The following is a 56,621-nucleotide window of genomic DNA, read 5'->3' as shown; positions in this document are numbered from 1 at the left end:
CGTTCAGGTGTACCTTCCGATGTGGTGGGGCGCGTTCCTCCTTCCTGCGCTGGGAGCTTCGTCGTGTCGCACGTCGATCCGCGTTTCGGGGCCCAGCTACGGGCGCTGCGCGCCAGGCGAGGGCTGTCCCTGCGGGCGCTCGGGCAGCTCGCGCACCGGGGCAAGAGTCATCTGCACGATCTGGAGGCCGCCGCCAAGGCTCCGACGCCGGAAACGGCCCGGCACCTTGATGAGGTTCTTCAGGCTGGTGGGGCACTCGTGCGGCTCGTCGGGCAGCCCGTCGACCACGACGCGGAGGCCGACGAACTGCTGGCACGGGTACGCGCCAGTGATGTGAGTGCCGAGACGCTGGCCCGGATCGAGGCAGGCGTCGACGACCTGGCGAGTGCCTACGCGACCACGCGGCCGGTGGACCTGCTGCCGATGGTGCGGCGGCATCTGGCGTACGTGGGTCGGCTGCTCGACGGCCGGGGCACCCTCGCGCAGCGGCGGCGTCTGATCGTTGCCGGCGGTTGGCTGACCGTGCTGCGGGCGACGGTGCACATCGACCTAGAGCAGCGTTCCACGGCCGGCGTGCATCTGGCCGCCGCAGCCACGCTCGCCGAACACGGCGAGCATGCGGAGATCCAGGCGTGGTGCCTGGAGACCCGGGCGTGGGACCGGCTCACCTCGGGCGACCACCGGCAGGCGATCGAACTGGCACAGCAGGCCCAGCGGGTGGCGCCCCGGGCAAGCTCGGCGCACATCCAGGCGACGGCGCAGGAGGCTCGGGTCTGGGCACGCGTCGGTGACGTCCGGCGAACCCGCGATGCGCTGGACCGCTTGGAGCGGGTCACCGCGAACCTGTCCGTGCCGGAGCGGGCCGAGCATCACTACCGGTACGACCCGACGAAGGCGTTGGCGTACACAGCGACGACGTTGTCCTGGGCGGGCGACCCGGCTGCGGAGCAGGTCGCCCGAGTCGTGTTGGCGGAGTTGGATCCGCGCGGAGATGGTGGCGACCGCCCCAGACGCTCCGCTTCCGCGCGTCTCGACCTGGCCTTGGCGCTGGTCGCGGCTGATCAACCCGACGAAGCCAGCGCGGTCGCCGCCGAGGCGATCCGCTCCGGACGGGTGGTGCCTTCGAACTGGTGGCGGGCGCGAGAGGTGCTCCGGCGGGTCGAGCAGACCGGCGCGAAAGACGCGTCGGCGCTGCGCGAGGTCTACGAGTCGTACCGGTCCGCGTCCTGACAGCGGACAGCCCGCTCGTCCAGCGGACACGCGCCACCTTAAAGTAATCGACTCGTCACTCGATGCTGTTATCAGGGCGGATCACGTTCGGTCCGGTACCGCTGAGAAGTGGCCCGCCTGGAGCCGGGCGCGGTGGTGTCGATCCTTCCGAACACGCCGTCGCGCCCCTACCAGCGGAGGTAGGGATGAATCAGAAGGTTCCGTCCGGAAACCGGGGCGAGCAGATCCAGGAGGCGGAGCGAGAGGCCGCCCGGCAACGGCTTCTCCAGCAGGCCGAGGCGGACCGAATACCGGCCGAGGAGACGACCCGGGCGGTGCCGGACCGGCGGTGGCGCCGTGAACAGCACTGATCTGCTACCGGTCGGACGGCGGGTGGCGTACTGGCGGGGTCGACGCAAGCTGTCCCAGCAGATGCTGGCCGACCGGCTGGGTAAGTCGAAGAGTTGGGTGGACAAGGTCGAGCGGGGTGTCCGGTCGCTGGACAAGGTGTCGACACTTCAGGACATCGCCGCCGCCCTGCGGATCGACACGGCGGTGCTACTCGGTCGACACGCTCAACCGCTCGGGGTGACCGAGCGCGTCGAGGGGGTGGAGCGGATCCGCGCGGCGCTGTCGAGCTACGAGATCGCCTTGGGACGCCCGGCCGCTCGCCGTCCCGTGCTGTCCGTCGAGGCGCTGTCGCGGGAGGTCGCGCACGCGTGGAGCACCTTCCAGTACGCCCGCTATCCCCAGGTGAACGACCTGGTGCCGCAGTTGCTGACCGACGCGCAGCGCGCCCACGCCCACGATCCCGAGGCAAGCCGGACGCCGTTGGTGGAGGCGTACCGGGTGACGGCGTCGCTGCTGACGAAGCTCGGTGCCACCGATGTGGCGTGGTTGGCCGTCGACCGGGCGATGATCGCCGCCACCGGAGACCGGCTCTCGGTGGCCGCCGCCGCCGTGCAGCTCGGCCCGGTCCTCCGCGAGTCGGGGCGGACGAGGCTGGCAACGTCGGCGATGCTGGCCGCCGCCTACCGGATCGCCCCGCCGGTGATCGAGTACGGCTCCCCGCACGAGCTGTCCCTGTGCGGAACGCTCCTCGTCCAGGCCGCCCTGGCCGCATGCCGCGACGGGGACGCCCGCACCGCCGTCGGGCTGATCGACGAGGCCGCCGAGATGGCCGCACGGGTGGGCGACGGTCACGACCACCACCGGACCGGGTTCGGACCCACGGCGGTCGAGCTTGCCCGGATCACCACGATGGCGGAGCTGGGCGACGCACGACAGGCCATCGCCCGGCACGAGAAAGTGACCACTCGCGACGGCTGGCGGTGGCTGCCCCCCGAACACCGCGCCGCGTACCTGATCGACGCCGCCCGCGTCTACCTCCACGTCAACGATCCGGTCAACGCCGGCCGCGCCCTGACCGCGGCCGACCGCATCGCGCCGGCCGAGATCCGCCAGCGACCAGCCGGTCAGGACGTACTCGCCCAGGTCGCCCGCGAGCCCCTCGCCCCGACAGCGATCACCGGCCTCGCCGCCGGCCTCGGAACCGGCTGAGGACGACCGACGGGCGAGACGCAGCGCAGACGATCTCCCGGCCGCGGGCGGCCGACCGGTTCACCTGGCAAGGTAGACGCATGCCAGCGATGATCCGATCCCGCCTGACCGATTGGACCACCGTCGTACCCGTGCTCGCCGTGATCCTCCTCGTCTTCACGTGGGGACGGGAGCTGCCCGGTCCACTGATCTTCCTGGTGGCCGCCCTGCTCGCCGTCGCCGTGCTGGCCGCCGTCCACCACGCCGAGGTGGTGGCGCACAAGGTGGGCGAGCCGTACGGCTCGCTGGTGCTGGCGGTCGCGGTCACCGTGATCGAGGTCGGCCTGATCGTCACGCTGATGATCAGCGGTGGGGACAAGACGCAGGCGCTGGCCCGGGACACCGTCTTCGCCGCCGTGATGATCACCTGTAACGGCATCCTCGGCCTGTCGCTGCTGCTCGGCGCGCTACGCCGGCAGGTGGCGGTCTTCAACCCGGAGGGCACCGGCGGGGCGCTGGCCACCGTGGCGACGCTCGCCACGCTCAGCATGGTGGTGCCCACGTTCACCACCAGCCGGCCCGGCCCGGAGTTCTCCCCCGGTCAGCTCGCCTTCGCGGCGGTCGCCTCGCTCGCGCTCTACCTGCTGTTCGTGATGGTGCAGACCGGCCGGCACCGCGACTACTTCCTCCCGGTCACCCAGGAGGGCAGCATCCTGGCGGAGGACACCGACGGCGACGGGCACGCCGAACCGCCGTCCACGCGTACCGCGCTGGCCAGCCTGGCGCTGCTGGTGGTGGCGCTCGTCGCCGTGGTCGGCGACGCGAAGACCATCTCCCCGGCGATCGAGTCCGCCGTCCAGGCGGCCAACCTGCCGCAGGCGTTCGTCGGCGTGGTCATCGCGCTGCTGGTGCTGGCGCCGGAGACGCTGGCCGCCGCGCGGGCGGCCCGCCGGGACCGCGTGCAGATCAGTCTGAACCTGGCGCTCGGCTCGGCTATGGCCAGCATCGGCCTGACCATCCCGGCCATCGCGATCGCCTCGATCTGGCTGGACGGCCCGCTGCTGCTGGGGCTGGGCGGCACCCAGATGACGCTGCTGGCGCTGACCGCGGTGACCGCCGTGCTCACCGTGGTGCCGGGGCGGGCCACCGTGCTCCAGGGCGGGGTGCACCTGGTGCTGCTCGCCGCGTTCGTCTTCCTGGCCGCGAGCCCGTGACCGCGTCGGAAGTACGTCCCCCGCGCGTCCGGTGATCGACCGAAAGGCCGTTGCCCGCCCCGCACGGGAACGGTTTGATGCCCGTAACTGTCCGGGCGGGCGCCCGGACGGCAACGGGAGGACATCCACTGTGTTCAGTGTCAGGCCACGTCGTGGCCTCATCGGCCTGCTCGGGTTGACCCTGGGGGTCACCGGGCTGACGGTCGTCACCACCGACGGCGCCGCCGTGGCGGCGCCGCACTACACCACCCCACCCCAGGTGCAGGGCGGCTGGGTCGACTCGGCCACCCCCGCCAAGGCGTACAACTGGGCCGAGGGCGTCAACATGCCGCTCGGCACCCGGGTCGACGACGCCGGGAAGTCGCACACCTCGCGGATCTATGCCACCTTCGACCTGTCCCAGTTCGAGGGCGGTCGGAAGATCTACGGCGGAAAGGTCTTCATCCAGGAGCAGACCGCCGCGGACTGCACGAAGCGGGCGATCGAGATCTGGCGTACGAAGCAGGTGGGCTCCACCCCCACCTGGAACCGGCAGCCGGAGCCGATCGGCAAGCTCGACGAGATCGTGACGCCGGAGTACTGCCCCCGGGCCACCATCTCCTTCGACGTGGGCACCGCCGTCCAGGAAGCGGTGGCGCAGAAGCAGCGGCGGATCACCTTCCTGCTCCGGGTGCCGGAGCAGTACGAGTCGGACCCGACGTACGCGCGTGAGCTGAACTGGTACAAGCAGGTCCAGCTCAGCGTGCAGTACAACTCGTTGCCCACGGTCGACAACACGCGCCTCTACAACGGCGGCTTCGCCTGCACCCAGTTGCGGCCGTACCCGAAGATCGGCTCCTTCGCCCACGTGCTCCAGGCGGTTGGCTCCGACGCCGACGAGTGGGACCAGCGCAGCCTGCGTACCGATGTGGCGTTCTGGCCGGTCGGTCACCCGGAGCAGCGGCGGGAGCTGAGCGGCGAGCACGGCAGCTCGGGCCGGGCGAACACGGTCCAACTGCCCGCCGACGCGCTGGCCGACGGCACCTCGTACGTCTGGCAGGCACGCGTCGGCGACGGCGCGGACACGTCCGCCTGGTCGAAGAAGTGCTACTTCAGCTATGACGCCACCGCGCCCGCGGCGCCGACGGTGACGTCGTCGAACTACCCCTCCGCGGAGAGCGGCCAGTGGGTGCCGGCCGGCGAGCCGGGTGTCTTCACGTTCTCCGGCAACGGCAAGAAGGACGTGGCGGGCTTCCAGTACCGCTGGGGGGACCTCGGGGTCAACGTCTGCGAGTGGAGCGGTGACCTCGGCCAACTGGTCTGCCCCGACCCGCTGAGCTATCCCGGCACGGTGCGGGCCGACTCACCAGGCGGCACGGCGACGGTGACCCTCAGTCCGAACGGCGCCGGCCCGCAGCGGCTCACCGTGCGCTCGATCGACCTTGCCGGCAACGTCTCCACGCCGGTGGTCTACCAGGTGTACGTGCCGTCGTCGGCACCGCAGGTGGAGACGCCGGACGGACCACCGGAGTGGAACAAGGACGTGCTGCTGAGGCTCACCCCGGCGGCTGGCCTCACCGGGGTGGAAGAGTACGAGATCACTCTCAACAACGACCCGCCGGAGACTCGACGGGCCGACGAGGACGGCGTCGCCTACTTCAGCTTCCGGGCCACCGATCCGAACGGCTACCGGGTCACTGTGCGCAGCCGCAGCGCCAACGGGTTCGTCTCGGAGGAGCGTTCCTGGTGGGCCTACTTCGACCCGTGGCCAGGGGTGCGTTCCGACGTCTACGGACAGCCGGCCGACGGGAGCCCGGTGGGCGGGGTCGGGGTGCCCGGCACCTTCACCTTCTCGCCGCCGCCCGGGTGGACCGACGTGGCGACCTACCGGTACGCGTTCGGCGACGACGGCGAGTTCACCGACGTGACCGCCGACGGTGACGGTCGGGCCACCGTGACGTGGACGCCGCAGACCAGCGGCTGGATCACCCTGACGGTCTACGCGGTCAAGGCCGACGGCACGTTCAGCGAGTACGCCAACTGGTACTCGTTCGAGGTCGCCGGCACCGCCTGATTGGTGGGAGCGGGGCGGGGTGGACGGTAAGCGTCCGCCCCGCCCCGTCAGTCGTGCAGCTCGGTGCGGGCCACCTCGGCGAACGCCGCGCTCAGGTAGTCGGCGAACGGGCGTCCGGTGACCGCCAGCAGGTCGGCGACGAGCAGCGGGGCGTGCCGGGCGACCGCCGCCGGGTCGGGCGGGTTGTCGTCGTCGCCCGGGTCGTAGACGCCGAGCGCGCCGGCCAGCAGCACCAGCAGCACGTGCGGGTCGACCTCGGGCCACCACGTCGCGGCCGACCGGACGCAACGCTCCAGCACCTGGCGTACGTCGTCGCCGTCCAGCCCGTCCGGATGCCCCTCCTCCAGCAGCAGCCGCACCGCGCCGCCGAGCACCAGCCCGGCCCGGTCGGCGGCGGCGAGCCGCTCCACCGCCGGCCGGTACGCCTCGGCGTCCCGGTCCCGGGCGGCGTCGACCGCGTCCGTGGCGCTCGCGGCGATCTCACGGGCCGGGGCGGGCAGATGACGCCAGGTCGCACTCACCGCCCCAGCATGGCAGACCACCCACGACCCGCTCGTTGATCAAGGAGTTTGCGTCGCCGCGCGGCGCGTTCTCGACGCAAACTCCTTGATCAACGCGCCGAAGGTGGGTGTGGACGGTGGGGGAAGAGAGACGGCAGTGGGCCCCGGAGCAGTGCTCCGGGGCCCACTGGCGGTACGGGTCAGGCGGCGGGGACCTCCGCGGTGGTCTGGATCCGGTCCAGCGCCGGCGCGGACACCGGCGACTTCTCGGTCAGGTACGCGGTGAAGGCGTCCAGGTCGATCTGGCCGGTCACCGCGTTGGTGCCGCCGGTCAGGACGCTGAAGCCGTCGCCGCCACCGGCGAGGAAGTTGTTCACCGTGACCCGGTAGGTCGCGGTGTCGGTCACCGGGGTGCCGTTGATGGTGAGGCTGCCCCGGACCACCCGGCTGCCGGCACACGGCGTACCGGCCGGCGCGGTGGTGCCGTTGACGTCCACCACGTAGTGCACGGACGAGGACGCGTAGAGCACCCGCGCCACGGTGAACTGCTGCTCCAGCATGCAGTAGAGCTGCGCGCCGGTCAGGTCCAGCGTCACCAGGTTGTTGGCGAACGGCTGGACGGTGAACGCCTCGGCGTAGGTGACCGGGCCGGCGTCGAGGTCGGCGCGGACACCACCGGGGTTCATGAACGCGGCGACCGCGTTCTGCTCGGTGTCGGTGGCGGCGAGCTGGGCGTCGGCGATCACGTTGCCCAGCGGCGACTCACCGGTCTGGTACGTCGGCTTGCCGTTGGCGTCGACCCCGGTCTGGTACAGGTTCTCCTGGGTCTTGGTGATCGCGGTGGTGGTCTCACCGACCACCCGGTCGGCCACCGGGCCGAGCGCGGTCTTGTACCGGCTGATCAGCTCGGTCGAGGCCGGGTCCTTGGCGACGTCCCGGGTGACCACCACGTTGTTCGCCGACGCGCTGACCACGTCCCGGGTACGCGGGTCGATCTTCAGGTTGATGTCGGTGACGAGGCGGCCGAACGAGCTGGCGCTGGTCACCAGCTTGCCGTTGATGTTGCAGTTGTACGCGGCGTGGGTGTGACCGCTGACGATCACGTCGATCGCCGGGTCCATCCGGTTGGCGATGTCGACGATCGGGCCGCTGAACCCGGTGCAGTCGTTGATGCCGCCGCCGTTCTGCACGCCACCCTCGTGCAGCAGCACGACGATGCTCTTGACGCCGAGCAGCCGCAGGATCTTGGCGTACTTGTTGGCGGTGTCGGCCTCGTCGGTGAAGCGCAGCCCGGCCACGCCCTGCTGGCTGACGATGTTCGGGGTGCCCTCCAGGGTCATGCCGATGAAGCCGATCGGCACACCCTTGACGATCTTGATGCCGAACGGCTGCATCAGCGGCAGGCCGGTGGAGGTCTTGAACGCGTTGGCGGAGAGGTACTTGAACTTCGCGCCCTCGAACGGCGTGCCGTCGGCGCAGCCGTCCACCGGGTGGCAGCCGCCGCGCTGCATCCGCAGCAGCTCCTTGGCGCCCTCGTCGAACTCGTGGTTGCCGACGCTGGCGAACTCCAGCCCGGCGAGGTTCATCTCCTCGATGGTGGGCTCGTCGTGGAACGCGGCGGAGAGCAGCGGCGAGGCGCCGATCAGGTCGCCCGCGGCGACCGTGACGGTGCCCTTGCCCTGCGCCTGCGCCGCGGCGCGCATGGCCTTCAGGTGGCTGGCCAGGTATTCGGCGCCACCGGCGGCCTGCCCGTCGATGGTGCCGCTGGAGCCGGTCGGCGGCTCCAGGTTGCCGTGGAAGTCGTTGATGGCGAGCAGTTGGACGTCGACCGGCTTCGAGTGGGCCTCAGCCTGGTCGGGGGTGACGGCGACGGCGGTGAACGCGGTCGCGGCGAGTGCGGCCAGGCCGACGGCGGCCCGGCGGCGCATCCCGGGGACGGACATGGAACTCCTCGTGAGATACCGGCGCGTGGTTGCCCGGACGATGGTTCGCCCGGCGACCCTGATGCGTGCCGTGACAGGGGTCGATCGCGGAAGGCGGCACTCGGGGGAACGCCGCCCCGCCCGGGGTAGCTTCTCATCCACCGGGCCGCAGGTCGACCGGGGTGGCATTCGGAATGTTCACCGCACCAGGCGACCCGTGCCGGTCTGCCCGACGAGTCCGACATGACCGTCGGGTGAATTCCCGCACGGCGCACGCCGGCCCACGAAAGGGCGCCGGCCCCCAGGGACCAGGGAGCCGGCGCCGTCGCTCATGTCACGCCGAAAACGTTGCTGTGGCAACCTTCCTGACCGGAAAAACTCCCGGCGGGCCATCCGTCGCCGGCCGAACGGCCGTTCATGTCCACCGGTCCGGCGGCCGGAGCGGACTGTCCGAACTCGACCTGGAGACCGGAGGGCGGGTCGGCGACCGCGACGTGGGCGGCGCCGACCAGCGTCCGGAGCGCCGCCCGGCTCCACCGCCCGGCGACACCCGGCCGGCCGGACAGATAGTCGACGGTGCGCGCCACACCCCAGCCGTGCGCCTCCCGCAGCCCCCGGGCCAGCATGCCGAGATAGACCGGGGCGGGTCGGGTCCAGGGCACCGCCACCGCGCGGTGCGGGGCGGTGAACGTGAGCATCGGCTGGCCGTCGCGCTCCCCGACCCGCAGCAGCGTCTCGTACCGGCCCGGACCGAGCGTGGCCCGCCCGGTCGCGACCGCCGCGCGGATCCCGGCCAGATCCGCGCCGGGCGGCCGGTACATCTCCTGGGCCGCGATGTCGGCGAACTGCTCGGCCGTGACCAGGTAGCCGCGGACCGCCGCCCGGCCGGGCAGCTCCGGGTCGTAGAACGCCATGCCGCCGGTCCAGGCGCGGGACTCGCCGGCGAAGTAGACGCCGCCGGGGATCAGCGCCGGGACCGTCCGGCGCGGCGGCCGGCAGTCCCGGCAGCCCGGGTACGTGCGCAGCCCGCCCGCCGGGCGCCCGCCGCGCAGGTACCGGTCGAGCCGCGCGGCGTGCAGGTTCGACCCGTACGCGACATACCAGAGCAGGGACACCGGAGCGGTCAGAACCCGCACGTCCGGCCGGCGGCGTGACTGACCTGGACGGTGTGCGTGACGCAGCCACCGTCGGCAACCCGGTGCAGCAGGAACCCGGTCGGCTCGGCGACCCAGCCGATCTCGTCCCCGTCGGCCATGGTCAGGCTGGCCTGGATCCAGGTGCTCGGCGCGCAGGTCAGCACCGTACCGGCGAACGCGCTGGTCACCGGGCGGTGCAGGTGGCCCGCGGCGACGCGTACGACGTGGGGGTGTCGGGCGATCACGGCGGCGAGCGCGTCGGCGTCGGCGAGCCCGATGGCGTCGGCGGCCGGGAGGCCCACCGCGACCGGCGGATGGTGCAGGCACACGACGGCGGGCGCCTCCGGCCGGCCGGCGAGCACCCCGTCGAGCCAGTCGAGCTGCTCGTCGCCGAGGCGACCGCCGGAGCCGCCCGGGGTGAGCGAGTCGAGCACCACGAGCGTCACCTCCGGGTGGTCGACGTGGTAGTGCGCGGAGAAACCGCCGGCCAGGTGGGGGGTGCCGCCGAACGTGTCGAGCAGCGACTCGCGGTCGTCGTGGTTGCCGGCGGCCAGGTGGACCGGCAGGGGGAACCGCCCGACGATCTCGCGGAGGGCGAGGTATTCGTCCGGCCGGCCGTGGCCGGTGAGATCGCCGGTGATCACCACGCAGTCAGGCCGGGGGCGCAGGGCGAGCGCCGTGCCGAGCGCCCGGTGCAGGCCGGCCGCCGGCTCGGCGGCGAGCGGACCGGTGGTCACGTGCGGATCGCTGAGCTGGGCGATGAGCATCGGCGCCTCCTCGGGCCGGGACCCTCACGCTACCGCCGCCCCGGCCCACGCGTTGCCCACAGGCCGCGTCCACAGCCTGTGGATAGCACATGTGTACGAAGGTCGACGGCGGTCCCGCTGAGTACGCTTGATCGCGAACCCACCCCCTCCGAGCAGGAACGACGTGGATCACGAGCGAGTCCTCCGCGACGTCACGGTGCGCCTTCCCACGGCGTCGACCGTGCCGGAGGCGTGCCAGTGGACCGTCACCGCGCTCGCCCGGCACACCCCGGCGACCGCCTCCGTTCTGCTCCGCGTCCACGACCGCCTCCGGTGCGTCGCGGCCACCGGCGCCTGGCAGGTCTTCTCCCACGTCCCGGCGACCGCCGACGATGCCGGGCCGGCCCGGCACCGGCCCGAACCGTCGGTGGTGCGGCGGGTCTACGCCTCCGGCGAGACCGCCGCCGTGCCCGACGTCGCCGCCGACCCCGACTACCTCCCGATCCGCCCGGACGTCACCACGGAACTCTGCGTGCCGGTACGCGACCCGGCCGGCCGCCCGATCGGCGTGCTCGATCTCCAGTGGAGCGAGCCGGTCACGCTGGCGCCCTGGCAGGAGACCGCCGAGCGGCTGGCCGACCGGCTCGGCGCCCGGATCGCGGCGCTCGGCGGCCCACCCGCCGAGAGCCGCAGCGAGAAGCTGCTCCGGCACGCCGCCGCGTTCACCGCCGCCGGAACCGACTGGGACCTGATGACCGCCGCCATCGCCGCGGCCCGGGACGTGTCCGCGCTCTCCGCCGCCGTGCTGGTGCTCACCGGTCGCGGTGGCCCCCGGCTGGGTGCGCCCACCGACACCCCGGGGGAACTGGAGGCGCGGATCCGGGCCGAGCTGGCCGAGGCCGGCCCCGCCACGCTGGACCGGATCATCGACCGCGCCCACCGCTACGGGTCGGCGTACACGCTGGGCGAGGCGGGGCACCCGCCGACCGAGGAGTACCTGCCGCTGACCCGGGCCGGCGCGCGCACGCTGGTGGCGGTGCCGGTCGGCACGCCGTCGAGCGGCGGTGTGCTGCTGGTCGCCGACGGACGGTCACTGCGGCCCGACCCGACCACGGTCAACCTGATCGAGCTGCTGGCCGGGCAGGCGTGGACCTGTCTGGACCGGCTACGGACGCTGGCGCGGCTGCGCGAGCAGGCCAGTTCGGACCCGCTCACCGGGCTGCGGCACACCGGCCCGTTCGGGCAGCGGATCGCCACCGCCACGCCGGGGCGTACCGCGCTGCTGGCCATCGACGTGGACGGGTTCAAGCACGTCAACGACACGTACGGCCACCAGGCCGGCGACCGGCTGCTGGTGGGACTGGCCCGGGCGCTGGAGGGCGCGCTGCGGCAGGGCGACGAGCTGTACCGGACCGGCGGCGACGAGTTCTTCGCGGTGATCGAGGTGAGCCACCCGCAGGAGGCGGTCCGGATCGCCGAGCGGCTCACCGAGGCGGCCCGCCGCACCGGCCGGACGATCAGCGTCGGCATCGCGCTGCCCCGCCCCGACGAGCCCCCGGAGCGCACCCTGCACCGCGCCGACCAGGCCCTCTACGCGGTGAAGCGACACGGCCGAGACGGCGTCCACCTATCCGCCGCCTGACCGCCGCCCTCTCCTCACGGCGATCTTGCACTTTCGGTCCCACCCGCGTGGCATTCACCCCTTTTGCCGGGGCACAAAGTGCAAGATCAACGCGCGTGGGAAGTGAGCTCCTTGGCCAGGAGTTCGGCGATCTGGGCGGTGTTGAGGGCGGCGCCCTTACGGAGGTTGTCGCCGGTCACGAACAGGTCCAGCGCGCGTGGATCGTCCACCGCCCGGCGGATGCGGCCGACCCAGGACGGGTCGGTGCCGACCGCGTCGATCGGCATCGGGAACTCCCCGGCGGCCGGGTCGTCGACCAGGATCACGCCCGGCGCGTTGCGCAACGCCTCGCGGGCCCCCTCGGCGGCCACCTCGGTGGCGAAGACCGCGTGCACGGCGACCGAGTGACCGGTCACCACCGGCACCCGTACGCAGGTCGCGGAGACCTTCAGGTCGGGCAGGCCGAGGATCTTGCGGGACTCGTTGCGGAGCTTCAGCTCCTCGGAGGACCAGCCGCCGTCAGCCAGCGAGCCGGCCCAGGGCACCACGTTGAGCGCCAACGGGGCCGGGAACGGGCCCAGTTCCTCGCCGACCGCCTGGCGTACGTCGCCGGCCCGGGAGCCGAGCGCCCGGTCACCGGCGATCTTGCCGAGCTGGAGGTGCAGCGCGTCCACCCCGGTCCGCCCCGCCCCGGAGGCCGACTGGTAGGAGGCGAGGACCAGCTCGCGCAGGCCGTACTCGCGGTGCAGCGGGGCGATCGCCACGATCATCGCCAGCGTGGTGCAGTTGGCGTTGGCGATGATCCCTTTGGGCCGGTTGCGTACCTGATCGGGGTTGATCTCGGGGACCACCAGCGGCACGTCCCGGTCCATCCGGAACGCGCCGGAATTGTCCACCACCACCGCGCCCCGGGACACCGCGATCGGCGCCCACTCGGCCGAGACGTCGTCGGGCAGGTCGAACATCGCCACGTCGACGCCGTCGAACGCGTCGGCGGTGAGCGCCCGGACGGTCAGCTCCTCACCCCGGCACGGCACCCGACGGCCGACCGAGCGCTCGGAGGCGAGCAGCCGGATCTCGCCCCACACGTTGCGGCGGGAGGAGAGGATCTGGCACATCACGGTGCCGACGGCACCGGTCGCCCCGACCACGGCGAGGGTGGGCAGCGACGGCATCCGCGCTACCGCCCGGTGCCGGCGTAGACGACGGCTTCGGTGTCACCACCCAGCTCGAAGGCGTCGTGGATCGACTTGACCGCCTTGTCGAGATCGGTGTCCCGGCAGACCACGGAGACCCGGATCTCGGACGTGGAGATCATTTCGATGTTCACGCCGGCGGTGGCGAGCGCGGCGAAGAAGCCGGCGGCGACGCCCGGGTGGGAACGCATGCCGGCGCCGATCAGGGAGACCTTGCCGACGTGGTCGTCGTAGAGCAGGCCCTTGAACTTGACCGGCTCCTGGATCTTGCTGAGCGCGGCCATCGCGGTCGGCCCGTCCGCCTTGGGCAGCGTGAACGAGATGTCGGTGCGGCCGGTGCCCTCGGTGGAGACGTTCTGCACGATCATGTCGATGTTGATCTCGGCACCGGCCACGGTGTCGAAGATCCGCGCGGCGGCGCCCGGCTCGTCGGGCACCCCGACGATGGTGATCTTCGCCTCGCTGCGGTCGTGGGCGACCCCGGTGATCAGTGCCTGTTCCACGGGAAGGTCCTCCATCGATCCGGTGACCATGGTGCCGGTGTTGGTCGAGTATGACGAACGGACGTGGATCGGCAACCCCGCGCGCCGGGCGTACTCGACGCTGCGCAGGTGCAGCACCTTCGCGCCGCAGGCGGCCAGCTCCAGCATCTCCTCGTAGGTGATGTGCTTGATGTGCCGGGCGTTCGGCACGATCCGCGGGTCGGCGGAGAAGATGCCGTCCACGTCGGTGTAGATCTCGCAGACGTCCGCGTGCAGCGCGGCGGCGAGCGCCACCGCGGTGGTGTCCGACCCGCCCCGGCCGAGCGTGGTGACGTCCTTGGTGTCCTGCGAGACACCCTGGAAGCCGGCGACGATCACCACCGCGCCCTCGTCGAGCGCGCCCTTGAGCCGGCCCGGGGTCACGTCGATGATCCGGGCGCGACCGTGCACCGAGGTGGTGATCACGCCGGCCTGGGAACCGGTGAACGAGCGGGCTTCGTACCCCAGGTTGTGGATGGCCATGGCGAGCAGCGCCATGGAGATCCGCTCCCCGGCGGTGAGCAGCATGTCCAGCTCGCGGCCGGGCGGCAGCGGGCTGACCTGGTTGGCCAGGTCGAGCAGCTCGTCGGTGGTGTCGCCCATGGCGGAGACCACCACGACCACGTCGTCGCCCGCCTTGCGGGCCGCCACGATGCGCTCGGCCACCCGCTTGATCCGCTCGGCGTTGGCGACGGAGGACCCGCCGTACTTCTGCACCACGAGTGCCACGACTGTGCACTCCCTCCCGGTGACGACCCTGAGCGTGCCGACGCCGCCGGGTCTGAAGGTCCGGCGGCGCGTGTCAGACGCCCTCAGGGTATCCGGCGGGCCGTGCGGCCGGGTCGGGTGATCCCACCATCCGGCCCGGCGTGGGGCGGCTCACCAGCCCCGGGCGTCACGCGGCACGCCCGGCGGCACCGGCCCGGACGTCGTGCGACACGCCAAGCGGTACAGCCGTACGGTGGGCTGACCGGAGCCACCGTCGCACCGCAGAATGACCCGGTGCACGCTCATCGACGCGCGGCCCGCCGGCTGTCCGGCGCACTCGCGCTCACCCTGCCGACGCTGCTGGCCGCCTGCGTCGCCGACCCGCCGGGTTCGGCGCCGGCCGGCACCGTCGATCCCGTGCCGGTGCAGGTCGACGCCGCCCGCGACGAGCTGGCCGGGTTGGCCGCCGCCGCGCAGGACCGGCACCTCACCGCCACGTACGCGTTCGCGCCGCCCGACGGCCCCACCCGCACGGTGGCGGTGACCAGCGGGAACGACGGAAGCTGGCGGGTCGACGTGCCCGGCTGGGGGCGGGACGGCACGGTCGACGTCTCGCTCGCCGCCACCTCGGACGGGCTCTTCCAGTGCGCCCTGCCCTCGGCCGGTTGGACGGGGCCCGCCGGGTGCGTACGCCTCGGTGACGCCGACGACGCGGTGCCCCGCCGGCTGGACCCGCGCGTGCAGCACCCTTTCACCGACTGGCTGGAGGTGCTCACCGACCGGCGGGCCCCGCTGGCGGTCTCCCCCGCCCCGCCGCCGGCCGGCGTCACCGGCCGGTGCTACGCGGTCGACTCCACCTCGGCCTCGCTGAACGCACCGCTGGACGTGGGCGTCTACTGCTTCGGTGAGGACGGCACCCCGGTGGCGGTCCGCGCCACGCTCGGCAGCCTCACGCTGACCGGCTCGCCCGGCCCGGCGCCGGCGACCGTCGAGCTGGCCGGGGCGGTGAGCGAGGGGGAGCCGGTGGGCCGGGACGCGCCGACGCCGGGAACGTCGTAGCTCTTTGTCCGTTACGGGTGGCATTGCCCACATCACTCCACCCTGATTTGGATGACAAACCGGGCATCAGGGACGCTCTACCCATGACCGACCTGACCCCGCTGCTCGCTTTCCGCTGGAGCCCTCGTGCGTTCGACCCCGACGCCGAGCTGACCGCCGACGAGGTGGCCGCGCTGCTGGAGGCGGCCCGCTGGGCGCCCTCGGCCGGCAACGCGCAGCCGTGGCGGTTCGCGCTCGGGCGCCGGCAGGACGAGACGTGGAAGCGGATCCTGGTCGGCCTGCCCGACACCGACCAGGGCTGGGCCCGGCACGCCGCCGCCCTGCTGCTCGCCGCGCACGCCGGCGGCGACCCGGAGCGCAGCGCGTACGACCTGGGCCAGGCCGTCGCCCACCTCACCGTGCAGGCCACCGCGCTCGGCCTGCACGTCCGCCAGGTCACCCGCCTGGACCGCCGCCGTCTCGCCGCCGAGTTGGACCTGCCCGACGACGTCCGGCCGCTGGTGGTGGCCGCGGTCGGCCGCCTCGGCGACCCGGCCACGCTTCCACCCGACCTGTACGCCCGGGAGACCGCGCTCCGCCGCCGCCGACCCCTCCCCGCCCTGCTGCTGCGCTGACGGCGACCGCCCGCACCCGACCCGGCCGGCTCAGGTGCCCCGGGCGGCGCGCAGCAGGGCGGCGCCGACCTCGGTGTTGCGGTAGAGCACGCGCCGCCCGGCCGGGAACCGGGCCACCAGCCCGGCGGCGTGCAGCGCGGACAGGTGCTGGGAGACGTTCCCGGCCGACATCCCGGTGAGCCGGGCCAGGTCGGTCGTGGTCACCGCCGCGTCGAGCAGCGGCAACAACGTGGCCCGGCCGGCGCCGAGCACCCGGGCCAGCGGGTCGCCGGGCGGGGCCGGGGCGCGCTCCCAGAGCGTCCCGATCGCCCGGACCGGATACGCCCCGCCGGGCAGCGAGTCCTCCAGCAGGTTCCACAGCACCCGCCGGTAGGTGAACACTCCCGGGTTCAGCGCCAGCCCTCGGCCACGCAGGTCGAAGTCGCGCTCGAACGGGTCGTCGCTGACCACCCGGTCGCCGAACCAGCGCAGGCTCGGATGGAGTTGCGCGAACAACCGGCCCGCGCCGCCCTCGGCGAGCTGGGCCGCCCGGTAGGCCACATCGGCGTCGAGCAGCGCCCGCATCCGGGGCCAGTCCGGCGCGATGGCCTCGTCGTGCCAGACCCGCACCGCGTCGACGAGCTGCGGCAGCAGGCCGCGCGGGTCGGCGAGCAACGCCGCCCCGAACGGGCTCAGCGGCCCGCTCGGCTCGGTCGCCAGCAGATCCTGGACCACGACCTGCGGCGGCGTCGCCGCGATCTGGTCGAGCTGCTCGGCCATCCCCACGTCGGGTCGGGCCGCCGGGGTGAGGAAGTCGGGCAGCCAGCGACGCGGCCGGGTCAGCTCCACCAGCGGGCGGACCCGGGCGGCCACCTCCGGGCGGCGCAGCGTGACCCGGGCCCGGTCGATCCAGGGCAGGTGCACCGCGTGCCCGACCGGGTCGCGCACCGCCCACATGCTCATGACCGTCTCGTTGGCCGGCGACACGGCGAACCGTACGCCGGCGACGTCGGCCACGGTGAACCGCAACTCGGACACACGCACCCCCGGACGCAGGATTCGGCCCAGCCTAAATGGCTCGACCGGAGCGCGTGGCCCCGGTTTGCTCAGCGGCCATGGGGGCCAGGGAGAGCATCAACACCGCCGTCCGGCACGTCGTACCGCCGGCCGGATTGACCCGCGCCCTGGCCGTGCAGGCCATGGTGAACGCCGTCGGCAACGGCCTGTTCCAGGCCGGCAGCGCGGTCTTCTTCACCCGGGCGCTGGGGCTCGGTCCGGCGCAGGTCGGTCTCGGCCTCTCGCTCGCCGCCGGGGCGTCCCTGCTCGGCACCGTCCCGCTGGGCGCGCTCACCGACCGGTACGGCCCGCAGCGGGTCTGGATCGTCGGCCTGCTGCTCGACGCAGCGCTGTTCGCCTCGTACCCGCTCGTCGGCGGCTTCGCCGGGTTCCTCGCCGTGGTGCTCGCGCTGGCCGTGGTGGGCGCCGCCGCCGGCACCGCCCGCCAGGTCTACTCGATCAACGTGCTGCGGCCGGAGGAACGGGTCACCGCGATGGCCTACCAGCGTTCCTCGCTGAACGTCGGCTTCGGGCTGGGCGCCCTGATCAGCGGCCTGGTGCTGGCCGTCGACACGATCTGGGCGTACCGGGGGATGGTCTGGTTCATCGCCACCGTCTTCCTGGTGACCGCCGGCTTCGTCCGGCGGCTGCCCCGGCTGCCGGAGGTGGCCCGCCCGACCGGGCCGACGAGCCGGCTGGCGGTGCTGCGCGACCGCCCGTTCATGACCGTCGCGCTGCTGTCCGGGCTGCTCACCGCACACCAGACGCTCTACCTGACCGTGCTGCCGCTGTGGATCCTCACCCGCACCGACGCGCCGAAGACGCTGATCGCCGCGCTGGTGCTGCTCAACACCGTGCTGATCGTGCTGCTCCAGGTGCGGGCCAGCCGGGGCGCGGACAGCGCGCCGGGCGCGGCCCGGGCGTCCCGCCGGGGCGCGCTGCTGATCGCCCTGTTCTGCGTGGTCGTGCCGGTCTCCGGGCAGACCCGGGGGCTACTCACCGTGGTGGTGCTGGTGGCCGCCGCGACGCTGCTCATCCTGGCCGAGCTGATCGAGTCGGCGGGCACGTGGGGGCTCACCGCCACGCTGCCGCCGGCCGCCCGGCGCGGCGCGTACGTCGGCGCGTTCGGGCTCGGTTCCCAGGTGCAGTTCCTGGTCGCGCCGGCCGGGCTGACCGCGCTCGGCGTGAGCACCGGCGGCTGGGGTTGGTACCCGGCGGCGGCGATCTTCGTGCTGGTCGGGCTGGTGATCGGGCCGGCGGTGGCCCGGGCGGAGCGGACGCCCCGGCTGGGCGCGACGCCTGCGTCCACCGAAGCGGTGACTCTGGTCCCATAGTCCGGACCGGCCTTCCCACCGTCCGTCCCACCACGTAGGGTGACCCTGTCATGTGGCAGGCGTACCTTCTCCTTGGTCGCCGCGACGAGGCCTGACCGGCCGGCACCTCGTCGCGGAGTTGAACCGCGCCGTCCAGCACATCCGAACTTCTCCTCGGCACCGCCGCGCACCGTCGCCCGGCACCTCGCCGACACCTTCCGATCTGCTGACGCCACATGTTCCAGGGAGCACTCCGAGATGGCTCAACCTGTCACCGATCCGTTCGCCCAGCAGCGCCCCAGCCGCATGCCGGTGCACCGTTACCTCCCGTACGACAGGCAGTTCCGGGTCGAACTGCCGGACCGCACCTGGCCGACCCACCGCGTCGAGGCCGCGCCCCGCTGGTGCGCCGTCGACCTCCGCGACGGCAACCAGGCGCTGATCGACCCGATGTCGCCCGAGCGCAAGCGCCGGATGTTCCAGCTCCTGGTGCAGATGGGGTACAAGGAGATCGAGGTCGGCTTCCCGTCGGCCAGCCAGACCGACTACGACTTCGTCCGGCAGCTCATCGAGCAGGACCTGATCCCGGAGGACGTCACCATCCAGGTGCTCACCCAGTGCCGGGAGCACCTGATCGAGCGCACGTTCGAGTCGCTGCGCGGCGCCCGCCGGGCCATCGTGCACTTCTACAACTCCACCTCGACGCTCCAGCGCCGGGTGGTCTTCGGCCTGGACCGCGACGGCATCACCGACATCGCCACCCAGGGCGCGCGGCTCTGCCAGAAGTACGCGGAGATCCACACCCCGGACACCGACATCCACTACGAGTACTCGCCGGAGTCCTACACCGGCACCGAGCTGGAGTACGCGCTGGAGGTCTGCGCGGCGGTGATCGAGGTGGTCGACCCGACCCCGGACCGGAAGCTGATCGTCAACCTGCCGGCCACGGTCGAGATGGCGATGCCGAACGTCTACGCCGACTCGATCGAGTGGATGCACCGGCACCTGCCCCGACGGGACAGCCTGTCGCTGAGCCTGCACCCGCACAACGACCGGGGCACCGGCGTGGCCGCCGCCGAGCTGGGCCTGCTGGCCGGCGCCGACCGGATCGAGGGCTGCCTGTTCGGCAACGGCGAGCGCACCGGCAACGTGGACCTGGTGACGCTGGGCCTGAACCTGTTCTCCCAGGGCATCGACCCGATGATCGACTTCTCGAACATCGACGAGGTCCGGCGTGCCGTCGAATACTGCAACCAGCTCCCGGTGCACGAGCGCCACCCGTACGCGGGCGACCTGGTCTACACCGCGTTCTCCGGTTCCCACCAGGACGCGATCAACAAGGGCTTCGCCGCGCTGCACGCCGACGCCGCCGCGGCCGGGGTGCCGGTCGACGAGTTCACCTGGGCGGTGCCGTACCTGCCGATCGACCCGAAGGACCTGGGCCGCACCTACGAGGCGGTCATCCGGGTCAACTCGCAGTCCGGCAAGGGCGGCGTCGCGTACATCATGAAGTCCGAGCACCAGCTCGACCTGCCGCGCCGCCTCCAGATCGAGTTCTCCGGCGTGGTGCAGGCGGTCACCGACCACGACGGCGGCGAGGTCGAGCCGGGCACCATGTGGGAGATCTTCGCCCGCAACTACCTGGTCGACCACCAGGTCGACCCGGCGGTCACGCTGGCCGGCTACACCATCGGCACCGTCGACGGCAAGGTCGAGATCGAGGCCCGGGTCGGCTTCGGCGGCGAGACCCGCGCGCTCACCGCGGTCGGCAACGGCCCGATCGACGCGTACGTCAACGCGTTGCAGTCGCTGGGCGTGGCGGTACGGGTGCTCGACTACCACGAGCACGCGCTCGCCTCCGGCGGTGACGCGCAGGCCGCCGCGTACGTGGAGTGCGAGGTGGACGGCCGGACGGTGTGGGGCGTCGGGGTGGACGCCAACATCGTCACCGCCTCCATCAAGGCGGTCACCAGCGCCGTCAACCGCACCCGCGCCTGACGTGCAAGGAGGGGCCCCTTCTTAACGCATTCTGCATAGGAGGGGCCCCCTCTTAACACCCGCGCCCGAATGGCCCGAGTGTGAGATGGGGCCCCTTCTCTACCGGAGGCGTTAAGAAGGGGCCCCTCCTTTCACCTTCGGGCGGTGGATGAGGACGGCGGCGAGCAGGGCGCCGGCCAGCAGCAGGCACGCACACCACAGCAGCGCGCCCCGGTACGCGTCGGCAAGCGCGCCCTTCTGCTCGTACCCGGTGCCGGAGAGCCCGACCAGCAACGGCAGCGCGGCCACCGCGAGCAGGCCACCGGCCCGGGAGGCGGCGTTGTTGAAGCCGCTCGCCACCCCGGCGAACCGGTCCGCCACGGCACCGAGCACGCTCGTCGTCAGCGGCGCGACCACCAACGTGAGCCCGGCGCCGAACAGCGCCACGCCGGGCAGCACGTCCACCCAGTACGACGCGCCCGGCCCGACGCGGCGTAGCAGCAGCAGGCCGGCGGCGGCGACCACCGGGCCGACGGTGAGCGGCAGCCGGGGGCCGATCCGGGCGGAGAGCGCGCCGGCCCGGGGCGAGCCGACCAGCAGCAGCAACGTCATCGGCACCGTGGCCAGGCCGGTGAGCAGCGCCGACCAGCCGACCACGTTCTGGAGGTAGACGGCGAGGAAGAAGGTGAACCCGCCGAGCGCCGCGTACACCACCACGGTGAAGATGTTGAGCACCGAGAAGAGTCGGCTGGAGAACAGCCCGGTGGGCAGCATCGCGCGGTCCCCGCGCCGCCGCTCGACCAGCACGAAGGCCGCCACGGCGGCCAGTCCGACCACGGCGGCGGCCAGCACCGCCGGGGCGGCGCCGCGCGCCGGGGCGTCGATCAGCGCGTACGTGATCCCGCCGAGCGCCAGCGCGCCGAGCAACGCGCCGGCCACGTCGAATCCGCCGTGTCCACCGGTACGCGAGACCGCCTCGTCCCGGCTCTCCGGCACCCAGCGCATCGCGGCGAGTACCACGCCCACGGCCAGCGGCAGGTTCACGAAGAAGATCCACCGCCAGGAGAGCGCGTCGATCAGCCAGCCACCGACCAGCGGACCGAGCGCGGTGGACACGCCGGACAGGCCGGACCAGGTGCCGATGGCCCGGCCCCGGTCGTCGGGGTGGAAGCTGGCCTGGAGCACGGAGAGCGAGCCGGGGGTGAGCAGCGCCCCGCCGGCGCCCTGGAGGAACCGGGCGGCGATGAGCCAGCCGGTGCCCTGGGCCAGCCCGCAGAGCACCGAGGCGACCGCGAACCAGACCACCCCGAGCAGGAAGATCCGCCGCCGGCCGAACCGGTCGCCGAGCGCGCCGCCGAGCAGCACGAACGCGGCGAGCATGAGCAGGTAGCCGTTCACGGTCCATTGCAGACCCGCCACGGTGGCGTCCAGTTCGGCGCCGAGGCGCGGCAGCGCCACGTTGACCACGGTGCTGTCCAGGAACACCATGCCGGAGGCGAGGATCGCGGCGAGCAGCGTGCCGCGTCCGGCGGCGGAGCGGGTACGCAGTGCGGGAGCGGCAGATGTCACGTCCATCCACTCTGCCCGTGATCCCCCCACCTACGCCACGAATCACGGAAACCGCCGCCGGGTACTGTGCGGACTCGCCCGGAGCCCGCAAGCTGGAGAGGTGTCGTCTGTGCGTACGAGATCAGGAGTCCGAGCCGGGCTGACCGCCGCGCTCACCGCGGTGCTCGCCCTCGGCGCTGTCGGCTGCGACGGCTCGGTCACCGAGCCGGATGCGCCGCCGAGCGCCTCCGGGAACGTGAACCAGCAGCTCGGTGAGCTGACCGTGGCCTCGGCCGGGTCGATGAAGGGCTACAGCCGTTCCCGGTTCCCGCACTGGCGGGACACCGGCAAGAACTGCGACGTCCGGGACACCGTGCTGCAACGCGACGGGGAGAACATCAAGCTCTCCGGTTGCAACGTGGTGGGCGGGCGGTGGGAGAGCGCCTACGACGGGGTGGTGCTGACCGACCCGTCGGACGTGGACATCGACCACATCGTGCCGCTGGCCAACGCGTGGCGGTCCGGCGCGGACGAGTGGGAGGACTCGAAGCGCGGCGACTTCGCCAACGACCAGACCCGGCCGCAGCTCATCGCGGTTTCCCTCCGCTCGAACCGGGCAAAGGGTGACCAGGACCCGTCCCAGTGGAAGCCGGCGAACCGGTCGTACTGGTGCCAGTACGCGGCGGACTGGGTGACGGTCAAGCACTACTGGCGGCTGACGGTGACGAGTGCCGAGAAGGCCGCCCTCACCGACATGCTGGAGGGCTGCACATGGGCGAGCAAGCCGTGACCGGGGCGGGTGGCACACCGGCGCCGGAGAAAACGCCGGACGCCTCCGGCGACGACGCCGCGGCGGCCGGCACCGACCCGACCCCGACCGGTCCGGCCTCGGCCGGGATGACCGCGGACGGCCAGCAGGCCGCGCCCGCCGACGTCTCCGGGGCGGGCATGTCCGCCGACGCCGCGCCGGGCGCTCCGGCCGGCCCGGCGAACCGCACCGCCGACATCACCGCCGGCCCGGGCGGGGTGATGACCGACGAGGTGGGCGTGGTGACCGGGGAGCTGACGTTGCGCACCGAGCACGCCGACGGCCGGGTGGCGCTGCGGGTGCAGTACAAGGACGCCGACGAGTGGTACGCGGTCACCGGCGGCTCGGCGCCGCTTGCCGACCCGGCCGCGCTGGACGCGGTGCACACGGTCGCGGTGGGCCTGCTGAACCGCCCCGAGGGCTGAGCCGGACGGACGCGTCGGCCCGCCCCGACGGAAGGGCCGACGCGTCCGGTGGGTCACGGGGTGGGGATGAGTTCGCCGGTGTCGCCCGGCGCCGCCCCGTCGTCCGGCCGGACCAGTTCCGGCTCCACCTCGTGCGGCCGGATCCGCCCGGCCGCGATGTCCTCGGCGTAGTGGCAGGCCACCCGGTGCCCGTCGAGCACCTCGCGCAGCGCGGGCCGCTCGTCGACGCAGCGGGTGGGCTGGGCCCACGGGCAGCGGGTGTGGAACCGGCAGCCGGCCGGCGGGTTCGCCGGTGACGGCAGGTCGCCGGCGAGCAGGATCCGCTCCCGGCGGTCCTCCACCTGCGGGTCGGGCACCGGCACCGCCGACATGAGCGCCCGGGTGTACGGGTGCATCGGCTCCCGGTAGAGGTCGTCGCTGGACGCCTCCTCCACCAGGCCGCCGAGGTACATCACCCCGACCGTGTCGGCGATGTGCCGGACCACCGCCAGGTCGTGCGCGATGATCAGGTACGTGAGGCCGCGCTCCTCCTGCAACTCGTCGAGCAGGTTGAGCACCTGGGCCTGGATCGACACGTCCAGCGCGGACACCGGCTCGTCGGCGACGATCAGGTCCGGTTCGAGCACCAGCGCGCGGGCGATGCCGATGCGCTGGCGCTGGCCGCCGGAGAACTCGTGCGGATACTTGCTGAGCGCGGACGCGGGCAGGCCGACCGCGGCGAGCGCGTCCCGGAGCCGCTTGTCGACGGCCGCCTTGTCCTTCGCCAGGCCGTGCGCCTTGAGGCCCTCGACCAGCAGCGATTCCACCGACTGCCGGGGGTCGAGGCTGGACAGCGGGTCCTGGAAGATCATCTGGATGCGGCGGCGGATCCGGCGCATCGGCTCGGCCTTGAGCGAGCGCAGGTCGGTACCGTCGAAGACGATCTCCCCGGCGGTCGGTTCGACCAGCCGCAGCAGGCCCCGGCCGAGCGTGGACTTGCCGCAGCCCGACTCGCCCACCAGCCCGTACGTCTCGCCCTTGTTGATGGTGAGCGAGACGCCGTCGACGGCGTAGACGTGCCCGATGGTCCGGTCGACGAGCACGCCGCTCTTGATCGGGAAGTGGACCTTGACGTCGCGCAGTTCGATCAGGGGTTCGGTCGTCCGCTCGGTCGACTCGGTCACGGGACCGCCACCTCCTCGGAAACGGGGTTGTTGCAGCGCAGGTCGCCGCCGTTCGCGGTGGGCTCCAGCGGGGGCGGCCCGTCGAGGCAGGCGTCCACCACGTTGTCGCACCGGGGGGCGAACGCGCAGCCCTCCGCCCACGGGATGTTGTCGGCCACCGAGCCGCGGATGGCGTGCAGCCGCTCACCGCGCGGCGAGTCGAGCCTCGGCACGGAGTTGAGCAGCCCGTGCGTGTACGGGTGCCGGGGCCGGGCGAACAGTTCGTGCCGGGCCGCCCGCTCCACGATCTTGCCGCCGTAGAGCACGTTGACCGTGTCGCAGAGCCCGGCCACCACGCCCAGGTCGTGGGTGATCATGATCAGCGCGGTGCCGGTCTCGTCGACGAGCTGCTTGAGCAGCGTGAGGATCTGCGCCTGGATCGTCACGTCCAGCGCGGTGGTCGGCTCGTCGGCGATCAGCAGCCGCGGCTTGCAGGCCAGCGCGATGGCGATCAGCGCGCGCTGCCGCATGCCGCCGGAGATCTGGTGCGGGTACTCCTTCAACCGCCGGGTCGGGTCCGGGATGCCGACCGCGTCGAGCAGTTCCCGGGCCTCCTTCAGCGCCACCTTGCGGTCCATGCCCCGGTGCCGTTCGAGCACCTCGGCCACCTGGGTGCCGATCGGGATGACCGGGTTCAGCGAGGAGAGCGGGTCCTGGAAGATCATGCCGATGTCCCGGCCGCGCCGGTCCCGCAGGTCCTCCGGGCGCAGCTTCAGCAGGTCGGCGCCGTCGAAGTTCACCTCGCCGGTGACCTTGTTGCCGCGTTTCGGCAACAAGCCCATGATCGCCAGGCTGGTGACGCTCTTGCCGCAGCCGGACTCACCGACCAGGCCGACCGTCTGCCCCGGCTCCACGCTGAAGCTGACCTCGTCGACCGCGGTGAACGGCCGCTCACCCTTGCGCTGGAACACGACGCTCAGGTCGCGTACGTCGAGCAGGCTCATCGGGTCACGTCCTCACCGTGCTGGTCGTTGGTCCACACCGCGCTCACCGCCGGCTCTTCGGGTCGATCGCCTCGCGCATGCCCTCGCCCAGCAGGGTGAAGCCGAGCGCGACCACGATGATCGCGGCGGCCGGGAAGTAGGCCAGCTCCGGGCGGACCTCGAAGTACCGCTGACCGTCCACGCCGAGCATCAGCCCCCACTCGGCGCGGTTGATGTCGGGGTCACCGAGGCCGAGGAAGGAGAGCGACGCGGCCTCCAGGATCGCGGTGGAGAGCGTCAGCGTCGCCTGCACGATCACCGCGGTCATCGCGTTGGGCAGCATGTGCCGCAGCACGATCGCCCCGCGCTTGACGCCGAGCGCGCGGGCGGCCAGCACGTGGTCGCTCTCCCGCTGGGCGAGCATCGAACCGCGCAGCAGCCGGGCGAAGATCGGCACGTTCACGATGGCCACCGCGAGGATGACCGTCCACTGGCTGGACCGGCTGGCCAGGGCCACCAGGCTGATCGCCAGCAGCAGCGCCGGCAGGGCCAGCATGACGTCGGTGAAGCGCATCAGGATGTTGTCGACCCAACCGCCGAACGCGCCGGCGAGCGCGCCCACCAGCACGCCCAGGACCAGCCCGATCAGCGTCGCGAGCACGCCGACGAACAGCGTCTGGCGGCTGCCGTGGATCATCCGGGACAGGAAGTCCCGGCCGAGGGGGTCGGAGCCGAGCGGGAACTCGCTGCTGGCGCCGGGGATGTTGTCGACGGTCAGGTTGCGGGTCAGCTCGTCGAAGCGCTGCGCCGGGTCGTGCGGCGCCAGCAGCGGCGCGAAGATCGCGACCAGCACGAAGAGCGCCACGATCGCCGCGCCGACCATCGCGGTCGGGTTGCGCCGCAGCCGGCGGAACGCGTCCCGGACCAGGCTGACGCCACCCTTGTCGGCGGTCGCCTGGGCCAGTTGCTCCAGCCGGGCGCGCTTGCGCTCGCCGAGCCGGTCCAGGCCGCGGGGCAGGGTGCCCTCGGGCTTCTCGGTGACGGCCGACGGGTCCACGCTCTCGCGCGGCGAGCCCACGGTGGGCCGGGTGATCGGATCGCTCATCGCACACGCACCCTCGGGTCGATGAAGGCGTAGGAGAGGTCGACCAGGAGGTTGACCACCACGAAGACCAGCGCGGCCAGCAGGATCAGCGCCTGGAGCACCGGGTAGTCGCGACCGCCGCTGATCGAGTCGTAGATCAGCGTCCCGAGACCGCCCCAGTTGTAGACCCGCTCGGTGAGCACGGCCCCGGAGAGCAACGCGCCGGTCTGCAGGCCGATGGTGGTGACCACCGGCAGCAGCGCGTTGCGCAGGATGTGCCGGCCGCGGATGGTCTTGTGCCGCAGCCCCTTCGCCTCGGCGGTACGGACGAAGTCCTCGTTGAGGACGTCGAGCACGCTGGCCCGGGTGATCCGGACGACGACCGCGAGCGGGATGGTGGCCAGCGTGATGGCCGGCAGGATCAGGTGCCACAGCGCGTCGCCGGTGGCGTCGAACTCCCGGGTGAGCAGCCCGTCCAGCACGAAGAAGCCGGTGATGTCGGTGTTGTCCATCCCGGTGCTGATCCGGCCGGACGGCGGGAACAGGTGCATGTTCTGCGTGAACACGTCCTTGAGCAGGTAGCCCAGGAAGAAGATCGGGATCGAGATGCCGAGCAGGGTGCCGCCGATGCTCAGGTTGTCGAGCAGTCGGCCGCGGTGCCGGGCGGCGAGGTAGCCGAGAGGCACCCCGAGCCCGATCGCGATGATCATGGCGGCGGCGGCCAGCTCGACGGTCGCCGGGAAGGCGCGGCCGATCACCTCGGTGACCGGGTCACCGCTCCGGATCGAGTTGCCGAAGTCGCCGGTCACCAACCGCTGCATGAACTTGGCGTACTGCACCAGGATCGGCTGGTCGTAGCCGAGCGCCTTGACCAGCAGCGCGCGCCGCTCCGGCGTGGCCCGCTCACCGAGCAGCGCCTCGATCGGGCCGCCGGGCAGGTTCCGCAGCCAGACGAAGACCAGCGCGGACAGCCCTATCAGGGTCACCACCAGCTGCAACAGGCGGCGAACTATGACTCGCAACATCTCTCACACACCAGATTCTCGGTTGAACAGCGGGTCGGCCCGGGCCGGGAGCGAGAGCCCGGCCCGGGCCGATTCCGCGTGTGGCGTCAGCGGTGGATGCTGCCTCAGCCGACGCTGACGGTGTTGAACCGCTCGTCGGTCAGCGGGCTGGCGACGAGACCCTTGACGTCCTTGGTGACCACGATGGCCGGCGGGGCGTGCCAGACCGGCACGGCCGGCAGCCACTTGGTGGCGATGTCGCGGTTGACCTGCTCCCAGGCCGCCTTCTTGCCGGCCTCGTCGACCGTGGCGTCGGCCTTGGTGATGGCTTCGAACATCTCGGTCATGCCCTGGTCGCCGAACTCGACCTTGCCGCGGCCGAAGAACGTGCCGACGAAGTTGCCCGGGTCGTTGTAGTCACCGGTCCAGCCGAGCAGGTGCAGGTCGTGCTTGCCGAACTGCTGCACGTCGTCCTTGTAGCCACCGTTCCACGGCCGGGCCACCCCGTTGACCGTGATGCCCACGGCCTTCAGGTCGTTGGCCAGCACGGTGAAGATCTCCTGCGGGTTCGGCATGTACGGCCGGGACACGTCGGTGGGGTAGTAGAAGTTGAGGGTCAACTTCTCCGCGCCCGCATCCTTGAGAAGCTGCTTGGCCTTCTCCGGGTTGTAGTCGTACTTCTGCACGTCCGGGGCGTAGCCGAGCACGGTGTCCGGCATGAACTCGTCGGCGACCTTGGTGCCACCCGGGCCCTTGGTCTGGACGAGCTGCTGGCGGTTGAGCGCGTACGCGATCGCCTGCCGGACCCGCAGGTCCTTCAGCTTCGGGTTCTTCTGGTTGATGCCCAGGTAGAGGATGTTGAACGCGGGACGGTCGAGGACCTGGTAGCCCTCGCCGGACAGCGCCTTCCGGTCGGCCGGGGCCGGGAAGTCGATGCCCTGGACGGTGCCGGCGCGCAGCTCCTGCTTCCGGGTGTTCTCGTCCTTGATGATCTTGAGGACGAGCTTGTCGACCTTGGCCTTCTCGCCCCAGTAGTCGGCGTTGCGCTCCAGGGTGATCTCACCCTTGGTCTTGTCCCAGCCCGCGAACTTGAACGGACCGGTGCCCACCGGGTGCTCGTTGGCGAACGCGCTGTACTCGAACGAGTCTCCGTTCTGCTTCACCGTGTCGGCGTCGTACTTCTTCAGCGCCTCGGGGCTGGCGATGGAGAGCGCGGTCAGCGCGAAGGCACCCGGGAAGGCGCCCTTGTACTGGTTCATCGTGACGACGGCGGTGCCGTCGTCCTTCGCCTCGCACTTGTTGTAGACCGGCTGGCCCACGCCCTCGGCCTCGTTCTTGGCGAAGCCGCCGAACGTGTCCGAGTAGTAGATCATCTGCGACTGGGCGGCAGCGCCCTTCATGTTGAACCAGCGGTCGAAGTTGAAGCAGACCGCGGCGGCGTTGAAGTCGGTGCCGTCGTGGAACTTCACGCCCTTGCGGAGCTTGAAGGTCCAGACCTTGCCGTCCGGGTCGTGCTCCCAGCTCTCCGCCAGGGCACCCTGAAGCTCGGCGGTACCGGGCTTGTTCTGCACGAGGGTGTCGTACATCTGGCGGATCGGCCGGAACGACTCACCGTCGTCGTTGAAGATCGGGTCGAAGTTCTTCGGGTCCCCGGCACCGGCGAAGACGAAGGTGCCGCCGCTCTTGGCGCCGCTCCCACCCTCGTCGTCCCGGTCGCTCTTGGCGCACCCGGACGCACCGACCGCCAGGGCGGCCGCGGCCGCGAGGGCCACGGCCGTTTTCAGCCTGCTCGCCTGCATCTCTCACCTCTGTCATGCGCATGTATTCACGCCGAGCTGTGACTCAGTCCGTGAGCGGGAGGTTATGGCATGTCACACAGAAGAGGAACGGGCGAAGGGCAATCGCTATCAAGCCGACACCTTCCGAGGCCGCCTCACATCACGGCCCGGTGGCGGGCGGACCGCCCACCACCGGGCCGGCGACTCAGACCGCCCGGCGCCCCTCGAAGGCGCGGCCCAGCGTGATCTCGTCGGCGTACTCCAGGTCGCCGCCGACCGGCAGGCCGCTGGCCAGCCGGGTGACCGCGATCCCCATCGGCTTGACCATCAGCGCGAGATAGGTCGCCGTCGCCTCGCCCTCGGTGTTCGGGTCGGTGGCGAGGATCAGCTCGCGGACCTCACCGCCGCCCAACCGGGTCATCAGCTCCCGGATCCGCAGATTGTCCGGGCCGATGCCCTCCAGCGGATTGATCGCGCCGCCGAGCACGTGGTAGCGCCCGCGGAACTCGCCGGTCCGCTCGATCGCCACCACGTCCTTCGGCTCCTCGACCACGCAGAGCACCTCATCGGTACGCCGTGGATCGCGACAGATCCGGCACTGCTCGGACTCGGCCACGTTGTAACAGGTCGTGCAGAACCGGACCAGCTCCTTGACCTTGCGCAGCGCGCCGGCCAACCGGTTGACGTCGGCCGGATCGGCCGACAGGACGTGGAACGCGATCCGCTGGGCGCTCTTCGGGCCCACGCCCGGCAGCCGGCCCAACTCGTCGATCAGGTCCTGGATGGCGCCTTCATACATCTGTCGGCTCAGAACCCGGGCAGGCCGAGGCCGCCCATCCCGCCCGCGACCGGGCCCATCTTCTTCTCGGTCAGCTCCCGGGCCGCCTCGGCGGCGTTGTGCACGGCGGCGACGACCAGGTCCTCCAGCGTCTCCACGTCCTCCGGGTCGACCGCCTTCGGGTCGATCTTGATCGCCTTCAGCTCACCGGTGCCGGCGACGGTGGCGGTGACCAGACCACCACCGGCGGTGCCGGTCAGCTCCGCGTCGGCCAGCTCGGCCTGGGCGGCGGCGATCTGCTGCTGCATCTTCTGCGCCTGCTTCAGCATCTGCTGCATGTTCGGCTGTCCACCTGGGCGCACGGACCGCTCCTTCTCGCACTCGTCTGCTCGGCCGCCGCTCAGCCTATCCGCTGGGACCGACCCCACCCCGTCCGGCGTGGCCGCCCACGCCGGGCCCCGACACCGCCGGCCCGGCCGTGCCGGTGGCCGCCACCACGTCTGTTCGTCCGGGTGAAGCGATCGACGGCCGAACGCCTCCAGCCACCGGTGGAGTGCAGGGCGGGGTGCCCTACCGGGCGTCCACCTCGTCGATCCGCTCGGCGCCGAACGCGTCGCGGAGCAGGCGTACCGCCTGTTCCTCACTGGACTCGCGCGCGGTGCGCTCGTCGATGACCTCGTCCAGCGGCTCGTCGCCCGGGTCGAAGCCCTCGAAGTTCGCCGGCGCGGCACCGCCGGACCGTTTCGCGCCGCCGCGCACCGGGCCGTCGAAGTCCGGGTCGTACGGCGGTTCACCGGCCCAGTCGGCCTCGGCCGTCTTCCGGGCCGCCTGCCCGGTACGCGGGCCGCGTCCCGCCGCAGCCGCCCGGGCTGCCGCGATCGCGCTGCTCACCGGCGGACCCGTGGACGCGGCCGGCTGCGCCGGTGGCCCGGCCGGTCTCGGCGGGGCCGGTGCGGCGTGGGCGGCCGACGCGCTGGCCGGTGGAGCGGATGCCGACGCCCCGTCCGTGCTCGGCGCGCCACCCGGGCGGGCCGGCTCGGGCCACTCGTCCGCCATCGCGGGCGCACCACCCGGTTCGGGCCGTTCTCCCGCGCCGGCGGCCGCGCCACCCGGGCGCGCCGGCTCGGGCCAGTCCTCCGCCGGGTCGACGGTGGGAGCGCCGCCGGCGGACCGCATCGCCCCGTTCCGGCCGTTCACACCATCACCCGCGCCGTTCGCCCGCCCCGATCCGCCGGGCGCGCCACCGGCTCGACCCGCACCGTCGGCCGCGCCGGCCGGGTGGGTCCCACCCGGCTCCGGGCGGGCGGGCGGCTCCGGAGGCGGGGATGCCGGTCGGGCCGGCGCGGCGGGTCGGGACGGGCCACCGAGCGACGCGCCGCCCCGCTCGCCGGCCACCTCGCAGCGGATCTGCCAGCGACCGCCCAGTTCCTCGTAGAGCGCGTCGGTGAGCACGGCGGCGTGATCCGCCATCATCTTCGCCAGCACCGTCGACTTCACGGTCAGCACCAGCGTGTCACCGTCCAGGTCACGCACCACGGCGTCGCGCATCAGCGCGGCGATCCGCTTGTTGCTCCGGTTGACCTTGCCGACCACCTCCGGCCAGACCCGGCGCACCGCCACGGCGTCCAGCGCGCCGGGACTCGCCGCGCCCGGACGGGGCGGCTCGGGCGTGGCCGGATCGGGCATCACCGCCGACGACGGCACCGGACGACGGGCCGGGGCGGGCGGCTCCCGGTCGGTCGGCAGCGGGGCACCGGCACCCGCGCCCGAACCGACCGGACCGGGAGCACCGGCGGGCCCGGTCGGGGCATCGGCAGCCGCCGGCGGGCCGGCGGTCGACGGGTGGACCGCGGCGGCAGCCGCGCCCGGGGCGGGAGCGGCTGGGCGTACTTCCTGGGTGGGGGTGGCCGGCGCGGACGGCGACGGCTCGGCGCCGCCCAGCGTGAGGCGGCGTTCCATCCGCTCCAGACGCTGGAGCAGGCCGCCGGACGAGTCGTCCGCGCCGGGCAGCAGCATCCGGGCGCAGATCAGCTCCAGCAGCAGCCGGGGCGCGGTGGTGCCGCGCATCTCCACCAGGCCGTTGTGCACGATGTCGGCGCAGCGGGACAGCGTGGCCGGACCGAGCCGGTGGGCCTGGGCGGCCATCCGCTCGATCTGGTCGGCCGGGCCGTCGATGAGGCCCTTGGCGGCGGCGTCCGGCACCTGCTGGAGCACGATCAGGTCGCGCAGCCGCTCCAGCAGGTCGGAGGCGAAACGGCGCGAGTCGTGGCCGGCCTCGGCGACCCGGTCGACTGTCGCATAAGCCGCCGCGCCGTCCCCGGCGGCCAGCGCGTCGCACATCTCGTCGATCAGCGCGGAGTCGGTGACGCCGAGCAGCGCGGCGGCCCGCGCGTAGCCGACCCCCTCCGGGCCGGCGCCGGCGATGAGCTGGTCGAGCACGGAGAGGCTGTCCCGCGCGCTGCCGCCGCCGGCGCGGACCACCAGCGGGAACACCGCCGGGTCGACCTTGACGCCCTCGGCCTCGCAGAGCTGCTCCAGGTAGGGCCGGAGCACGTTCGGCGGGAACAACCGGAACGGGTAGTGGTGGGTCCGCGACTTGATCGTGCCGAGGACCTTCTCCGGCTCGGTGGTGGCGAAGATGAACTTGACGTACTCCGGGGGCTCCTCGACCAGCTTGAGCAGGGCGTTGAAGCCGGCCGACGAGACCATGTGCGCCTCGTCGATGATGTAGATCTTGAAGCGGCTACGGGCCGGCGCGAAGAACGCCTTCTCGCGCAGCTCCCGGGCGTCGTCCACGCCACCGTGGCTGGCCGCGTCGATCTCGATGACGTCGATCGACCCGGGGCCGTCGGGGGCCAGCCCGCGGCACGACTCGCACAGCCCGCACGGCTCGGGGGTGGGGCCCTGCTCACAGTTGAGCGAGCGGGCCAGGATCCGGGCGCTGGAGGTCTTGCCGCAGCCGCGGGGACCGGAGAAGAGGTACGCGTGGTTGAGCCGCCCGCTGCGCAGCGCCTGCGACAGCGGCTCGGTGACGTGCTCCTGACCGATGACCTCGGCAAACGTGCGGGGCCGGTACTTGCGGTAAAGGGCCAGTGCCACCCGTCCCGCCTCCTCTCGACCGAGCCATTCTGCGCCGGTCGGCCCCGGGTGACCACCCACCACCCCGTGACCCGACCCGCGGCGACGTTACCCGGCCCCGGAGACAGAAAGGCCTCCCGTGCACCCGGCAGAGCTCGCTTATCCTTGCTGCCTTCCGGCCCTGGGGAGGTTCACGAGGTACCGCCGCACGGGAGGTGACGCCAAGCCTACCCGAAGGCTTGTGGATCTTCCGGGAGGGTGGGGTGGCCCGCCGTCGCGGGACCTGTATCCTGGCTCGCGGAGGATTCGCCTAGAGGCCTAGGGCGCACGCTTGGAAAGCGTGTTGGGTTTACACCCTCACGAGTTCGAATCTCGTATCCTCCGCGCTCTCGTGAACAGGGCCGGCCCCGCTGGGGCCGGCCCTGTTCGTCGTCTCCGGCCCTCTCTTCTCCCTCCCCTGACCGACCACCGCCCCGCGGCGGGTGAGTGTCGATAACGGTTTCTTTACCGGTTCAGGGGGTTGATGTGCACATCAGCGGATGGTGAGGCATTGACAAAGTTAACCGGTTAAGCCGACCATCGTGGATATCTTCGCCGGGTCGGACGCCGGAAGGGCAACCGACGCTCCGACCCGTCCGGGCGGCGAGGGCTCCCCGCAACCATCACCCGTACGGGAGTTCCTCATGATCCAGCGCACCCGCACGCGGGCCTGCCTGGCCGGGGCGGCGGCAGCCGTCACCGCACTGGCCACCACGCTCGTCACCACACCCGCCGCCCAGGCCGCCGCCGGCGCCTGCTCGGTGACCTGGCAGGTCACCAACGACTGGGGCGGCGGCGCCACCACCAACGTCACGATCACCAACACCGGGGCCGCCGTGAACGGCTGGACGCTGGGCTGGGCGTTCCCCGGCAGCCAGGTGATCGGCGACATGTGGAACGCGACGAAGACGCAGTCCGGCGCGAACGCCACCGCCACCAACGTCTCCTACAACGCGAGCGTCCCGGCCGGCGGCACGGTGAGCTTCGGCTTCAACGTCACCTACACCGGGTCGAACCCGACCCCGACCGCGTTCACGCTCAACGGCGCGGCCTGCGGCGACACCACGCCACCGAGCCCGAGCCCGACGGGCAGCCCGAGCCCCACCGGTAGTCCGACCCCGACGCCGGATCCGACCGGCGTCCCCAGCGGCAACCTGGCGCTCAACCGGCCGGTCACCGCGTCGTCGACGGAGAGCCCGAACGCCGCCGCCCAGGCGGTCGACGGCAACGGGGGCACCCGCTGGTCCAGCCTCTACGCCGACCCGCAGTGGTTCCAGGTCGACCTGGGCGCCACGTACCCGATCAACACGGTGCGGCTGCGCTGGGAGGCCGCGTACGGCAAGGCGTACCAGATCCAGACCTCGACCGACGGCACCACCTGGACCCCGGTGTTCAGCACCACGACGGGCGACGGCGGCACCGACGACGTCGCGCCGGCCGGGGCCAGCGGCCGGTACGTGCGGATGACCGGCACCGCACGCGGCACCGCCTGGGGTTACTCGCTCTACGAGTTCGAGGTGTACGCGGTCAAGCCGCCCACCCCGCCCGGCCCGGACTGCGGCCAGGCCCCGGCCGACCCGCAGGCGAACTCGAAGGCCCGCAACCTGATCTGCTACCTGCGCACGCACACCTACGTCAGCGGCCAGACCGACCTGCCGGACGCGGACAAGGTGCAGCAGTTGACCGGCCGCTACCCGGCGATCGTGGCGTTCGACTTCATGGAGTACACCCGGGGCAGCATCGAGACCCAGCAGGTCATCGACTGGGCCAAGGCGCGCAACGGCATCGTCGCGTTCCAGTGGCACTGGTACTGCCCGCGCGGCGGCAACTACTCCGCGCCCTGCGACTTCCAGCCCGACCTGAGCAACCCGTCGTCCAAGCTCTACCAGGACATCGACCTGGTGGTGCGCGAGCTGAAGAAGATGGGCGACGCCGGTGTGCCGGTGCTGTTCCGCCCGCTGCACGAGGCGAACAACAACTACATGTGGTGGGCGAAGAAGGGCCAGGACGCCTACAAGCAGCTCTGGCGGCTGATCTACCAGCGGGCGCAGCTCGCCGGCGCGCACAACATCGTCTGGGTGTTCAACGGCATGGCCAGCGGCCAGGGCACCTCGCTGGCGTCCTGGTACCCGGGTGACGGCTACGTCGACCTGGTCACCTCGGACTACTTCCAGAGCGGCAGCGACTTCGCCACCACCAAGGCGGTCAGCGGCGCCAAGACCACCGGCGTGGCGGAGACGTTCAGCCCGCTCAACCCCAACTCCGACCCGGCCTGGCCGTACTACGTGGTCTGGGCGTCGCGGGACTGGAACGGCAGCGGCAAGGACGTGGCCGGGCTGTGGCGTACCGCGATGGCCAACCCGAGGACCATCTCGATCGACCAGCTCCCCGACATGTCCGCGTGGTGACGACCTGATCGCCAGGGGGGCCGGGCCGGTCGAGGGTCCGGCCCCCCTTCCGGGTACGCGCAGAGCCAGCCACGTATGCGCCGCCTGTATACCGAGCAGTCACGCAGCGGGTTGAATGAACCGATGACCGCGATGTCGAGGCGAGCCGGTTGCGCCCGCTGCGGGGGCAGGCTGGCTACGGACAACAATTCAGGGCGTTGCGCCCCCTGCCAACGGGCGGAGCGCGACCGGATCGTCGCAGCGCCCGAGGTTCCGGCTGTCTTCTGGTCTCACGAGCCGCTTCGGCGAGCGCTGGCGGCACGGCACCTCGGCCGGGTGATCCGCGCCTACCGCCACCATCCCTACCATGGTCGGCAGCCGCTGCCCCAAGCCACGGTGGCCGGTTGGTTCGGGGTCACCCAGGCGCAGCTCAGCCGCATCGAGACCGGCCCGCCGGTGGTGCACCTAGACCGGCTCGCGCATTGGGCTCGGTTACTGGGAATCCCCGCCCACATTCTGTGGTTCCAGCTCCCGCCCCGGCCGGACAACGCTCCGCCAACCGTCGCCGGAGAGGCCGGCCCTCACCTGCTCCACGCCCTCCGGTGCGCCGATCGGCAGATCGGCGGACGGAACCTCTACCGCGCGGCGCTGGCGCACATCACCGCGTTCTCCCAGCCTGCGAGGCAATCGCCGGCCCTTCCCCGGCCGATGCTGTTGGCGGGGGCATCGCTGCACGAGATGGCGGGCTGGATGGCACACGATCCCGGCGACTCGGCCACGGCCCGCCGGCATCTCCGTGACGCGCTGGCACTCGCTGTCGACAGCGACGACCACCTGCTTGTCGGTCAGATACAGGGCAGTCTCAGCCACCTCGAATCTCACGACGGCAACGCGGACGCGGCCGTCTCACATGCCACGGACGGGCTCGGCGTGGTCGCGAACGAGGAGGGTGGCGCGCGGATCCGCGCCCGGCTGTTCGCCCTACAAGCGCGCGGTTTCGCGGCGTCGGGCCGAGCCGGTGACTGCCATTCGTCCATTCGCCTCGCGGAAGCCGCTCTCGCTCAGGCGGCCACCTCGCCGACCGCATGGCTGAGCCCCTTCGACCGCACCTCACTCGACATCGAGACGGCCCGGTGCCTGCTTCGCCTCGGTGACGTGACGGCCGCGCTGCACGTGCTCGACGACATCGTGACCGACCAGCCGACCAGCCGGGTACGCAGTCAGGCGCTCGCCCGAATGCTCATGATCACCGCGCTGGTCGGTCAAGCCCGGGTCGAGGAGGCGTGCCTGGTCACCCATCAGACCATCGATCTCACCCACGGGCTGGGTTCCGCCGTCGTTCTCGGCCAACTCCGGCATCTCGCACTACTGCTGCGTCACATTCCGTCCACTTCCCGGACGTGCCACAGCTTCTGGATCGACTTCGCGACACGTTCCGGGAACGGAGTTGGATGGCGCTGCCGCTGCCGACCGGATGAGACCCGCCGACAATGGCCTCATGGCCGACGAGCGTCCCCTCTACGAGCGAGATCCGGCAGCCTGGCAGGCCCATCTGGCCGAGGGCAACGCCCGGCAACCCCGCAAGCGGGTCGGGGCCGACCTGCTCCTGCGCAACGGACGTGACGAGATCCTGCTGGTCGACCCCCGCTACAAGCCGGACTGGGACCTACCGGGCGGCATGGCCGAGGCGAACGAGCCGCCGCACGTCACCGCCGAGCGGGAACTCCGCGAGGAACTCGGCTTGGAGCTGCGCGTCGGCCCGATGCTGGTGATGGACTGGGTGGCCCCGCACGGTCCGTGGGACGACAGCCTGATGTTCATCTTCGACGGCGGCGTGCTGCCGTCCGTGGAACACCTCCGGCCGACGGATGACGAGCTGGCCGGGGCGCGTTTCGTCGTACTCGACGACGCACGGTCGCTGCTTCGCCCGTACGTCTGGCAGCGGTTGCGTCACGCGGTGGCCGCGCTCGCCGACGGACGCCCGAGGTATCTCGTCGGTGGCGCCCCGGTCTGACGTCAGCCGCCGAGGTGGCGCAAGACGGCCAGGCCCGCCGGTTGTCGGTGTCCGACGCCGGCGGGCCGAGCTTGGCGAAGATGTTCGCCACGTGCTTCTCCACCACCCGGGGCTTGATCACCAGCGCCGCGCGTCGAGCAGCGCGCCGACGGTCCGCCACGGCCAGGTCAGGTCCGGGCACCGGACGCCGTCGACAAGCGCCTCGCCGTGGTCCGGGGCGTCCAGGCCGAGGATCATCCGCATCGTCGTGGACTTCCCGGACCCGTTCGGGCCGAGGAAGCCGGTCACCGCACCCGGCCGCACCCGGACGGTGAGCCTGTCCACGGCGGTCCGGTTCCCGTAGCGTTTGGTCAACTCACGTAGTTCGATCACGGGATCGACGCTAGGCATCGCGCTCGGCAGCGGTAAGCCGGAAACCATCCGACCTGGTCCGGGGGTTTTCCACCCCCGGCGGCGGGCTACCGTTCCAGGGCGACAGCAGGATCCGTCGTCGTACACATGTTCCATCCACAGGCTGTGGACGCCGAGAGGACCGGATGAGTTACCAGCTCAGTGCCGTGGTCGCCGACGTCGAGCTGCTGCGCGAGCAGACCGCCGACCTGGACCACGCGGTGCTGGCCGCGCTCCGGCAGGACTTCGCGCTGCTGCCGGTCACCCCGCAGCTCGTGGCGGAGCTGACCGGCGAGCCACCGGATTTCGCCGCCGAGGAGCCCTGCGCGGTACGCCCGTTCCGGCTGGTCCTCTCGCCGCCGCTGGCGGGGCTGTTGGCCCGCTGGTCGAAGCGCGGGCCGGTGGCGTACCTGGAGGCGGAGTTCGCCGGCGGGCTCGGTCACCAGGCGGCGGTGGTGTGGCTGGACGGCGACGTGAGCTGGGGCCCGCGCTTCGACGGCGCGCTGGACCGGCCGCGGGCACAGTGGCCGATCAACACGGCGCTGGCCCGGCTCGGCGCCGAGCCGGGCGCGTGGATCGACCCGTTCGCCGAGCTGGGCCTGCACCTGGAGCGCGACACGGCCGGCTGGTTGGCGCACGGCCGGCGCGGGCTGTCCGCCGACTACTGGGACGAACTGGCCGAGGAGTGGGAACTGCGCCAATCCGGCCCGCACCAGCAACCTCCTCGCCCCGGTCCCGTTGGGGACTGGGGGATTGCATGAAACTACGACAATTCGGCTTTATCGCCACACTGCTCGCCGCCGCTTCCATTGCCGGGAGCGGCGTCCATCCACATGGGCCGGACGTGCCGGCCCGACCGGTCGGCGCCGCCGAGGTGGTCAGCCTGAACGGCCTGCGCAACGCGGGGTTCGGCGACACCGAGGAGGACCTCACCCGGCGCGGCCTGCTGCGCACCGACGAGGAGGCCTGCGGGCCCACACTGGCCGGGCACGGCGAGGTCAGCCCGATCTTCGTCGACGACCGGCTCGTCCTGCTCTGGCTCGACGACCCGATGACCACGCCGGAGGGAATCAGCGCCGGCACGCCGGTCGGCGAGGTCCGCGCCGCGTACCCCGGCGCCGCCGCGCTGCCGGCGCCGCCCGGCAGCCACCGCTTCGCCGGGCTGCTCGCCCGCGACGGCGACCGCGCGTACCTGTTCCTGCACGACGGCGTCACCGTCCGGGAGATCATCGCCGGGTACGCGGACTGGGCCCGCCGCCTCTTCGACGAGGGCTACGGCCCCTGCTGACCGGCCGGTCACGCGCGGTCCGACAAGCTGATTGTCCGACATCGACCACCGTGGAATCATCTCCCTGCTCGCGCAGATCGCGCAGCTCTAACGGGGGAGTACATTGTGCGTACAACCATGTCCGTTCCGTGGTGGAGACCGCTGGCGAGATGGGCGGCCGTCACCGCCCTGAGCGCCACCGCGGCGGGCCTGCTGGCTGGGCCAGCCGCCGCCGCCCCAACGACCGATCCCTCGCCGCGCCCGACGACGACGGCCGAGCAACCGCGTCCGGCGACCGCGCCGTCGGCGGCACCGACCACCACTCCGGCTCCCACCGCGACGCCGGCCCCGGCAAAGCCTGCGGCGGTCGCCAGCACGGCCGCCACCTGCGGTGGGCCGCTTCCGCTGGGCAAGGTCACGAACTGCGCGTCGCTCACCGGCGCCGCGCAACACACCTGGACGGTCACCTCGACGGTCGACCAGGACACCCTGCTCGTCCGGCTCCGGCAGGTCTCGGGGGATGGTGTCGGCGCACAGGTCACCGGTCCCGACGGCAGCAACGCCTGCTACGCCGGCCCATACCTGAACGACTGCCGGCTCGGCGCGGCAGGCACCTACCGGATCACGGTGACGCTCACCTACGGCACCGGCAAGGGCGCCTACTCGCTGTCGGCGGAGTCGATGCGCACGCCCTCCACCTGCGCCACCCTGCCCGAGAGCTTCTTCTCCTTCGCCTCGACCGGTCGCAGCGGCACGCTGCCCGCCGGCCTCGCCGCCCGCTGCTTCACGTTCACGCAGCCCACCGGCACCGTGCTGCACCTGGCCGACCCGGGAGGCGCCGAGGACGTCCAGGGCAACATCCTGGACGGGCAGTTCCAGCCGATCTGCTCGGTGCGCTACGCCACCGAGTGCACGCTCCGAGAGCCGGGACCGTACCGGCTCTTCCTGGAGGAGACCTACGGCACCAAGGCCGCCTACACCCTCAAGATGCCGCGGATCTCGCGGTCGGTCGGCTGCCCGGCCCTGCCCCTGACCACCTTCGGTGACCCGGGCTCGGCGGTCGGCACCGGCACCGTACCGCCGAGCGAGGGGGTCGGCTGCCAGAAGCTGCGGGTCGCCACCCCGGGCCCGCTGCTCGTCCGGATCGAGCAGTACGCGAATCAATACCTCGACTGGCAGGTATACGACGACGCCGGCCAACTGGTGTGCTCGGAGTACGACTCCTGGCGTTCCTGCGCGACGCCAGCCGCCGGCCCGTACACGCTGCTGATGCGGAACTGGAACTGGGAGCCGGTCACCTACCGGGTGGCGGTGGCGCGACTCGACCGGGCCGAGGGCTGCGCCGACCCCGCCGGACTCGCCTGGGACCAGCCGACCCTGACGGTGCACCAGACCTCGGCGGTGCAGACCAACTGCCAGCCGTTCCACGGCACGGCCGGCGAGCGCGTCATGGTCTACCGGGCCCCGGACCGCTACAACGACCTCTCGTCCTGGCTCGTCGACGAGCAGGGCGCCGTGCTGTGCACCGAGTGGTCGGAGGAGGACGGCTGCGTACTGCCGTCGACCGGCACCTTCCGGGTCGTCTCCTACCTCGCGAGGTGGGAGCCGGAGGACACCGACCTGACCTACCGGCTGCAGATCCGCAACCTCAGCGACGCCAGCGGCTGTCCGGCGGTCACGCCCGGGGCGTACAACGCTGCACCGGCCGGCGCGCTCGGCGGCGTCCGCTGCCGCGTCCTGGACCTGACCGAGGGCACCTTCCGGATCAAGGCGGCCGGCGAGGACAACTACCGGCAGTACGCGACCGTCTACGACGACGCCGGGCACAAGGTCTGCACGGACGTGCGGTGCGAGATTCCCGCCGCCGGGCGGTACACCCTGGTGCTCAGCGGCGGCGCACCCGACGCGGTGATCGACAACGGCCTGCGGTACCACCTCGCGGTGCTGCCGTGGATGCCGTCCGACTGCCGGCCGGTGTCCGACACCGGTTGGCAGGACGCGCCGGTGCGGGGACGCCTGAGCACTCCGGCCCAGTTTGACTGCCTCCAGCTGAGCAGCCCCGCCGGCGCCCTTCTCACCGGGCTGTTCCCAGGCGACGCCACCGGAGCCGGCTGGCCCGAGATGACGGTGCTCGACGCCACCGGGGCCTCCGTGTGCGACGAGTACTCGTTGCGGCAGTACCACTGCGAGCTGACCGGCCAGGCGCCGTTCCGCGCCGTACTCAACTCGGGCAACGGCGACGCGGACGGTGCGTACTCCCTCGCCTTCGCGCGCACCGACGGCCCGCCCGCCTGCCCGGCGCTGCCGGCGGGTGCGACGGGTGCCACGGTGACCACGGGCGCGGACCGCTTCGGGGTCTGCCTCTCGATCCCGGCCGACGCGCGCGGGGCCACGGAATCGATCACCTGGAAGCGGATCAGCGGCACCGGTGACGCCCGCCTGTCCGTTTTCGACTCGGCCGGCCGGCGCTACTGCGGGCCGACCGGCTACGCCGTCGAGCGAACGATCTCCTGCGCGCTACCCACCGGCCCGGTCACGGTGATCCTGGAGGCCGACGCGGTCGACGCCACCTATCAGCTCACCCACCGGGACGCCAGCCTGCCGGCGAGCTGATCGGCGACGGAACGGGAAACGCCCGGTCGATCCTTGCGGATCGACCGGGCGTTCTCGCATCTCACGAGCGGTGGCGGCGGGATTTGAACCCGCGGAGGGCGTAAACCCTCACACGCTTTCGAGGCGTGCTCCTTAGGCCACTCGGACACGCCACCGCCGACGAGGGTACAGGACCACCGCTTCGGACGCCGAACCGGTATCCCGTCGGCCGGCCTGGCAGGATCTTTGCCATGAGTACGCACATCGGCGCTGAGCCGGGAGAGATCGCCGAGCGGGTCCTGATGCCGGGTGACCCGCTGCGGGCCAAGTGGATCGCGGAGACCTACCTCGAGGAGGCCCGCTGCTACACGACGGTGCGCGGCATGCTGGGCTTCACCGGGCGGTGGAACGGCGTCGACGTCTCCGTCCAGGGTTCCGGCATGGGCATGCCGTCCGCCTCCATCTACGCCCACGAGCTGATCAACGAGTACGGCGTGAAGACGCTGATCCGGGTCGGCTCGTGCGGGGCCCTGACCGAGGACCTGCAACTGCGGGACGTGGTGGCGGCCATCGGCTCGTCCACCGACTCGAACATGAACCGGATGCGCTTCGACGGGCTGATCGACTACGCCCCGGTCGCCGACTTCGGGCTGCTGCGTACCTCGGTCGAGGTGGCCGAACGGCGCGGCATCACCATGCGGGTCGGGCCGATCCTGGCCGCGGACGCCTTCTACACCGACCGGCCGGACCTGTACGACGCGCTCGCCGACTACGGCGTGCTGGCGGTGGAGATGGAGTCGGCGGCGCTCTACACGATCGCGGCCCGGTTCAAGGCCCGCGCGCTGACCATCCTGACCGTGAGCGACCACATCAAGACCGGCGAGAAGACCACGTCGCAGGAGCGTGAGCAGACGTTCGGCCAGATGGTCGAGATCGCCCTCGACACCGCCATCGCCTGACCGACCGTTCCCCTGCCGCCGCCCCGCCGCCGTCCGGTACCGGGGCGGCGGCTCGTTAAGAAGGGGCCCCTTCTCTACCGGAGGCGTTAACAGGGGGCCCCGCCTTACCTGAAGAACGCGCGCAGCAAGGCGGCGCTCTCCGGGGCCAGGACGCCGGGGTAGACCTCGGGGCGGTGGGTGACCCGGCGGTCGCGCAGCACGTCCCAGAGCGAGCCGACCGCGCCGGTCTTCGGTTCCCACGCGCCGAACACCACTGTCGAGACCCGGGCCAGCGCGATCGCGCCGGCGCACATGGTGCACGGCTCCAGCGTCACCACCAGCGTGCAGCCGTCCAGCCGCCACCGGCCCAGCCGCTGCGCGGCGCGGCGCAGCGCCAGCACCTCGGCGTGCGCGGTCGGGTCGCCGGTCAGTTCCCGCTCGTTGCGCCCGATGGCCAGTTCCCCGCCGTCGGGCCCGTAGAGCACGGCCCCGACCGGTACGTCGTCGACGCTCTCGTCCGGCGTCGGCCCGTCCGGGCCGGTCGCGGCGACGTGCAGGGCCCGGCGCATCCACAGCTCGTGCCGCTGCCGGCGCCCCACCGCGCCCGGGTCGGCCAGTCCTTGGTCCGCGCCCGGCCCCGCCCGTCCGGGTCGACCCGGCGTCGGCTGGCCGGGTCGCAGCGTCTCCAGCGCCGGGTCGGTGGTGTCGGCCGGTTCCACGGCGCCGGGCGTCACGGATTCGCCGGGCTCAGACCTCACGCAGCTCCTCGACCTCGTCCGCGCAGCCGAGCACCTGGCAGATCTCGGCGGTCACGTCGGCCGGCATGTTGCCCTCGTGCGCGCAGAGCGCGAGCAGCTTCGGCGCCGGGATGCCGAGGTCGGCGAGGAGGTCGGCGTCGCCCACCGGGTCGGCCTCCGGGTCCACGGCCGGCTGCTCGGTCTCGTCGTCGCCGCCGGACGGGCGCGGCTCGTCGACGTCCTCCAGGCCGGTGACCGAGGTCTTCAGGTCGCCGACCAGCAGCGCGCCCAGCCGGGACTCCTCCGCGTACGCCGAGTCGGAGCCGAAGACCCGCAGGTCCTCCCCCTCGTCGAGGCGCAGGACGACCAGGTAGGTGTCGTCCGCCTCGACGAACAGCAGGGAGAGGTCGGCATCCGGCTCGACGTCGCGCAGCCGGTCGGCCGCCTCCTCGATGTCGGTGACGCCCCGCAGGCTGACCTCGCCGGCGGTCCAGCCGCCGTCGATGCGTGCCACGGCAGCAGCGAAGTACGACACGGTCCCCCCAAATTGGCCTCGGCAGCATGCCGACACGTCACGCGATGCACGTTAACCGGTCGGGTCGGCGGGCGACCGGTCAACGCCCCGACAGGGGCCGGCCGTTCCTGGAGAAAGTCGCCTCAGCCGGCCACGCGGCGACGGGTGGCGATGAGCTGGCGCAGGCGTTCGCTGCGCGCCCGCTGCGGCCGCTCGCGCTGCTGTACCGCACGGGCACCGGCCAACTCGGCAAGGAGTTGCAGGCGACGGCGGCTCCGATCGGGGTCGAGCCGCGGCGGTGTGGTCCAGGCCATACGGCGAGCGTGAACCGTCACCGCGCGTACGTCAAGATGGTCTTCGCTACGCAGCGAAAGCGGCACGTAAGGTCACCAGAGCGGCCAGTCGCCGGTCTGCGCCCACCGCACCGCGACGATCGCGGCGGCGATGCTCCAGCCGCCCGCGGTGACGATCGCCACCCCGGTCGCCACCCCCCGGTCGCCGTGGCGGACCAGCACCGCGGCGACCGCCCAGGCGACGCCGCCGGCCAGCACCGTCCACCAGGCGTAGCCGGGCACGTCGCGGCCGACCAGCCCGAACAGCAGCAACCAGGCGAAGGTGACCACCGCGCCGAGCGCCACGCCGGCACCGGTCACCGGGTACGGCTCGCGGTAGCTCGGACGCATCGGCCCGCCGGACGGGAAGAGCCCCGACGGGGTACGCGGCGGCGCGTGGAACGCCCCCGGACCGCTCGCTCCGGCTGCCCCGTGCCACCCGTTCGTCACCGCTGCTCCCCTCCCGACCCATCGACCCCGATGTCACCCACCGTGACCGGCCGGTGTGACCGGGTCGGCGCTTTCGTTCCCACGGTAGTGGTCTGCCAGGATGATCGGATGCGCTCGCCATCGATCGGCCGCCGCGCGCGTCCGGCGTTCCCGGTCCTGTTGCTCGTCGCGGCGTTGGCCGCCGGGTGCGACCGGCCCGCGGCGCCCGCGGACGCGTGGCAGGACCCGAGCCCGATGGTGACGGCGACGCAACCCGCCGAGCCGACCGCGAGCCCGGCCCCACCGGCCGCCTCCGCAGCCCCAACCGCCACCGTCGCCCCGACGCCGTCGCGCCCCGCGCCGCGACGCGTCTTCCCGGTCCGGGCCGGCAACGTCGACTACCACCCGACGCACGGCGGCTACCCGGGCACCGACGTCTTCGCCGACTGCGGTGAGCCGGTGGTGGCGGTCACCGACGGGGTGGTGCTCGAGGTGAGCCGGGTGGACCGGTTCGACAAGCGGGGGCCGATGGGGCCGAACAACGGCGGGCTCTCGGTCTCGCTGCTCGGCGACGACGGGGTGCGCTACTACGGTTCGCACCTGAGCGCGATCGTGTCCGGCGTCGACGCCGGCGTCCGTGTCCGCGCCGGGCAGCAGCTCGGCAAGGTGGGCCGCACCGGCAACGCCAACAACGTGTGCCACCTGCACTTCGGGCTCTCCCCGAAGTGCTCCGGCCATGACGACTGGTGGATCCGTCGCGGGGTGGTCTGGCCGGCGCCCTACCTGAACTCCTGGCGCAAGGGCGGCAACCGGTCGCCGGTCGCCGAGGTCACCGCCTGGCAGCGCAAGCACGGCTGCCCGGCCTCGCCGGGCCGGTCCGCGGCGGGCGGCTGACCCGACGCGCGGGTCCGGCGGCGCACGGCGGGCGGCCGGAGCGCGTAGGTTCCACTGCATGACTGCCCGAGATCCCCTCGCCGATCTGCGCCGGATCGCGTTCCTGCTGGAACGGGCCAACGAGGCCACCTACCGGGTCCGGGCGTTCCGGTCGGCGGCCGCGGCGCTGGGCGCGTTGCCGGCCGACGAGGTGGCCGAGCGGGCCCGCACCGGCAAGCTGACCGAGCTGGCCGGCGTCGGCGACGTCACCGCCCGCTGCGTGGCCGAGTCGCTGGCCGGCGAGGAGCCGGTCTACCTGCGTCGGCTGCTGGCCACCGAGGGCACCGACCTGGACGAGGAGGCGGCGACGCTGCGGGACGCGTTGCGCGGCGACTGCCACACCCACTCGGACTGGTCGGACGGCGGCTCACCGATCGAGGAGATGGCGCTGGCCGCGGTCGAGCTGGGGCACGAGTACGTGGTGCTCACCGACCACTCGCCCCGGCTGAAGGTGGCCCGCGGCCTGACCGCGGACCGGCTCCGCCGGCAGCTCGACCACGTGGCCGCCGTGAACGAGGCGCTGCCGAAGGGTTTCCGCATCCTCACCGGCATCGAGGTCGACATCCTCGCCGACGGCTCACTCGACCAGACCGACGAGTTGCTGGCCCGGCTGGACGTGGTGGTCGGCTCGGTGCACAGCGGGCTCAACGACGAGCGGGCGAAGATGACCCGCCGGATGGTGACCGCGATCGCCAACCCGCACCTGGACATCCTCGGGCACTGCACCGGCCGGATGGTGTCCTCCCGGCCGGCCGGCGTGACCGGGCCGGGCGACAAGGGGCACCGGCCGCGTACCCGCAAGGAGAGCGAGTTCGACGCGGACGCCGTCTTCGCCGCCTGCGCGGAGCACGACGTCGCCGTCGAGATCAACTCCCGGCCGGAGCGGCAGGACCCGCCGAAGCGGCTGATCCGCCGCGCGTTGGAGGCGGACTGCCGGTTCGCCATCGACACCGACGCGCACGCGCCCGGGCAGCTCGACTGGCAGCGCTTCGGGTGCGAGCGGGCGGCGCGCTGCGGCGTACCGGCCGACCGGGTGATCAACACGTGGACCGCCGACCGCCTGGTGACGTGGACGGCGGGCCGGGGCTGAGCGGTCAGGCCCGGGCGGCCGGCTCGACCGGGCGGGCGGCGGGCGCCACCGGCGTCGGGGCGGGCCGGCGCCGGCCGACCAGGCCCTGCGCGACCGCCACCCCGACCAGCACGATCAGCGCGCCCACCGGTTGGTGCCAGTTCATCCGCTCGCCGAGCACCACGGCGCCGACCACCACCGCGAAGATCGGGACCAGGTACGTCACGGTGGACGCCGTGCTGGCCCCGGCCAGTCGGATGTTGCGCAGGTTGATCACGAAGGCGAGCCCGGTGCCGAGCGCGCCGAGCGCGAGCACGCTGGCCACCACCCGGGGGGACAGGTCGGTCGGCACCGGCGGCGCACCGGCCACCAGCGGCGCGGCCAGCGCGAGCTGCGCGGTCGCCACGAGCAGTTGGGCCGCCGACAGCGACAGTCCCGAGTACGCGCGGCCGGCGATGAACTTCTTCTGGTACGGAATCGCCAGCCCGTAGCAGGCCGCCGCCCCGAGGCACATGAGCTGACCGGTGAAGTGCGCGCCACCGACGCCCGCCCAGACACCGAGCACCACCAGCACGCCGACGAAGCCCAGCGCCAGCCCGACCGCCCGGCGCGCGGTCAGCCGCTCGGTGCGGAACACCAGCACCGCCAGCGGCAGCACGATCAGCGGCGTGGTGGCGTTCCAGATGCCGGCCAGCATGGACTCGACCCGCTGCTCGCCGTAGCCGAACAGGGTGAACGGCAGCGCGACGCCGAACGCGGCGACCACCAGCAGGTGGCCCCAGACCGCCGGCTCGCGGGGCAGCCGGTCGCGCAGCACGACCAGCACCACGAGCAGCGTGGCCGCGCCGGTGGCCACCCGGTAGAGCGTGAGGTGCACGGGGTGCAGCTCACCCACCCCCACCTTGATGAAGAGGAAGCTGGAACCCCAGATCGCGGCCAGTGCGACGAACCCGGGCAGCCAACTCCGCAGCGGTGCCCGGTCAGGGGCGAAATCCATGTTCACCCCTGACACTCTGCCCCTCCGGTACGACGAAGTCGCGCGGATTTCGGACGCCGTGTCGACCGCCACAGCAACCGACCTACAGTGGGGACGTTGACCGGTCGAGGAGGTGACAAGTCGATGGCCGCGCCGCTGCGTTTCGATCCGCTCGTCGATTTCGACGGGATGTGGACCACCCGGCTCGCCGACCGTTACCTCCCGTTGCGCGAGCTGCCCGACGCGCGCTACGAGTGCATCGACGGAAGGCTGGTCATGACCCCCGCCGAGACCGGCACCAACAGCTATGCCGAGGGTGAGCTGCTCCACCTGCTCAAGCCGGCGGCGAAGGAGGCCGGCTTCTACGTCTTCGGCCAGGTGAACCTGACGTTCGCCCCCGACCGGTGGATCCAGCCCGACCTGACCATCCTGCACACCCTGCCCGGAACCGACCAGGAGGACCGGTGGATTCCGGTTCGGCTGTGCACGATGGCGGTCGAGTTCGTGTCGCCGGGAAGCCGCCGGCAGGACTTCGTGGACAAGCCCCGCCGCTGCGCCGAAGGCGGGGTGCCGTACTTCATGCGGGTGCAGATCGCCCGACAGCTCCGGCACGTCGGCGTCGAGTTCCTCTCGCTCGACAACGGCGGCTACGTCAGAACGGCTCAGGCGGTCAGTGGCCAGCGGCTCAAACTGGACCTGCCGTTCCCGATCGACTTCGACCCCGCCGATCTGCTGCCCTGAACACGGCAAACAGGCTCGACACCGGGGTGATCCGGTCACGTAGGGTCGCCCCGTGGGACGAATCGATGACCTCGCCAACCGGTACGTGGCCCAGTGGGCTCCGCTGAGCCCGACCGGGGCCACCTACGTCGGCATCGCCGGCTACGACGACCAGCTCGACGACCTGTCGCCCGAGGGCTACGCGGCCCGTGCCGAGCTGGCCCGGCGCACGCTGGGCCAGCTCGACGTGACCGAGGCGGAGACCGAGGCGGAGCGGACCGCGCAGGAGGCGATGCAGGAGCGCCTCGGCCTGGAACTCGCCCGCTACGACAGCGGCGAGACCACCAGCGAAGTCAGCGTGATCACGAGTGGGCTGCACGAGCTGCGGATGGTCTTCGACCTGATGCCGACCGACGGCGAGGAGGCGAAGGCGAACGTCGCCACCCGGCTCAACCGCTTCGCGTCCGCGTTGGAGGGCTACAAGCGCACGCTGCGTGAGGCGGCGGCGGCCGGCCGGGTCAGCTCGCAGGTGCAGCTCGTCGAGGTCGCCAAGCAGTGCGACATCTGGGTCGACCCGGACGGCGACAACTTCTTCCACGGCCTGGCCGAACGCCTCGACGCGGACGGCACGCTCGGTGCCGAGCTGCGCAAGGGCGCCGCCGCCGCGACCGCGGCCACCGCCGAGTTCGGGCACTTCCTCCGCACCGAGCTGGCCCCCGTCGGGCGGCAGAAGCAGGCCGCCGGCCGGGAGCGCTACGAACTGGCCTCGCAGTACTTCCTCGGCGCGAAGGTCGACCTGGACGAGACGTACGCCTGGGGTTTCGCGGAGCTGGCCCGGCTGGAGGCCGAGATGCGGGCGGTGGCCGCGCGGATCGTCGGCCCCGGCGCCTCGGTCGACGACGCGGTCCGTGCGCTCGACGCCGACCCGGCGCGGACGGTCCGCGGCAAGGAGGCGTTCCGCGACTGGATGCAGGCGCTCGCCGACCAGGCGATCAGCGAGCTGGACGGCACCCACTTCGACATTCCGGAGCAGGTCCGCCGGATCGAGTGCTGCCTGGCGCCGACCAGCGACGGCGCGATCTACTACACCGGCCCGAGTGAGGACTTCTCCCGGCCGGGGCGGATGTGGTGGGCGGTGCCGCAGGGCATCACCGAGTTCTCCACCTGGCGTGAGGTGACCACCGTCTACCACGAGGGGGTGCCGGGTCATCACCTCCAGGTCGCGCAGACCGCCGTCCGGGCCGACCTGCTCAACCGCTGGCAGCGGCTGCTCTGCTGGGTCTCCGGGCACGGCGAGGGCTGGGCGCTCTACTCGGAGCGGCTGATGGACGAGCTGGGCTACCTGGCCGACCCGGGGAACCGGCTCGGCATGCTCGACGGGCAGGCGTTGCGGGCGGCCCGGGTGATTGTCGACATCGGCATGCACCTGGAGCTGGAGATCCCGGCGGACAATCCGTTCGGCTTCCACCCGGGCGAGCGCTGGACTCCGGAGCTGGGTTGGGAGTTCATGCGGGCGCACTGCCGGGTGCCGGACGAGACGCTGCGCTTCGAGCTGAACCGCTACCTCGGCTGGCCGGGGCAGGCCCCCTCCTACAAGGTGGGCGAGCGGATCTGGTTGCAGGCCCGGGAGGACGCGAAGGCCCGCAAGGGCGCCGACTTCGACCTGAAGGAGTTCCACCGCCAGGCGCTCGACCTGGGCGCGCTGGGGCTCGACCCGCTGCGTCGGGCGCTGGGAAGGCTCTGAGGGACGACGGTGGCCGGGCGTCGGAGGGACCTCCGACGCCCGGCCGTTTCCGTGGTGCGCCCGGGATCAGGCCAGGTCGACCCGGAGCACCGGTTTGGCGGTGAGCGAGTTCGAGTGCTCGTACGCCAGCTCGATCACCGGGTCGTCGAAGCTGATCGGGATCGGCGAGGTGATCGGGATGCCGTCCGGGAAGGGCAGCTCCGGTGTCAGCGTGATCTTGATGCCGAGCAGGTGCCCGACGAACCGGGTGGCGTAGAACGCCACGTCACCGGAGACGGTGAGCCGGTCGGTGACGTACCGCTGCTTCTTGCCCGCCGGGCCGCTGGCCAGCAGCGTGAAGTCGTCGGTGACGGCCTTGTCCATGGTGAACTTCAGGCACTTGAGCTTGCCCCGGTAGGTGGGCAGCTCGACGATGCCCTCGAAGCGCAGCCCGGTCATGGTCACCTTGGAGCCGGTGAGCCGGGAGGGCGGGTCGGCCACGAGCGGCTGGTCGGGGTCGGCGGCCAGCTTGGGCAGCGGCTTGCCCTCCTCGACCGGCTTGGGCTTGGTCGGGGCGGGGTCGGCGTCGTCGCAGTCGGCGCCCGGCTTCGCCGGGGTCGACGGCTTGGCGCTGCCGCTGGGCTTCGGTGAGCCGCTCCCGCTCGGGGTGGCGGCTGCGGCGGCGGGGGCCACGGGCGTCGGCGTCGGCGACGGCTCGGCCGCCTCCTCCCCGCCGGTGAACAGGCCGGTGATGCCGTCGACGAGGTCGGTCAGCAGGTTGCCACCCGGGTCCTCGGCCGGCGGCGCGGTCGTGGCGGTGGCGCTCGGGCTGGCCGACGGCGACGCCGACGCGGTCTTCGAGGCGGACGGCTTCGGTGCCGGCGCCGACGTGGTCGGGCAGGCCGCCGGCGCGGCGACCGCCGGCCGCTGGTCGCGGAGCGCCACCAGGCCGGCCAGGGAGACCGCGAGCACCAGCAGGATCGCGTACGCCCGGGGCGCGTAGCCCGGCCCGTGGGGCGTGTCCGGCCCGGCGGGGTCGACGGGTGACGCCTCGCGCAGTGGGTTACGCGGCTCCGGCAACGTGTCGGTGAGGACGCCGGTGGCCTCGTCCTGCCGCTGCCGGGGCGGCAGCAACTCGTCGACCAGGGCCGGCTCCGGCTCCTCGGCAGCCGGCTCGGTCGCCGGCTCGTCGACCGGCTGGGCCGGCTTCGGGTCCCGGGCGGTTTCCTTGCGCGGCACCCAGGCGAAGCCGAGCGCGCTGCCGATCATGCCGAGCAGCAGGCCGATGAAGAAGCCGCCGAGGTTCACGCCGATCAGCGAGTAGAGCGCGGTGATGGCCGCGACCACCGCGTAGAACATCCGCTGGGCCGGGCTGAACCAGAGCAGCATGCCGCAGGTCACGAGGATGGTCGGGATGAGCCAGGACAGGAAACCGGTGGGCCCCATCTGGAACGTGAGGCCGTTGAGGCTCATCTGGGTGGTGGCGAAGATCTCCAGACCGGCCAGCGCGGTGAAGAGCCCGCCCCAGAACGGTCGCGCCCGGCGCCACCGGCGGAAGCCACGCCACGCCTGGCCGGGCCGACCCGGCCGGGCCTGCTGCGTCTCGGCGGTTGTCACGTACTCCTCCTGGCGGTGCTGACGGGGTGAGACATGGCCGAGGCTCGCGGAGGGCGCCCTCCGCGAGCCTCGTCATCAGATCAGAAGCACTCCTTGGCGTCCTTGCCCACGTTGACCTTCAGCTTCAGGCCGTTGAGGGTGAAGACGCCGGCGCTGGTGGAGCGCGCCACCTGCTCCAGCTTCGTGATGGTCACCACGTCGGCGCTCTGCCCGAACGCGCCGGGCTGGCCCTTCGTCGCGTTGAGGTCGTTGGCGTCGCGGCCGATCTGGATGTTCTCGAACGTGGCGTCACCCGCGAGCGAGTCCATGTCGATCAGCAGGTTGGTGGCGGTGGCCGGCTTGCCGTCGCCACCGGCGTTGATGGTCAGCACGATCGGGATGCCCGGCAGGCTGGCGTTGACCGACTGGCAGAGGTCGTAGAGCTTCGCGTCGGCGATCTCGGAGACGGCGACCGGGTGCTTGGTGCCGTTCTTCTCCTCGACCATGCCGCCGTACTGCTTGAAGCCGTTGCCGACCAGCTTCGTGGCGCCGACCTTGAAGGTCTGGCCCGACACCGCGAACGAGGCCGCGATGGCGCCGTTGGCCATGCCCAGCACGATGCCGCCGGCCACGACCGTCGCCGGCACCATCATCGCGGCGAAGCGCCGCCAGCGGGTGCCGCCACTCGGCTGACGGTTCTCCGATTCACTCACAAGGTCCTCCTCGACGGGGGTGCGTCGCCGGACGCGGGACGCGACGCGGGACGGGAAAGCTGCGGGGCGGCGCGGATGCCGTTGTGCCGAACGGCCGCGCGGTCGCGGATTGGATGCTCTCGCGAAGCGACAGACCTCACAAGCCCCAAGCTACTGACGGGTAACACGGTCGTGATATCAAGATCGTCCCTGGTTACCAACGGTTAACATCCCGGGGGCAAGGAGGTCAGGGCAAACCGGCCTGATTACGACAGGATGCCGAACAGGTTTCACCTGTGGTAGTCGTCACTGCCAAACATCACAGTTCGGTAACGGCGAGCTGACAAGGCGCTGTGGGTGAGGCGCCGCTCACCCGTCCGGTCGGGGCCACGCCACCGACCGGAGCCGGCTCAGCCCCGCTCGTCCAACCACGACTCCAGCAGGTGGCGGCCGATCGAGTCGACCCGGCCGAGGGGACGCCCCGCCGCCGCCCGCGCCCGCAGCTCCGCCCGGGTGAACCAGCGCGCCGCCACCAGCTCCTCGTCGTCGACCCGGACCCGCGTCGACACCGCCGTCGCCCGGAACCCGACCATCAGCCCGGCCGGAAACGGCCACGCCTGCGAACCCTGATAGCTCACCGTCCGCACGGACACGCCGGCCTCCTCGGCCAACTCCCGCCGGACCGCGTCCTCCAGACTCTCGCCGATCTCCACGAACCCGGCCAGCAGCGACCAGGAATCCTCCGCCGCCCCGCGATGCCGGCCCAGCAGGCAACGCTCCGGCTCACCGGGCGCCTCGACCAGCACGATGACCGCCGGCTCGATCCGCGGGAAGAACAACCGGGCGCAGCCCGGCCCGGTGCAGGAACGGACGTGCCCGCCCGAGCCGGCCACCGTGGTCGCCCCGCACGCGCCACAGAACCGCTGGCCCCGATGCCAGTGCAGCAACCCCTTCGCGTACGCCTGGAGCGCCGCCTCCGCCGGCGTCAGCCCGCCCACCAGGGCGCGGACGTCCACCGCCTCGACCGCGCCGGCCAGCTCGCGGGCCTCGCCCTCCTCCCGGCCGGACAGGTCGGCGGCGAACACCGCCCGGCCGGCGTCCAGCCCCAGGAAGACCGTCTCGTCGGCGGCGGCGAGCAACCCGGCCGCGTCCACCACGGTTGGCCGCACCGGCGCCCGCCCGGCGTCCACCAGGCACCGGTCCCGCCAGGACGGCAGCACCACGCTCGCCGGATCGGTCCGCCGCTCGGCCAGCCAGTTCGCGTCCCCGCGCAGCTCCGCCGCCCGGTCCAGCCAGCCACCGCCATACGCCAACCCGCGCTCGTCCGCCCGCACCCGCCCACCGTGTCACGACCAGGGCGTGGACGGGGCCCCGAAACGGGTGATCGGTGCGACACCGCCGCCCGCCCGACACGACCGCCCGGCCGGAGACTCCCGACCGGCCCGAGCGTTGGTTACCGTAGGTGTCTCCCGCGGGGGAAGCGGTCCCCGCACGTGTCCTTCCGATGAGGTTGCAGTGACGATGTACGGCGAGAAGGTGCCGTCCGCCGACGACCGCCCCACCATCAAGGTGGCGGCGGTGAGCTGGCCCGGGGTCGAGCTGGAGCCGGTCGCCACACCGCCCACCGGCGACCCGGGGAAGCCGCCGCGCTCCCGACGCGCCCGGCTGCTGCTGGCCGGCGGGATCACCGCCGCCGTGCTCGCCGGTGGCATCGGCGTCGGCGCCTACGCGTACGCCGGTGACGTGCCCCGCGGCACCACGGTGCTCGGCACCGAGCTGGGCGGCCGGAGCCGGGCCGAGGCGGCCCGCGCGCTGCGCACCGAGCTGGAACGCCGCGCCGACGCGCTGAACGCCCCGATCACCGTGACCGTGGGCGACAAGAAGGTCGAGCTGAAGCCGGCCGACGTCGGGCTCACCGTCGACGTGGACGCCACCGTGGCGGCGGCCGCCGCCGCCGACGCCCACGCGGTCAGCCGACTGGTCGGCTCCCGCGCGGTCGAGCCGGTGGTCACGGTCGACGCCGACCGGCTGGCGGCCGCCCTGCGCAAGGCGGCGGGCGACCAGGGCCGCGAGATGACCATGCCGACCATCATCTGGACCGGCACCACCCCGAAGCCCGTCTACCCGAAGCCGGCGCTGACCGTCGACACGACCGCCGCGACGACGGCGGTCACCTCGGCGTGGCTGGCCGCTCGACCGGTCACCGTGCCCCTGGTGGAGCAGTGGCCGGCGACCACCCGGGATGAGGTCGACCGGCTCGTCACCGAGCTGGCCCGGCCCGCCGTCGCCGCGCCGGTCACGCTCACCACCGACGGCGGCTCGGTCACCATCCCGCCCGCCGCCATCGCCAGGTCGCTGCGCTTCCCGACCGACGAGGCCGGAAAGATCAACCCCCGGGTCGACGTCAAGCGACTGCGCGCCGCGCTCGGCGGCAAGCTGGCGACGCTGGAGGTGGAACCGCGCGACGCCGGGCTGACCATCAGTGGCGGCAAGCCGAAGGTGGTGCCGAGCCGGGCCGGCCGCCAGGTCGACGCCGCCGCGCTCGGGCCCGCGTTGCTCGCGGTGCTGCCGAAGCCGACCGACCGCGCGGTGACCGCCGAGCTGAAGCCGGCCGCGCCGGAGCTGACCGAGGCCAAGCTGGCCGAGCTGGGCATCAAGGAACGGGTCTCCACCTTCACCACCCGGTTCACCGGTGGCCTCTCCTCCCCGCGCAGCCAGAACATCGTCCAGGCGGCCAAGGACGTGGACGGCACGATCGTCAAGCCGGGGGAGACCTTCTCGCTCAACGCACACACCGGTGAACGCGGCTACGACCAGGGCTACCAGGACGCGCCGACGATCGTGAACGGCAAGCTGGTGCCGGGCGTGGGCGGCGGTGTCTCGCAGTTCACCACCACGCTGTTCAACGCGAGCTACTACGCCGGGCTGGAGGACGTCGAGCACAAGCCGCACTCGTTCTACTTCAGCCGCTACCCGGCCGTCATCGAGTCGACCATCTACTGGCCGCAGCTCGACTTCAAGTTCCGCAACAACACGCCGCACGGCGTGCTCATCGACACCTCGTACACGGGCAGCTCGATCACCGTGTCGATCTGGAGCACGAAGATCTACGACAGCGTGAAGACCGAGTACGGCCCGCGCCGGAACGTCACCCAGCCGAAGACGGTCTACCTCAAGCCGGGTCCGGACTGCATCTCCGCCGCCGGTGGGGTGGGATTCGCCCAGGACGCGTTCCGGGTGATCAAGAAGGACGGCAAGGTCGTCAAGCGGGAGAAGTTCAGCTGGCGGTACGACGCCGAACCGCGCTTCATCTGCGCCCCCGAGCCGGGGGCCTGACCCGGACGCCAAGAAGGCCCCGCTCAGCGGGGCCTTCTTCGTGCTCGGTGCGATCAGGGCCGCGCCGCGGCCAGACCCTCCCGTACGCCGTCCGCGTCCCGGTCGGTGCCGTACACCGGCGTGTCCGGCTGCTGCCGCCAGCTCTCGTCGAGCGTGCCCGCGTCGACCGGGTCGAAGCCCAGCTCCGCCACGATCCCCATGACGACCCGCTTGGCGTCCTCGTCGTCGCCGGCGACCGGCAGGCCGATCCGGTCCGGCGTGCCCGCCGGCTTGCCCGCGTCCATCAGGTGCGCCGCCTGGATGTTGTTGAAGGCCTTGACCACCCGGGCGCCCTTGAGGTGGTCGGCGGTCCACCGGCTGGAGCTGAGACTACGGTCCAGCAGCTCGGCCACGTCGCCGTCGCGCTGGGGGTAGTAGTTGTTCGCGTCCACGACCAGCTTGCCGTCGAAGAGCGACGCCGGCAGTTGCGGCACCGCCTTCAGCGGGATCGCGACCACCACGAGTTCCGCGCCCTGGACCGCCTCCTCCAGGCTCACGGCCCGGGCGCCGGTCTCGGCGGCGAGGTCGGTCAGGCTCTGCGGGCCGCGGGAGTTGGTTACCGCGACGTCGTGGCCGAGTGAACTCAGACGACGGGTGAGGGTGCCCCCGATGTGCCCCGACCCGATGATTCCGATCTCCATGACCACTCCTGTACCCCGGTCGGCCCGTACCGATCCCGAACACGCCGTTCGTCACGTCACGTTTTGACGAATCCGCCAGGTCGGCGGGGGACACGCGGAGCGGTCCCGGCTCGACGGTACGAGACACGACGGGTGGGCCGTGGAGATTCCGCCGGTTCGGGCGGGAACGCAGTTCAGGGCCACCCTTCGGGGTGGCCCTGAACTGGAAGATTGTCCGGCGGTGTCCTACTCTCCCACACCCTCCCGAGTGCAGTACCATCGGCGCT

The 56,621-nt window shown here is 72.4% G+C and carries 49 protein-coding genes, 2 tRNA genes, 1 other RNA gene and 1 pseudogene; 24 read left to right on the top strand and 29 right to left on the bottom strand.

Annotated features, from left to right (window positions below):
• Positions 1-24: 24 nt before the first annotated feature.
• From ACLQ2W_RS23185 to ACLQ2W_RS23165, 5 genes are all read left to right on the top strand, one after another.
• On the top strand, positions 25-1,230 hold the full coding sequence (locus ACLQ2W_RS23185) for a helix-turn-helix domain-containing protein (RefSeq protein ID WP_425788563.1): 1,206 nt from the start codon (positions 25-27) through the stop codon (positions 1,228-1,230).
• A gap of 185 nt (positions 1,231-1,415) precedes the next feature.
• Positions 1,416-1,580, top strand: coding sequence for a hypothetical protein (locus tag ACLQ2W_RS23180; protein ID WP_281934266.1), 165 nt, complete (start codon positions 1,416-1,418; stop codon positions 1,578-1,580).
• A complete protein-coding gene (locus tag ACLQ2W_RS23175) occupies positions 1,567-2,769 on the top strand; it encodes a helix-turn-helix domain-containing protein (protein ID WP_425788561.1) in 1,203 nt (400 codons plus the stop codon). The genes ACLQ2W_RS23180 and ACLQ2W_RS23175 overlap by 14 nt, the downstream gene beginning before the upstream one ends.
• An 89-nt stretch (positions 2,770-2,858) precedes the next feature.
• On the top strand, positions 2,859-3,962 hold the full coding sequence (locus tag ACLQ2W_RS23170) for a calcium:proton antiporter (RefSeq protein WP_425789009.1): 1,104 nt from the start codon (positions 2,859-2,861) through the stop codon (positions 3,960-3,962).
• Between the two features lie 130 nt (positions 3,963-4,092).
• Entirely contained in the window at positions 4,093-6,015 is a 1,923-nt protein-coding gene (locus tag ACLQ2W_RS23165; protein WP_425788559.1) for a DNRLRE domain-containing protein, read from the top strand.
• Between the two features lie 47 nt (positions 6,016-6,062).
• On the opposite strand, the gene ACLQ2W_RS23160 is transcribed toward ACLQ2W_RS23165, so the two are convergent.
• The 4 genes from ACLQ2W_RS23160 to ACLQ2W_RS23145 all read right to left on the bottom strand — a co-directional run bounded on the left by ACLQ2W_RS23160 (position 6,063) and on the right by ACLQ2W_RS23145 (position 10,340).
• Positions 6,063-6,536, bottom strand: a complete 474-nt coding sequence (locus ACLQ2W_RS23160) for a hypothetical protein (protein ID WP_425788557.1) — start codon at positions 6,534-6,536, stop codon at positions 6,063-6,065.
• Between the two features lie 179 nt (positions 6,537-6,715).
• Positions 6,716-8,458 (bottom strand): bifunctional metallophosphatase/5'-nucleotidase, encoded by a 1,743-nt coding sequence (locus ACLQ2W_RS23155; RefSeq protein ID WP_107159640.1) that lies wholly within the window; start codon positions 8,456-8,458, stop codon positions 6,716-6,718.
• Between the two features lie 308 nt (positions 8,459-8,766).
• The gene (locus ACLQ2W_RS23150; RefSeq protein WP_425788555.1) at positions 8,767-9,573 is read right to left on the bottom strand and encodes a histone deacetylase; all 807 of its coding nucleotides are present in this window, start codon (positions 9,571-9,573) and stop codon (positions 8,767-8,769) included.
• Complete coding sequence (locus ACLQ2W_RS23145; protein WP_425788553.1) at positions 9,561-10,340, bottom strand: phosphodiesterase; 780 nt, start codon at positions 10,338-10,340, stop codon at positions 9,561-9,563. The genes ACLQ2W_RS23150 and ACLQ2W_RS23145 overlap by 13 nt, the downstream gene beginning before the upstream one ends.
• A gap of 163 nt (positions 10,341-10,503) precedes the next feature.
• Between ACLQ2W_RS23145 and ACLQ2W_RS23140 the strand changes: the two genes are divergently transcribed.
• Positions 10,504-11,961: a diguanylate cyclase domain-containing protein gene (locus ACLQ2W_RS23140; protein WP_425788551.1), complete on the top strand. Its 1,458-nt coding sequence runs from the start codon at positions 10,504-10,506 to the stop codon at positions 11,959-11,961.
• Positions 11,962-12,047: 86 nt separating this feature from the next.
• Here ACLQ2W_RS23140 and ACLQ2W_RS23135 read toward each other — a convergent pair whose 3' ends face one another.
• Together ACLQ2W_RS23135 and ACLQ2W_RS23130 are read right to left on the bottom strand one after the other, a co-directional pair.
• Complete coding sequence (locus tag ACLQ2W_RS23135; RefSeq protein ID WP_425788549.1) at positions 12,048-13,115, bottom strand: aspartate-semialdehyde dehydrogenase; 1,068 nt, start codon at positions 13,113-13,115, stop codon at positions 12,048-12,050.
• A 5-nt stretch (positions 13,116-13,120) separates the two neighbouring features.
• Positions 13,121-14,386, bottom strand: coding sequence for an aspartate kinase (locus tag ACLQ2W_RS23130; protein ID WP_281934251.1), 1,266 nt, complete (start codon positions 14,384-14,386; stop codon positions 13,121-13,123).
• Between the two features lie 273 nt (positions 14,387-14,659).
• Between ACLQ2W_RS23130 and ACLQ2W_RS23125 the strand changes: the two genes are divergently transcribed.
• A complete protein-coding gene (locus ACLQ2W_RS23125) occupies positions 14,660-15,424 on the top strand; it encodes a hypothetical protein (RefSeq protein ID WP_281934249.1) in 765 nt (254 codons plus the stop codon).
• An 83-nt stretch (positions 15,425-15,507) separates the two neighbouring features.
• On the top strand, positions 15,508-16,038 hold the full coding sequence (locus ACLQ2W_RS23120; RefSeq protein ID WP_107162277.1) for a nitroreductase family protein: 531 nt from the start codon (positions 15,508-15,510) through the stop codon (positions 16,036-16,038).
• A 30-nt stretch (positions 16,039-16,068) separates the two neighbouring features.
• On the opposite strand, the gene ACLQ2W_RS23115 is transcribed toward ACLQ2W_RS23120, so the two are convergent.
• Positions 16,069-17,055 (bottom strand): ArsR family transcriptional regulator, encoded by a 987-nt coding sequence (locus tag ACLQ2W_RS23115; RefSeq protein ID WP_425788546.1) that lies wholly within the window; start codon positions 17,053-17,055, stop codon positions 16,069-16,071.
• A 77-nt stretch (positions 17,056-17,132) separates the two neighbouring features.
• Between ACLQ2W_RS23115 and ACLQ2W_RS23110 the strand changes: the two genes are divergently transcribed.
• Together ACLQ2W_RS23110 and leuA are read left to right on the top strand one after the other, a co-directional pair.
• Positions 17,133-18,407: an MFS transporter gene (locus tag ACLQ2W_RS23110; RefSeq protein ID WP_425788544.1), complete on the top strand. Its 1,275-nt coding sequence runs from the start codon at positions 17,133-17,135 to the stop codon at positions 18,405-18,407.
• A gap of 237 nt (positions 18,408-18,644) precedes the next feature.
• Entirely contained in the window at positions 18,645-20,384 is a 1,740-nt protein-coding gene (gene leuA, locus ACLQ2W_RS23105) for a 2-isopropylmalate synthase (protein ID WP_425788542.1), read from the top strand.
• Between the two features lie 111 nt (positions 20,385-20,495).
• Here leuA and ACLQ2W_RS23100 read toward each other — a convergent pair whose 3' ends face one another.
• Entirely contained in the window at positions 20,496-21,938 is a 1,443-nt protein-coding gene (locus tag ACLQ2W_RS23100) for an MFS transporter (RefSeq protein WP_425788540.1), read from the bottom strand.
• A 103-nt stretch (positions 21,939-22,041) separates the two neighbouring features.
• Here ACLQ2W_RS23100 and ACLQ2W_RS23095 point away from each other — a divergent pair, with 103 nt between their 5' ends.
• Together ACLQ2W_RS23095 and ACLQ2W_RS23090 are read left to right on the top strand one after the other, a co-directional pair.
• Positions 22,042-22,701: an HNH endonuclease family protein gene (locus ACLQ2W_RS23095; protein ID WP_405091591.1), complete on the top strand. Its 660-nt coding sequence runs from the start codon at positions 22,042-22,044 to the stop codon at positions 22,699-22,701.
• The gene (locus ACLQ2W_RS23090) at positions 22,683-23,144 is read left to right on the top strand and encodes a hypothetical protein (protein ID WP_405091592.1); all 462 of its coding nucleotides are present in this window, start codon (positions 22,683-22,685) and stop codon (positions 23,142-23,144) included. Before ACLQ2W_RS23095 ends, ACLQ2W_RS23090 begins: the two co-directional genes overlap by 19 nt.
• 53 nt (positions 23,145-23,197) lie before the next feature.
• Here ACLQ2W_RS23090 and ACLQ2W_RS23085 read toward each other — a convergent pair whose 3' ends face one another.
• From ACLQ2W_RS23085 to ffs, 9 genes are all read right to left on the bottom strand, one after another.
• A complete protein-coding gene (locus tag ACLQ2W_RS23085; protein ID WP_425788537.1) occupies positions 23,198-24,307 on the bottom strand; it encodes an ABC transporter ATP-binding protein in 1,110 nt (369 codons plus the stop codon).
• Positions 24,304-25,290, bottom strand: a complete 987-nt coding sequence (locus ACLQ2W_RS23080) for an ABC transporter ATP-binding protein (protein WP_281934235.1) — start codon at positions 25,288-25,290, stop codon at positions 24,304-24,306. Before ACLQ2W_RS23080 ends, ACLQ2W_RS23085 begins: the two co-directional genes overlap by 4 nt.
• Before the next feature lie 43 nt (positions 25,291-25,333).
• Complete coding sequence (locus ACLQ2W_RS23075) at positions 25,334-26,374, bottom strand: ABC transporter permease (protein WP_425788535.1); 1,041 nt, start codon at positions 26,372-26,374, stop codon at positions 25,334-25,336.
• Positions 26,371-27,378 carry an ABC transporter permease gene (locus tag ACLQ2W_RS23070; RefSeq protein ID WP_425788533.1) on the bottom strand — a complete coding sequence of 336 codons (1,008 nt, stop codon included), beginning with the start codon at positions 27,376-27,378 and terminating at the stop codon, positions 26,371-26,373. Before ACLQ2W_RS23070 ends, ACLQ2W_RS23075 begins: the two co-directional genes overlap by 4 nt.
• A gap of 104 nt (positions 27,379-27,482) precedes the next feature.
• Positions 27,483-29,156: an ABC transporter substrate-binding protein gene (locus ACLQ2W_RS23065; RefSeq protein ID WP_425788531.1), complete on the bottom strand. Its 1,674-nt coding sequence runs from the start codon at positions 29,154-29,156 to the stop codon at positions 27,483-27,485.
• Between the two features lie 184 nt (positions 29,157-29,340).
• Complete coding sequence (gene recR / locus ACLQ2W_RS23060) at positions 29,341-29,934, bottom strand: recombination mediator RecR (RefSeq protein WP_358193838.1); 594 nt, start codon at positions 29,932-29,934, stop codon at positions 29,341-29,343.
• A gap of 8 nt (positions 29,935-29,942) precedes the next feature.
• Positions 29,943-30,251: a YbaB/EbfC family nucleoid-associated protein gene (locus ACLQ2W_RS23055; RefSeq protein ID WP_217628661.1), complete on the bottom strand. Its 309-nt coding sequence runs from the start codon at positions 30,249-30,251 to the stop codon at positions 29,943-29,945.
• 232 nt (positions 30,252-30,483) lie between these two features.
• Positions 30,484-33,012 carry a DNA polymerase III subunit gamma and tau gene (locus tag ACLQ2W_RS23050; RefSeq protein WP_425788528.1) on the bottom strand — a complete coding sequence of 843 codons (2,529 nt, stop codon included), beginning with the start codon at positions 33,010-33,012 and terminating at the stop codon, positions 30,484-30,486.
• Between the two features lie 107 nt (positions 33,013-33,119).
• An RNA gene (ffs, locus tag ACLQ2W_RS23045) (signal recognition particle sRNA small type) lies at positions 33,120-33,209 on the bottom strand.
• Positions 33,210-33,290: 81 nt separating this feature from the next.
• Here ffs and ACLQ2W_RS23040 point away from each other — a divergent pair.
• A tRNA-Ser gene (locus ACLQ2W_RS23040) sits at positions 33,291-33,375 on the top strand.
• A gap of 299 nt (positions 33,376-33,674) precedes the next feature.
• Positions 33,675-35,438 carry a glycosyl hydrolase gene (locus ACLQ2W_RS23035; RefSeq protein ID WP_425788526.1) on the top strand — a complete coding sequence of 588 codons (1,764 nt, stop codon included), beginning with the start codon at positions 33,675-33,677 and terminating at the stop codon, positions 35,436-35,438.
• A gap of 1,089 nt (positions 35,439-36,527) precedes the next feature.
• Here ACLQ2W_RS23035 and ACLQ2W_RS23030 read toward each other — a convergent pair.
• The gene (locus tag ACLQ2W_RS23030) at positions 36,528-36,767 is read right to left on the bottom strand and encodes a hypothetical protein (RefSeq protein WP_425788524.1); all 240 of its coding nucleotides are present in this window, start codon (positions 36,765-36,767) and stop codon (positions 36,528-36,530) included.
• A 148-nt stretch (positions 36,768-36,915) separates the two neighbouring features.
• Between ACLQ2W_RS23030 and ACLQ2W_RS23025 the strand changes: the two genes are divergently transcribed.
• Positions 36,916-37,431: an NUDIX domain-containing protein gene (locus ACLQ2W_RS23025; protein ID WP_425788522.1), complete on the top strand. Its 516-nt coding sequence runs from the start codon at positions 36,916-36,918 to the stop codon at positions 37,429-37,431.
• Between the two features lie 126 nt (positions 37,432-37,557).
• On the opposite strand, the pseudogene ACLQ2W_RS23020 reads toward ACLQ2W_RS23025, so the two are convergent.
• Positions 37,558-37,803, bottom strand: a pseudogene (locus ACLQ2W_RS23020) (ATP-binding cassette domain-containing protein); the annotation flags it as partial.
• 164 nt (positions 37,804-37,967) lie between these two features.
• Between ACLQ2W_RS23020 and ACLQ2W_RS23015 the strand changes: the two are divergent.
• The 3 genes from ACLQ2W_RS23015 to ACLQ2W_RS23005 all read left to right on the top strand — a co-directional run bounded on the left by ACLQ2W_RS23015 (position 37,968) and on the right by ACLQ2W_RS23005 (position 41,701).
• Positions 37,968-38,582, top strand: a complete 615-nt coding sequence (locus ACLQ2W_RS23015; protein WP_425788520.1) for a hypothetical protein — start codon at positions 37,968-37,970, stop codon at positions 38,580-38,582.
• Positions 38,579-39,109 carry a hypothetical protein gene (locus ACLQ2W_RS23010; RefSeq protein WP_308447800.1) on the top strand — a complete coding sequence of 177 codons (531 nt, stop codon included), beginning with the start codon at positions 38,579-38,581 and terminating at the stop codon, positions 39,107-39,109. The genes ACLQ2W_RS23015 and ACLQ2W_RS23010 overlap by 4 nt, the downstream gene beginning before the upstream one ends.
• 117 nt (positions 39,110-39,226) lie before the next feature.
• On the top strand, positions 39,227-41,701 hold the full coding sequence (locus ACLQ2W_RS23005) for a hypothetical protein (protein ID WP_425788518.1): 2,475 nt from the start codon (positions 39,227-39,229) through the stop codon (positions 41,699-41,701).
• Between the two features lie 68 nt (positions 41,702-41,769).
• Here ACLQ2W_RS23005 and ACLQ2W_RS23000 read toward each other — a convergent pair.
• Positions 41,770-41,856 (bottom strand) — tRNA-Ser (locus ACLQ2W_RS23000).
• Between the two features lie 75 nt (positions 41,857-41,931).
• Between ACLQ2W_RS23000 and deoD the strand changes: the two genes are divergently transcribed.
• On the top strand, positions 41,932-42,639 hold the full coding sequence (deoD, locus tag ACLQ2W_RS22995) for a purine-nucleoside phosphorylase (protein WP_107162259.1): 708 nt from the start codon (positions 41,932-41,934) through the stop codon (positions 42,637-42,639).
• Positions 42,640-42,743: 104 nt separating this feature from the next.
• On the opposite strand, the gene ACLQ2W_RS22990 is transcribed toward deoD, so the two are convergent.
• The 4 genes from ACLQ2W_RS22990 to ACLQ2W_RS22975 all read right to left on the bottom strand — a co-directional run bounded on the left by ACLQ2W_RS22990 (position 42,744) and on the right by ACLQ2W_RS22975 (position 44,552).
• Entirely contained in the window at positions 42,744-43,298 is a 555-nt protein-coding gene (locus ACLQ2W_RS22990; RefSeq protein WP_425789007.1) for a nucleoside deaminase, read from the bottom strand.
• Positions 43,299-43,365: 67 nt separating this feature from the next.
• Positions 43,366-43,890 (bottom strand): tRNA adenosine deaminase-associated protein, encoded by a 525-nt coding sequence (locus tag ACLQ2W_RS22985; protein ID WP_107162257.1) that lies wholly within the window; start codon positions 43,888-43,890, stop codon positions 43,366-43,368.
• A 122-nt stretch (positions 43,891-44,012) separates the two neighbouring features.
• On the bottom strand, positions 44,013-44,249 hold the full coding sequence (locus tag ACLQ2W_RS22980; protein WP_396779051.1) for a hypothetical protein: 237 nt from the start codon (positions 44,247-44,249) through the stop codon (positions 44,013-44,015).
• Positions 44,250-44,255: 6 nt separating this feature from the next.
• The gene (locus ACLQ2W_RS22975; RefSeq protein ID WP_107162256.1) at positions 44,256-44,552 is read right to left on the bottom strand and encodes a hypothetical protein; all 297 of its coding nucleotides are present in this window, start codon (positions 44,550-44,552) and stop codon (positions 44,256-44,258) included.
• Positions 44,553-44,681: 129 nt separating this feature from the next.
• Here ACLQ2W_RS22975 and ACLQ2W_RS22970 point away from each other — a divergent pair, with 129 nt between their 5' ends.
• A complete protein-coding gene (locus ACLQ2W_RS22970) occupies positions 44,682-45,524 on the top strand; it encodes a M23 family metallopeptidase (protein WP_425788515.1) in 843 nt (280 codons plus the stop codon).
• A gap of 58 nt (positions 45,525-45,582) precedes the next feature.
• Positions 45,583-46,653, top strand: a complete 1,071-nt coding sequence (locus ACLQ2W_RS22965) for a PHP domain-containing protein (protein WP_425788514.1) — start codon at positions 45,583-45,585, stop codon at positions 46,651-46,653.
• 4 nt (positions 46,654-46,657) lie between these two features.
• Here ACLQ2W_RS22965 and ACLQ2W_RS22960 read toward each other — a convergent pair whose 3' ends face one another.
• Positions 46,658-47,629 (bottom strand): DMT family transporter, encoded by a 972-nt coding sequence (locus ACLQ2W_RS22960; protein WP_425788512.1) that lies wholly within the window; start codon positions 47,627-47,629, stop codon positions 46,658-46,660.
• 96 nt (positions 47,630-47,725) lie between these two features.
• Between ACLQ2W_RS22960 and ACLQ2W_RS22955 the strand changes: the two genes are divergently transcribed.
• Together ACLQ2W_RS22955 and ACLQ2W_RS22950 are read left to right on the top strand one after the other, a co-directional pair.
• Positions 47,726-48,349 (top strand): Uma2 family endonuclease, encoded by a 624-nt coding sequence (locus ACLQ2W_RS22955; protein ID WP_425788510.1) that lies wholly within the window; start codon positions 47,726-47,728, stop codon positions 48,347-48,349.
• Between the two features lie 52 nt (positions 48,350-48,401).
• Complete coding sequence (locus tag ACLQ2W_RS22950) at positions 48,402-50,072, top strand: DUF885 domain-containing protein (protein WP_425788508.1); 1,671 nt, start codon at positions 48,402-48,404, stop codon at positions 50,070-50,072.
• Positions 50,073-50,138: 66 nt separating this feature from the next.
• Here the strand turns inward: ACLQ2W_RS22950 and ACLQ2W_RS22945 are convergent, their stop codons facing one another.
• The 3 genes from ACLQ2W_RS22945 to nudC all read right to left on the bottom strand — a co-directional run bounded on the left by ACLQ2W_RS22945 (position 50,139) and on the right by nudC (position 53,673).
• The gene (locus ACLQ2W_RS22945) at positions 50,139-51,668 is read right to left on the bottom strand and encodes a DUF6114 domain-containing protein (RefSeq protein ID WP_425788506.1); all 1,530 of its coding nucleotides are present in this window, start codon (positions 51,666-51,668) and stop codon (positions 50,139-50,141) included.
• Positions 51,669-51,748: 80 nt separating this feature from the next.
• A complete protein-coding gene (locus ACLQ2W_RS22940) occupies positions 51,749-52,300 on the bottom strand; it encodes a DUF6230 family protein (protein ID WP_425789004.1) in 552 nt (183 codons plus the stop codon).
• Positions 52,301-52,749: 449 nt separating this feature from the next.
• The gene (gene nudC / locus ACLQ2W_RS22935) at positions 52,750-53,673 is read right to left on the bottom strand and encodes an NAD(+) diphosphatase (protein ID WP_425788504.1); all 924 of its coding nucleotides are present in this window, start codon (positions 53,671-53,673) and stop codon (positions 52,750-52,752) included.
• Between the two features lie 187 nt (positions 53,674-53,860).
• Between nudC and ACLQ2W_RS22930 the strand changes: the two genes are divergently transcribed.
• A complete protein-coding gene (locus ACLQ2W_RS22930) occupies positions 53,861-55,675 on the top strand; it encodes a VanW family protein (protein WP_425789002.1) in 1,815 nt (604 codons plus the stop codon).
• A 53-nt stretch (positions 55,676-55,728) separates the two neighbouring features.
• On the opposite strand, the gene ACLQ2W_RS22925 is transcribed toward ACLQ2W_RS22930, so the two are convergent.
• Positions 55,729-56,355 (bottom strand): NADPH-dependent F420 reductase, encoded by a 627-nt coding sequence (locus ACLQ2W_RS22925; protein ID WP_425788502.1) that lies wholly within the window; start codon positions 56,353-56,355, stop codon positions 55,729-55,731.
• Between the last annotated feature and the right edge of the window lie 266 nt (positions 56,356-56,621).

Source organism: Micromonospora sp. DT227, from assembly GCF_049841835.1.
Classification (GTDB): Bacteria; Actinomycetota; Actinomycetes; order Mycobacteriales; family Micromonosporaceae; genus Micromonospora.
The sequence above is the reverse complement of the archived record's forward strand: the minus strand, read 5'-3'. Positions and strand labels throughout refer to the sequence as shown.

Coding starts and splice junctions, on each gene's coding strand:
- ACLQ2W_RS22975 (WP_107162256.1), bottom strand. CDS start 44,552: ATGCGTCCGAGCTACCGCGAGCCGTACCCGGTGACCGGTGCCGGCGTG.
- ACLQ2W_RS23025 (WP_425788522.1), top strand. CDS start 36,916: ATGGCCGACGAGCGTCCCCTCTACGAGCGAGATCCGGCAGCCTGGCAG.
- ACLQ2W_RS23090 (WP_405091592.1), top strand. CDS start 22,683: ATGGGCGAGCAAGCCGTGACCGGGGCGGGTGGCACACCGGCGCCGGAG.
- deoD (WP_107162259.1), top strand. CDS start 41,932: ATGAGTACGCACATCGGCGCTGAGCCGGGAGAGATCGCCGAGCGGGTC.
- ACLQ2W_RS23005 (WP_425788518.1), top strand. CDS start 39,227: ATGTCCGTTCCGTGGTGGAGACCGCTGGCGAGATGGGCGGCCGTCACC.
- ACLQ2W_RS23080 (WP_281934235.1), bottom strand. CDS start 25,290: ATGAGCCTGCTCGACGTACGCGACCTGAGCGTCGTGTTCCAGCGCAAG.
- ACLQ2W_RS22930 (WP_425789002.1), top strand. CDS start 53,861: ATGTACGGCGAGAAGGTGCCGTCCGCCGACGACCGCCCCACCATCAAG.
- ACLQ2W_RS23135 (WP_425788549.1), bottom strand. CDS start 13,115: ATGCCGTCGCTGCCCACCCTCGCCGTGGTCGGGGCGACCGGTGCCGTC.
- ACLQ2W_RS23145 (WP_425788553.1), bottom strand. CDS start 10,340: ATGCTCATCGCCCAGCTCAGCGATCCGCACGTGACCACCGGTCCGCTC.
- recR (WP_358193838.1), bottom strand. CDS start 29,934: ATGTATGAAGGCGCCATCCAGGACCTGATCGACGAGTTGGGCCGGCTG.
- ACLQ2W_RS23110 (WP_425788544.1), top strand. CDS start 17,133: ATGGGGGCCAGGGAGAGCATCAACACCGCCGTCCGGCACGTCGTACCG.
- ACLQ2W_RS22925 (WP_425788502.1), bottom strand. CDS start 56,355: ATGGAGATCGGAATCATCGGGTCGGGGCACATCGGGGGCACCCTCACC.
- ACLQ2W_RS22965 (WP_425788514.1), top strand. CDS start 45,583: ATGACTGCCCGAGATCCCCTCGCCGATCTGCGCCGGATCGCGTTCCTG.
- ACLQ2W_RS22940 (WP_425789004.1), bottom strand. CDS start 52,300: ATGATGGTGCCGGCGACGGTCGTGGCCGGCGGCATCGTGCTGGGCATG.
- ACLQ2W_RS23180 (WP_281934266.1), top strand. CDS start 1,416: ATGAATCAGAAGGTTCCGTCCGGAAACCGGGGCGAGCAGATCCAGGAG.
- ACLQ2W_RS22970 (WP_425788515.1), top strand. CDS start 44,682: ATGTCACCCACCGTGACCGGCCGGTGTGACCGGGTCGGCGCTTTCGTT.
- leuA (WP_425788542.1), top strand. CDS start 18,645: ATGGCTCAACCTGTCACCGATCCGTTCGCCCAGCAGCGCCCCAGCCGC.
- ACLQ2W_RS23015 (WP_425788520.1), top strand. CDS start 37,968: ATGAGTTACCAGCTCAGTGCCGTGGTCGCCGACGTCGAGCTGCTGCGC.
- ACLQ2W_RS23120 (WP_107162277.1), top strand. CDS start 15,508: ATGACCGACCTGACCCCGCTGCTCGCTTTCCGCTGGAGCCCTCGTGCG.
- ACLQ2W_RS23055 (WP_217628661.1), bottom strand. CDS start 30,251: ATGCAGCAGATGCTGAAGCAGGCGCAGAAGATGCAGCAGCAGATCGCC.
- ACLQ2W_RS23100 (WP_425788540.1), bottom strand. CDS start 21,938: ATGGACGTGACATCTGCCGCTCCCGCACTGCGTACCCGCTCCGCCGCC.
- ACLQ2W_RS23070 (WP_425788533.1), bottom strand. CDS start 27,378: ATGTTGCGAGTCATAGTTCGCCGCCTGTTGCAGCTGGTGGTGACCCTG.
- ACLQ2W_RS22960 (WP_425788512.1), bottom strand. CDS start 47,629: ATGGATTTCGCCCCTGACCGGGCACCGCTGCGGAGTTGGCTGCCCGGG.
- ACLQ2W_RS23075 (WP_425788535.1), bottom strand. CDS start 26,374: ATGAGCGATCCGATCACCCGGCCCACCGTGGGCTCGCCGCGCGAGAGC.
- ACLQ2W_RS23170 (WP_425789009.1), top strand. CDS start 2,859: ATGATCCGATCCCGCCTGACCGATTGGACCACCGTCGTACCCGTGCTC.
- ACLQ2W_RS23155 (WP_107159640.1), bottom strand. CDS start 8,458: ATGTCCGTCCCCGGGATGCGCCGCCGGGCCGCCGTCGGCCTGGCCGCA.
- ACLQ2W_RS23065 (WP_425788531.1), bottom strand. CDS start 29,156: ATGCAGGCGAGCAGGCTGAAAACGGCCGTGGCCCTCGCGGCCGCGGCC.
- ACLQ2W_RS23035 (WP_425788526.1), top strand. CDS start 33,675: ATGATCCAGCGCACCCGCACGCGGGCCTGCCTGGCCGGGGCGGCGGCA.
- ACLQ2W_RS23010 (WP_308447800.1), top strand. CDS start 38,579: ATGAAACTACGACAATTCGGCTTTATCGCCACACTGCTCGCCGCCGCT.